General features: G+C 71.5%; 56 protein-coding genes (1 of these 56 cut by a window edge). 22 read left to right on the top strand and 34 right to left on the bottom strand.

Annotation, left to right across the window (positions count from 1 at the left end):
• The 6 genes from fabG to hemW all read right to left on the bottom strand — a co-directional run.
• A protein-coding gene (fabG, locus tag JAN01S_RS06135) for a 3-oxoacyl-ACP reductase FabG (protein ID WP_068315246.1) crosses the window boundary here: on the bottom strand, positions 1–655 show its 5' portion. Its footprint begins 101 nt before the window's first position; 655 of the gene's 756 nt are visible here — the first part of the coding sequence; the start codon lies at positions 653–655; its stop codon lies beyond the left edge, outside the window.
• A 55-nt stretch (positions 656–710) separates the two neighbouring features.
• Positions 711–1,115, bottom strand: coding sequence for a hypothetical protein (locus JAN01S_RS06130; protein ID WP_157075630.1), 405 nt, complete (start codon positions 1,113–1,115; stop codon positions 711–713).
• Between the two features lie 176 nt (positions 1,116–1,291).
• On the bottom strand, positions 1,292–2,425 hold the full coding sequence (locus tag JAN01S_RS06125; RefSeq protein WP_157075629.1) for a hypothetical protein: 1,134 nt from the start codon (positions 2,423–2,425) through the stop codon (positions 1,292–1,294).
• A gap of 47 nt (positions 2,426–2,472) precedes the next feature.
• Positions 2,473–3,117 carry an ABC transporter ATP-binding protein gene (locus JAN01S_RS06120; protein ID WP_068315237.1) on the bottom strand — a complete coding sequence of 215 codons (645 nt, stop codon included), beginning with the start codon at positions 3,115–3,117 and terminating at the stop codon, positions 2,473–2,475.
• 238 nt (positions 3,118–3,355) lie between these two features.
• Positions 3,356–4,006, bottom strand: coding sequence for a trimeric intracellular cation channel family protein (locus JAN01S_RS06115; RefSeq protein ID WP_068315234.1), 651 nt, complete (start codon positions 4,004–4,006; stop codon positions 3,356–3,358).
• Complete coding sequence (gene hemW / locus JAN01S_RS06110; RefSeq protein WP_068315231.1) at positions 3,999–5,201, bottom strand: radical SAM family heme chaperone HemW; 1,203 nt, start codon at positions 5,199–5,201, stop codon at positions 3,999–4,001. Before hemW ends, JAN01S_RS06115 begins: the two co-directional genes overlap by 8 nt.
• On the opposite strand from hemW, the gene JAN01S_RS06105 reads away from it, so the two are divergent.
• Complete coding sequence (locus JAN01S_RS06105) at positions 5,200–5,973, top strand: tyrosine-protein phosphatase (protein WP_068315274.1); 774 nt, start codon at positions 5,200–5,202, stop codon at positions 5,971–5,973. The genes hemW and JAN01S_RS06105 overlap by 2 nt on opposite strands.
• A 3-nt stretch (positions 5,974–5,976) precedes the next feature.
• On the opposite strand, the gene JAN01S_RS06100 is transcribed toward JAN01S_RS06105, so the two are convergent.
• On the bottom strand, positions 5,977–6,465 hold the full coding sequence (locus JAN01S_RS06100; RefSeq protein ID WP_068315226.1) for a hotdog fold domain-containing protein: 489 nt from the start codon (positions 6,463–6,465) through the stop codon (positions 5,977–5,979).
• 138 nt (positions 6,466–6,603) lie between these two features.
• Here JAN01S_RS06100 and JAN01S_RS06095 point away from each other — a divergent pair, with 138 nt between their 5' ends.
• From JAN01S_RS06095 to JAN01S_RS06085, 3 genes are read left to right on the top strand one after another with little or no spacing between them, the layout of a single operon-like run.
• Positions 6,604–7,641 carry a WXG100 family type VII secretion target gene (locus tag JAN01S_RS06095; RefSeq protein WP_157075627.1) on the top strand — a complete coding sequence of 346 codons (1,038 nt, stop codon included), beginning with the start codon at positions 6,604–6,606 and terminating at the stop codon, positions 7,639–7,641.
• The gene (locus JAN01S_RS06090; protein ID WP_068315219.1) at positions 7,638–8,420 is read left to right on the top strand and encodes a hypothetical protein; all 783 of its coding nucleotides are present in this window, start codon (positions 7,638–7,640) and stop codon (positions 8,418–8,420) included. The genes JAN01S_RS06095 and JAN01S_RS06090 overlap by 4 nt, the downstream gene beginning before the upstream one ends.
• On the top strand, positions 8,417–9,139 hold the full coding sequence (locus tag JAN01S_RS06085; protein WP_157075626.1) for a hypothetical protein: 723 nt from the start codon (positions 8,417–8,419) through the stop codon (positions 9,137–9,139). The genes JAN01S_RS06090 and JAN01S_RS06085 overlap by 4 nt, the downstream gene beginning before the upstream one ends.
• Here the strand turns inward: JAN01S_RS06085 and JAN01S_RS06080 are convergent.
• From JAN01S_RS06080 to JAN01S_RS06060, 5 genes are all read right to left on the bottom strand, one after another.
• The gene (locus JAN01S_RS06080; RefSeq protein ID WP_068315211.1) at positions 9,127–9,525 is read right to left on the bottom strand and encodes a VOC family protein; all 399 of its coding nucleotides are present in this window, start codon (positions 9,523–9,525) and stop codon (positions 9,127–9,129) included. The genes JAN01S_RS06085 and JAN01S_RS06080 overlap by 13 nt on opposite strands.
• A 5-nt stretch (positions 9,526–9,530) precedes the next feature.
• A complete protein-coding gene (locus JAN01S_RS06075; protein ID WP_068315207.1) occupies positions 9,531–10,352 on the bottom strand; it encodes an AraC family transcriptional regulator in 822 nt (273 codons plus the stop codon).
• 62 nt (positions 10,353–10,414) lie between these two features.
• Entirely contained in the window at positions 10,415–12,271 is a 1,857-nt protein-coding gene (lepA, locus tag JAN01S_RS06070) for a translation elongation factor 4 (RefSeq protein ID WP_068315204.1), read from the bottom strand.
• A 44-nt stretch (positions 12,272–12,315) separates the two neighbouring features.
• The gene (locus JAN01S_RS06065) at positions 12,316–13,599 is read right to left on the bottom strand and encodes an alkaline phosphatase family protein (protein ID WP_068315201.1); all 1,284 of its coding nucleotides are present in this window, start codon (positions 13,597–13,599) and stop codon (positions 12,316–12,318) included.
• A gap of 20 nt (positions 13,600–13,619) precedes the next feature.
• Positions 13,620–15,290, bottom strand: coding sequence for an alkaline phosphatase D family protein (locus tag JAN01S_RS06060; protein ID WP_068315197.1), 1,671 nt, complete (start codon positions 15,288–15,290; stop codon positions 13,620–13,622).
• Positions 15,291–15,397: 107 nt separating this feature from the next.
• Here JAN01S_RS06060 and JAN01S_RS06055 point away from each other — a divergent pair, with 107 nt between their 5' ends.
• Positions 15,398–15,838 (top strand): type II toxin-antitoxin system PemK/MazF family toxin, encoded by a 441-nt coding sequence (locus JAN01S_RS06055; RefSeq protein ID WP_068315192.1) that lies wholly within the window; start codon positions 15,398–15,400, stop codon positions 15,836–15,838.
• Between the two features lie 71 nt (positions 15,839–15,909).
• On the opposite strand, the gene rpsT is transcribed toward JAN01S_RS06055, so the two are convergent.
• The 4 genes from rpsT to JAN01S_RS06035 all read right to left on the bottom strand — a co-directional run bounded on the left by rpsT (position 15,910) and on the right by JAN01S_RS06035 (position 20,511).
• The gene (gene rpsT, locus JAN01S_RS06050; RefSeq protein WP_068315189.1) at positions 15,910–16,173 is read right to left on the bottom strand and encodes a 30S ribosomal protein S20; all 264 of its coding nucleotides are present in this window, start codon (positions 16,171–16,173) and stop codon (positions 15,910–15,912) included.
• A gap of 180 nt (positions 16,174–16,353) precedes the next feature.
• Positions 16,354–17,307, bottom strand: coding sequence for a DNA polymerase III subunit delta (holA, locus tag JAN01S_RS06045; protein WP_068315186.1), 954 nt, complete (start codon positions 17,305–17,307; stop codon positions 16,354–16,356).
• A complete protein-coding gene (locus JAN01S_RS06040; protein WP_068315183.1) occupies positions 17,304–18,278 on the bottom strand; it encodes an aldo/keto reductase in 975 nt (324 codons plus the stop codon). Before JAN01S_RS06040 ends, holA begins: the two co-directional genes overlap by 4 nt.
• A 10-nt stretch (positions 18,279–18,288) precedes the next feature.
• Positions 18,289–20,511: an ATP-dependent DNA helicase gene (locus JAN01S_RS06035; RefSeq protein ID WP_244884773.1), complete on the bottom strand. Its 2,223-nt coding sequence runs from the start codon at positions 20,509–20,511 to the stop codon at positions 18,289–18,291.
• A gap of 131 nt (positions 20,512–20,642) precedes the next feature.
• Here JAN01S_RS06035 and JAN01S_RS06030 point away from each other — a divergent pair, with 131 nt between their 5' ends.
• From JAN01S_RS06030 to JAN01S_RS06020, 4 genes are read left to right on the top strand one after another with little or no spacing between them, the layout of a single operon-like run.
• Positions 20,643–22,715 (top strand): MMPL family transporter, encoded by a 2,073-nt coding sequence (locus tag JAN01S_RS06030; RefSeq protein ID WP_244884772.1) that lies wholly within the window; start codon positions 20,643–20,645, stop codon positions 22,713–22,715.
• Entirely contained in the window at positions 22,712–23,806 is a 1,095-nt protein-coding gene (locus JAN01S_RS06025; RefSeq protein ID WP_157075625.1) for a sensor histidine kinase, read from the top strand. Before JAN01S_RS06030 ends, JAN01S_RS06025 begins: the two co-directional genes overlap by 4 nt.
• A complete protein-coding gene (locus JAN01S_RS16840; RefSeq protein WP_157075624.1) occupies positions 23,761–23,922 on the top strand; it encodes a hypothetical protein in 162 nt (53 codons plus the stop codon). Before JAN01S_RS06025 ends, JAN01S_RS16840 begins: the two co-directional genes overlap by 46 nt.
• The gene (locus tag JAN01S_RS06020) at positions 23,919–24,542 is read left to right on the top strand and encodes a response regulator (RefSeq protein WP_068315174.1); all 624 of its coding nucleotides are present in this window, start codon (positions 23,919–23,921) and stop codon (positions 24,540–24,542) included. Before JAN01S_RS16840 ends, JAN01S_RS06020 begins: the two co-directional genes overlap by 4 nt.
• Here JAN01S_RS06020 and JAN01S_RS06015 read toward each other — a convergent pair.
• Together JAN01S_RS06015 and JAN01S_RS06010 are read right to left on the bottom strand one after the other, a co-directional pair.
• Positions 24,532–25,197, bottom strand: coding sequence for a response regulator transcription factor (locus JAN01S_RS06015; protein ID WP_068315172.1), 666 nt, complete (start codon positions 25,195–25,197; stop codon positions 24,532–24,534). The two genes, JAN01S_RS06020 and JAN01S_RS06015, sit on opposite strands and share 11 nt — an antisense overlap.
• Entirely contained in the window at positions 25,194–26,675 is a 1,482-nt protein-coding gene (locus JAN01S_RS06010; protein WP_068315169.1) for a sensor histidine kinase, read from the bottom strand. Before JAN01S_RS06010 ends, JAN01S_RS06015 begins: the two co-directional genes overlap by 4 nt.
• A 192-nt stretch (positions 26,676–26,867) precedes the next feature.
• Between JAN01S_RS06010 and JAN01S_RS16835 the strand changes: the two genes are divergently transcribed.
• Positions 26,868–27,185 carry a hypothetical protein gene (locus JAN01S_RS16835; protein ID WP_157075623.1) on the top strand — a complete coding sequence of 106 codons (318 nt, stop codon included), beginning with the start codon at positions 26,868–26,870 and terminating at the stop codon, positions 27,183–27,185.
• Between the two features lie 11 nt (positions 27,186–27,196).
• On the opposite strand, the gene JAN01S_RS06000 is transcribed toward JAN01S_RS16835, so the two are convergent.
• Genes JAN01S_RS06000 through JAN01S_RS16830 form a run of 3 tightly spaced genes read right to left on the bottom strand, consistent with a single transcriptional unit; the run spans position 27,197 to position 29,982 of the window.
• Positions 27,197–28,525 carry a uracil-xanthine permease family protein gene (locus tag JAN01S_RS06000; protein ID WP_068315163.1) on the bottom strand — a complete coding sequence of 443 codons (1,329 nt, stop codon included), beginning with the start codon at positions 28,523–28,525 and terminating at the stop codon, positions 27,197–27,199.
• A gap of 15 nt (positions 28,526–28,540) precedes the next feature.
• A complete protein-coding gene (locus JAN01S_RS05995) occupies positions 28,541–29,008 on the bottom strand; it encodes a hypothetical protein (protein WP_068315160.1) in 468 nt (155 codons plus the stop codon).
• Positions 29,005–29,982: a GNAT family N-acetyltransferase gene (locus JAN01S_RS16830; RefSeq protein ID WP_169797174.1), complete on the bottom strand. Its 978-nt coding sequence runs from the start codon at positions 29,980–29,982 to the stop codon at positions 29,005–29,007. The genes JAN01S_RS05995 and JAN01S_RS16830 overlap by 4 nt, the downstream gene beginning before the upstream one ends.
• Before the next feature lie 46 nt (positions 29,983–30,028).
• Here JAN01S_RS16830 and JAN01S_RS05985 point away from each other — a divergent pair, with 46 nt between their 5' ends.
• The 3 genes from JAN01S_RS05985 to JAN01S_RS05975 are packed head-to-tail and all read left to right on the top strand — an operon-like array spanning position 30,029 to position 33,480.
• A complete protein-coding gene (locus JAN01S_RS05985; protein ID WP_068315154.1) occupies positions 30,029–32,614 on the top strand; it encodes a DEAD/DEAH box helicase in 2,586 nt (861 codons plus the stop codon).
• 24 nt (positions 32,615–32,638) lie between these two features.
• The gene (locus JAN01S_RS17760) at positions 32,639–33,199 is read left to right on the top strand and encodes a transporter substrate-binding domain-containing protein (protein ID WP_157075622.1); all 561 of its coding nucleotides are present in this window, start codon (positions 32,639–32,641) and stop codon (positions 33,197–33,199) included.
• Complete coding sequence (locus JAN01S_RS05975; protein ID WP_068315151.1) at positions 33,196–33,480, top strand: DUF4031 domain-containing protein; 285 nt, start codon at positions 33,196–33,198, stop codon at positions 33,478–33,480. The genes JAN01S_RS17760 and JAN01S_RS05975 overlap by 4 nt, the downstream gene beginning before the upstream one ends.
• Here the strand turns inward: JAN01S_RS05975 and JAN01S_RS05970 are convergent.
• Positions 33,437–34,096 carry an HD domain-containing protein gene (locus JAN01S_RS05970; RefSeq protein ID WP_068315148.1) on the bottom strand — a complete coding sequence of 220 codons (660 nt, stop codon included), beginning with the start codon at positions 34,094–34,096 and terminating at the stop codon, positions 33,437–33,439. The two genes, JAN01S_RS05975 and JAN01S_RS05970, sit on opposite strands and share 44 nt — an antisense overlap.
• A 97-nt stretch (positions 34,097–34,193) precedes the next feature.
• Between JAN01S_RS05970 and JAN01S_RS05965 the strand changes: the two genes are divergently transcribed.
• Genes JAN01S_RS05965 through JAN01S_RS05955 form a run of 3 tightly spaced genes read left to right on the top strand, consistent with a single transcriptional unit; the run spans position 34,194 to position 36,864 of the window.
• Positions 34,194–34,718 carry a hypothetical protein gene (locus JAN01S_RS05965; protein WP_068315144.1) on the top strand — a complete coding sequence of 175 codons (525 nt, stop codon included), beginning with the start codon at positions 34,194–34,196 and terminating at the stop codon, positions 34,716–34,718.
• A gap of 41 nt (positions 34,719–34,759) precedes the next feature.
• Positions 34,760–36,262, top strand: a complete 1,503-nt coding sequence (locus JAN01S_RS05960) for a purine-cytosine permease family protein (protein ID WP_068315141.1) — start codon at positions 34,760–34,762, stop codon at positions 36,260–36,262.
• Entirely contained in the window at positions 36,259–36,864 is a 606-nt protein-coding gene (locus JAN01S_RS05955; RefSeq protein WP_280513178.1) for a cysteine hydrolase family protein, read from the top strand. The genes JAN01S_RS05960 and JAN01S_RS05955 overlap by 4 nt, the downstream gene beginning before the upstream one ends.
• Here the strand turns inward: JAN01S_RS05955 and JAN01S_RS05950 are convergent.
• Positions 36,851–37,258, bottom strand: a complete 408-nt coding sequence (locus JAN01S_RS05950) for a VOC family protein (protein WP_068315138.1) — start codon at positions 37,256–37,258, stop codon at positions 36,851–36,853. The genes JAN01S_RS05955 and JAN01S_RS05950 overlap by 14 nt on opposite strands.
• A 10-nt stretch (positions 37,259–37,268) precedes the next feature.
• Positions 37,269–38,177 carry a LysR family transcriptional regulator ArgP gene (locus JAN01S_RS05945; protein WP_068315135.1) on the bottom strand — a complete coding sequence of 303 codons (909 nt, stop codon included), beginning with the start codon at positions 38,175–38,177 and terminating at the stop codon, positions 37,269–37,271.
• 69 nt (positions 38,178–38,246) lie between these two features.
• Between JAN01S_RS05945 and JAN01S_RS05940 the strand changes: the two genes are divergently transcribed.
• Positions 38,247–38,840 (top strand): LysE/ArgO family amino acid transporter, encoded by a 594-nt coding sequence (locus tag JAN01S_RS05940; RefSeq protein ID WP_244884771.1) that lies wholly within the window; start codon positions 38,247–38,249, stop codon positions 38,838–38,840.
• Positions 38,841–38,846: 6 nt separating this feature from the next.
• Here the strand turns inward: JAN01S_RS05940 and hflX are convergent, their stop codons facing one another.
• Positions 38,847–40,349: a GTPase HflX gene (hflX, locus tag JAN01S_RS05935; protein ID WP_244884770.1), complete on the bottom strand. Its 1,503-nt coding sequence runs from the start codon at positions 40,347–40,349 to the stop codon at positions 38,847–38,849.
• A gap of 43 nt (positions 40,350–40,392) precedes the next feature.
• The gene (locus tag JAN01S_RS05930; protein WP_157075621.1) at positions 40,393–41,331 is read right to left on the bottom strand and encodes a hypothetical protein; all 939 of its coding nucleotides are present in this window, start codon (positions 41,329–41,331) and stop codon (positions 40,393–40,395) included.
• 61 nt (positions 41,332–41,392) lie between these two features.
• Between JAN01S_RS05930 and JAN01S_RS05925 the strand changes: the two genes are divergently transcribed.
• Entirely contained in the window at positions 41,393–42,826 is a 1,434-nt protein-coding gene (locus tag JAN01S_RS05925) for an amino acid permease (RefSeq protein WP_068315129.1), read from the top strand.
• On the opposite strand, the gene JAN01S_RS05920 is transcribed toward JAN01S_RS05925, so the two are convergent.
• Both JAN01S_RS05920 and JAN01S_RS05915 read right to left on the bottom strand, forming a co-directional pair.
• Positions 42,796–44,334 carry an alkaline phosphatase D family protein gene (locus tag JAN01S_RS05920; RefSeq protein ID WP_068315126.1) on the bottom strand — a complete coding sequence of 513 codons (1,539 nt, stop codon included), beginning with the start codon at positions 44,332–44,334 and terminating at the stop codon, positions 42,796–42,798. The genes JAN01S_RS05925 and JAN01S_RS05920 overlap by 31 nt on opposite strands.
• A gap of 89 nt (positions 44,335–44,423) precedes the next feature.
• Entirely contained in the window at positions 44,424–46,130 is a 1,707-nt protein-coding gene (locus tag JAN01S_RS05915) for a glycerol-3-phosphate dehydrogenase/oxidase (protein ID WP_068315123.1), read from the bottom strand.
• Positions 46,131–46,180: 50 nt separating this feature from the next.
• Here JAN01S_RS05915 and glpK point away from each other — a divergent pair, with 50 nt between their 5' ends.
• Positions 46,181–47,722, top strand: coding sequence for a glycerol kinase GlpK (gene glpK, locus JAN01S_RS05910; protein WP_068315120.1), 1,542 nt, complete (start codon positions 46,181–46,183; stop codon positions 47,720–47,722).
• 29 nt (positions 47,723–47,751) lie between these two features.
• On the opposite strand, the gene JAN01S_RS05905 is transcribed toward glpK, so the two are convergent.
• A complete protein-coding gene (locus JAN01S_RS05905) occupies positions 47,752–49,335 on the bottom strand; it encodes an HNH endonuclease (protein WP_068315116.1) in 1,584 nt (527 codons plus the stop codon).
• A 150-nt stretch (positions 49,336–49,485) separates the two neighbouring features.
• Here JAN01S_RS05905 and JAN01S_RS05900 point away from each other — a divergent pair, with 150 nt between their 5' ends.
• Positions 49,486–50,097, top strand: coding sequence for a class I SAM-dependent methyltransferase (locus JAN01S_RS05900; protein WP_068315113.1), 612 nt, complete (start codon positions 49,486–49,488; stop codon positions 50,095–50,097).
• On the opposite strand, the gene JAN01S_RS05895 is transcribed toward JAN01S_RS05900, so the two are convergent.
• The 5 genes from JAN01S_RS05895 to JAN01S_RS05875 all read right to left on the bottom strand — a co-directional run bounded on the left by JAN01S_RS05895 (position 50,060) and on the right by JAN01S_RS05875 (position 54,044).
• Entirely contained in the window at positions 50,060–50,962 is a 903-nt protein-coding gene (locus JAN01S_RS05895; RefSeq protein ID WP_068315110.1) for a hypothetical protein, read from the bottom strand. The two genes, JAN01S_RS05900 and JAN01S_RS05895, sit on opposite strands and share 38 nt — an antisense overlap.
• Positions 50,963–51,013: 51 nt before the next feature.
• Positions 51,014–51,883 (bottom strand): diaminopimelate epimerase, encoded by an 870-nt coding sequence (dapF, locus tag JAN01S_RS05890; protein WP_068315107.1) that lies wholly within the window; start codon positions 51,881–51,883, stop codon positions 51,014–51,016.
• The gene (miaA, locus tag JAN01S_RS05885) at positions 51,880–52,803 is read right to left on the bottom strand and encodes a tRNA (adenosine(37)-N6)-dimethylallyltransferase MiaA (protein ID WP_068315104.1); all 924 of its coding nucleotides are present in this window, start codon (positions 52,801–52,803) and stop codon (positions 51,880–51,882) included. The genes dapF and miaA overlap by 4 nt, the downstream gene beginning before the upstream one ends.
• Entirely contained in the window at positions 52,800–53,393 is a 594-nt protein-coding gene (gene def, locus JAN01S_RS05880; RefSeq protein ID WP_068315101.1) for a peptide deformylase, read from the bottom strand. The genes miaA and def overlap by 4 nt, the downstream gene beginning before the upstream one ends.
• A gap of 84 nt (positions 53,394–53,477) precedes the next feature.
• On the bottom strand, positions 53,478–54,044 hold the full coding sequence (locus JAN01S_RS05875; protein WP_068315098.1) for a YceI family protein: 567 nt from the start codon (positions 54,042–54,044) through the stop codon (positions 53,478–53,480).
• Between the two features lie 211 nt (positions 54,045–54,255).
• On the opposite strand from JAN01S_RS05875, the gene JAN01S_RS05870 reads away from it, so the two are divergent.
• Positions 54,256–54,435, top strand: coding sequence for an Rv0909 family putative TA system antitoxin (locus JAN01S_RS05870; protein WP_068315095.1), 180 nt, complete (start codon positions 54,256–54,258; stop codon positions 54,433–54,435).
• A gap of 141 nt (positions 54,436–54,576) precedes the next feature.
• A partial coding sequence (locus JAN01S_RS05865) for a PRC-barrel domain-containing protein (protein ID WP_157075620.1) occupies positions 54,577–55,072 on the top strand: 496 nt, incomplete at its 3' end.

The following is a 55,072-nucleotide window of genomic DNA, read 5'->3' as shown; positions in this document are numbered from 1 at the left end:
GGCCGACGCGGCCGACCGGGGTCTCCTTGGCGGCGTGGGCGAGGAAGTCCTCGAAGGGCACCCCGATGCGCTCGGCCGTCGCGGCGGTCATGTCGGTCTGGATGAAGCCCGGGGCGATGGCGTTGGCGGTGACGCCGAACCTGCCGAGCTCGATGGCCAGGGTCTTGGTGAAGCCCTGCATGCCGGCCTTGGCCGCGGAGTAGTTCGTCTGGCCGCGGTTGCCCAGGGCGGAGGTCGAGGAGAGGTTGACGATGCGGCCGTACTTCTGCGCGGTCATGTGGGCCTGGGCGGCCTTGGTCATGAGGAAGGCGCCGCGCAGGTGGACGGCCATGACGGAGTCCCAGTCGTCGACGGACATCTTGAAGAGCATGTTGTCGCGGATGATGCCGGCGTTGTTGACGAGCAGCGTCGGGGCGCCGAGCTCCTCGGCGACGCGGGCGACGCCCGTCCCGACCTGCTCGGGGTCGGAGACGTCCACTCCGACGGCCAGGGCGGTGCCGCCCCCTTCGGTGATCTCGTCGACGACATCCTGGCAGGCGGACTCGTCGAGGTCGAGGACGGCGACGTGGTGGCCGTCGGTGGCGAGGCGCAGGGCGATGGCCCGGCCGATCCCGCGGGCGGCTCCGGTGACGATGGCGGTACGAGTCGTGGTCATGCGCACCATCGTGCGCCACGAGGTAAGCGCTCGCACACCTGGGTCCGTGGAGTGGTCACCGGTGACGCAGCTCGCCGGCGACGTGCACGAGGGCTCCCACGAGCAACAGGGCCAAGGCCACCGTCCACCCTCGCTCCGGCTCAGCCAGTGGCAGCGCCCACCACTCGACCTGTCCTTGGCGGTCACGTCCGGACAGAAGCGCTCCGAAGACCCACAGCCACGGCAGGGTGGACCAGACCCCCCTGGGCAGGCGCCTCGTGACCAGGACAAGGCCGACGAGTGCGGTGATGTTGCGCGCCAGCGCGACGTGCACCTCGCTCGCGTCCCCAGCTGGATGGAGCAGTCGGGTTGCGATCAGCACACACCCGGCGGCCCCGACGAGGACAACGACCCGTCCCGCGACCCACATCGGCTGTGGCCGTCGCGGGATGTCGTCGTGCCCCGGGAGGACGGCCCGCAAGCACACACCCGATGCACACGCGACGACGCACGCCCAGATGAGTGCCGCGTCCGGCTGCAGCGTCGCTTCGACAGGCAGGGGAAGCCGTATTGCACCCCAGAGGAGCCCGCCGACGAGGGACGCGAAGAACACCGCATGCTCAGCTGCCGTGGCTCGGACACTCAGCCACGTCAGCCTCACTGACCTCCGCACTCGACACCCGCGAGGGCGTTGCGGGCGAACGCCCGCTTGTCCGTCTCGGACAGGCCCGCGAACTCCGGCCAGCCCTCCGTGAACGACTCCTCCGTGGCCGTGACCGTGGCTGACAACCACGCCGCGACCGCGGCGAGTGCCTGGCCTTCACCACCCGCACAGGACGCGCCGACCAGGACCTGCGCCAGCTGGTCCATGGGCATGCTCACCGGCGCGTTGCGGGAGTCGAGGTACACCCTCGCCTCTCCCACGCCCGTCGGCTCCGCCGGTCGCGTGTCACCCGCGTTGATGACGATGCGGGTGACGGGCAGAGTCAGCCCGTGCTGCTTGGCTGCCTCCTGGAGTTCGGCAGCAGATCGCGCCGTGGCCTCCGCCCAACGCCTGTGGACAGCCTGTGCGCAGACGGCCACTGGCCCGTCCGTGCAGGCCTCACGTCCGCTCCGCGCCTGGCGGAACTCTTGTGACGGTACGAGGGGATTGGCCATCACGACGGCCAGCACCATGGCGGGGGCGACGAGTACACCCCCTCGCGACGCCCACATGGGCAGTCGCCCCACCCCGATGATCGCCGCCACCACGGTCACGGTCATGATGAGGAGCGGAGTGACCCACGAGGCAGTTGTGGGCGTCGTGCCCGCGAGCGAGGCGGAGTGCCCCAGAGGGTAGAGAGCCCACCGACCGGTGACGATCAGCAGGAGCACAAGCACACCGGCGAGCAGCGGGGCGGCGTACCTGTGCGCAAAGGCACCGACGAGGAAGCCAATGATGGCCATGAGGCACATCCACAGCACCTGCGGAAGGGTCACTGCGGCGTAGAGCGGTCGGTCGACGGCCCAGTCCTGTGTGTGGATCAGCGTGACGGCCGAGACAAGGAGAGGCGCCGCACCCGCCCAGATGACCAACGTCATCAGGCGGCGCAGACGAGCCACGCGTGGGCGTACGGCCAGCAGGGTCTCCAGGGTGCGCTCCTTCTGGACCCACGCCACCCCACAGGCAACCAGCATCGCCAGGAGGGGCAGGGCGAGGTACAGCAGGGAGCCAGAGATGTCGACAGTCGACGCGGCGTCTCGCCCCAGCGCGGGCGGTAGCCTGACCTGTCCGACGACGAGGACCAGCACCGCGCAACTGAAGACGACGGGGCCCACGGGATTCGCGCGCAGCCACCTCATCGCGAGGGCACCAGGGCAAGGAGGTCGTTGAGCGCCCCGAGTCTCTGACCCGGGTCGCCCAACTCGTCGCGCTGCACGTCATGGGTGATCTCGCCCTCGCTGAGGACGAGGAACCGCTCGGCCCACTCCGCCACGTCCTCGAGGATGTGCGTGGTGACGAGCACCAGCCGGTCCTTCGGGAGGTCCTGGAGGATCCCCCGCAACCTCTCGCGCTGGATCGGGTCCAGGCCGGCGGTTGGTTCGTCCATGAGGAGGATCTGGGGGTCATGGACGAAGGCCTGAGCGCAGGCGAGCCGTCGCTGCTGCCCGCCGCTGAGCCGGGAGGCCCGCACATGCCGTTCGTCGATGAGGTCCACGGCGGTCAGGACACGTGTGACCGCCTCGGAGCGATCGACATCCGGCAACCCTTTGAGGTCAGCCGCCATCCCGACACACTCCTGCACCGTGAGCAGCAGAGGAAAGTCCACGTCCTGGGGGACGAAGCCCGTCCGCTCTGGGGGAAGGTGGGCACAGGCGGCGTCGCCGACCATGAGGGTCCCTGAGTGGCGCAACAGCCCGAGCATCGAGCGCATGAGAGTCGTCTTGCCCGAGCCATTGACCCCGATGAGCGCCACTCGCTCGGTCGACAGTTCGATGTCCATGGGCGACAGGCGAAATGACCCGCGCCGCACCGAGAATCCCCTCAACTGAACTCGATCAACGCCTGTCACGGCCGCCCGCCACCGAGGGCGCGCAGAATCCCCAACTTCATGATCCTCCCCATTTCCGCACGACCACCATGGCGTGCTGCGGCAAACGGTATTCCCCCCCGTGCACGGACAATCCCCGTCAGACAATCATGACCAATCCCGGGAGAATCCCTGACCGTCAACTGACCATTCAGCGCCGGTGGACGCGACTGGGCTTCCACCGCGGCTCGGTCGGCAGCATCCACCCGCGCTTGCGGGCGAGCAGGCAGACCGCTCCGCCGACGAGCACGGCGCCGAGCGAGGCCAGCGGGCCGGTGGTCGCCAGGTGGAGCAGGACGAGCGCGCCTCCCCCGGCGAAGGCCGCCGTCGCGTAGAGCTCCGAGCGCTGCAGGATGACCGGGACGTTGCCGAGCATCATGTCGCGCACGACTCCGCCACCGCAGGCGGTGAGCACGCCGAGCAGGATCGCCGGGAGCCAGTGGATGTCGTGGAGCAGCGCCTTCTGCGTGCCGACGACCGCCCAGGTGCCCAAGGCGATCGCGTCGACCCACGGGAAGACCTGCCGCCACCGCCGCCCCTCGAGCGGGACGAGGTAGGCGATGACGGCTGCCGCGAGCGCGACGGTGAGGTAGCGCAGGTCGGTCAGGGCGACCGGCTGCACGTTGAGCAGCACGTCGCGGATGGCGCCGCCACCCAGGGCGGAGATGATCGCGAGCACGGTGAACCCGACCGGGTCGAGCTGGTAGCGCCGGGCGACCGCACCCCCGAGCAGACCGTTGGCCAGCACACCGAGCAGGTCGAAGAAGGCGATGAGGTCCGGGATCTGCGGGACGTCAGGCACGACCGCTCGCGATGAGTCGGTGCACGACGGTGTCGGCGAGCAGTCGCCCACGACGGGTCAGCACGACGCGGCCACCGATGGCCGCCCGTCCGTCGACGAGCCCGTCGGCGACGAGACCGGCGACCGCCTGGCGACCATCCGCCGTGAGCAGGTCCGTCGGCAGGCCCTCGCGCAGCCGGACCCCGAGCAGGATCGCCTCGTCGGAGCGCTGCTCTGGGGTCAGCTCCTCGCGCTCGGCCTCCGGGTGGCCGTCGGCCAGGCCCTTGGCCCAGGTCGCGGGGTGCTTGCGGTTCCACCACCGCGCGCCGTCGACGTGGCTGTGGGCGCCGGGGCCGATCCCCCACCAGTCGTGGCTGCGCCAGTAGGCCTCGTTGTGCCGGCAGCGGTCGGTGGGCGTGCGCGCCCAGTTGCTGATCTCGTACCACCCGTAGCCGGCGCCCGCGAGCAGCTCGTCGGCCAGCTCGTACTTGTCGGCCTCGTCGTCGCCCGTGGGCATCGGCAGCTCGCCGCGGCGCACGCGGGCGGCCATCTTGGTCCCGTCCTCGACGGTCAGGGCGTAGGCCGACAGGTGGTCGGGCTCGAGCGCGAGCGCGGTCTCGAGGGAGGTGCGCCACTGCTCGAGGCTCTCCCCCGGCGTGCCGTAGATGAGGTCGAGGCTCACGGCGAGCCCGGCGGCACGGGCGGCGGCCAGCGCGCGGGCGACGTTGGCCGGGTCATGGGTGCGGTCGAGCGTCGCGAGCACCTGTGGCACCGCCGACTGCATGCCGATGCTCACCCGGGTGAAGCCCCCGTCGGCCAGGACGCGCAGCGACTCCTCGGTGACGCTGTCGGGGTTGGCCTCCGTCGTCACCTCGACGTCGTCGGCCAGCCCCCACCGATCGCGCACGGCCGCGAGGAAGCGCACGAGGTCCTCCGGCGGCAGCAGGGTCGGCGTGCCGCCGCCGACGAAGACCGTCGAGACCGGCGGAGCGTCCGGGAGCGTGGCGTGTGCGAGGTCGAGCTCACCGATCGCCGCGTCGACGAAGGTCGCGACGCTCGCCCCCTTCGCCCCGCCGACCGGGCCCAGCTCGGTCGCGGTGTAGGTGTTGAAGTCGCAGTACCCGCACCGCACCGTGCAGAAGGGCACGTGCAGGTAGATGCCGAAGGGGGGACGCACCGCGCCATCCTCCCACCCGGTGGCTAGCGTGGGTCCCATGACCCGGTGGATCGAGCTCGATGGCGTCGTCAACATGCGTGACCTCGGCGGCCTGCCGACCCGTGACGGTCGCGGCACCCGCGAGGGCCGGCTGATCCGCAGCGACAACCTGCAGGACCTGAGCGAAGGGGATGTCCGTCACCTCATCGAGGAGCTCGGGGTCACCGACGTCGTCGACCTGCGCAGCAATGTCGAGTACGAGATCACCGGCCAGGGGCCGCTGCGCTCCACTCCCCTGACGCACCACCACTTCAGCCTGCTGAGCGAGGACGCCGACCCGTCCGCGACGGTCGCCGACGCACTCGCCGTGAGCTTCGGACGCGACGACCCCGTGACGCGCGACGCCGCCTTCTGGGGGCGCCACTACACGGGGTACCTGACGAAGCGGCCCGACTCCGTGGCCGCGGCCCTGGCCGCCGTGCGCGACAGCACGGGCGGCGCGGTCGTGCACTGCGCGGCCGGCAAGGACCGCACGGGCACGGTCGTCGGGATGGCCCTGGCGGTCGCCGGGGTCCCCGAGGAGGAGATCGTCGCCGACTACGTGCGCACCGCCGAGCGGATCCAGCAGATCATCGAGCGGCTCGTCGAGGTCGAGCCCTACAGCCGGAGCCTGCCCACGCACTCGCTCGACGAGCAGACGCCGCGCGCCGAGGCGATGGAGGCCGTGCTCGCCCACCTCGATGAGGGGTACGGCGGCACCACGGGGTGGCTGACCGCTGCTGGATGGACCGAGGCGGACGTCGAGGCGCTGCGGGTGAGGCTGACCTCGTGAGGCTCAGGCCTTCTTCGCGGACTTCTGCGGCTTCTCGGTGACGTAGACCGGGATGACGCCCTCGACGACGACCACGCCGTCGGTGCGCACGGCCTTGACCCGGATGTCGACGTCGTACGGCGCCGCGCCCGCCCACTGCTCGGGGTCGGTCTCGGCGACGCAGAGCAGGTCGGTCGTCGACTTCGCCAGGTAGCTCACCTGCAAGCCGCGCGGCAGCCAGCGCTGGTCGGCGGGGCAGGTCGCCTCGGCGAGCAGACCCATCGCGGCCTCGAGCCCGTTGCACACCGCGATGGCGTGCAGCGTGCCAATGTGGTTGTGCACCGCCTTGCGGTTGGCGATCGACAGCTCCGCGTGGTTGGCGCGCACCTCACGGACCTTGGGCCGCACGGTCGCGAAGTACGGCGCCTTCTTCGCGTAGAGCAGGGAGAAGATCTCCTTGCCCCGCGGCAGGCGGGAGATGCGCTGGTACAGGGTGAAGGTCTGCTGGGCCACGGAGCCACCCTAGGTACCGCGCCCGACGGGCGGTAGACGACGCAGCCGTCGCGTGCGTCACGTCGGGGAGTCCTCCCCCTCGCGCCGACCCGACGTGGGTGCCAGCCTGTCTCCAGCACGCAACGAAGGGGACAGCAGATGACCGTTGACCAAGGGATGGACTCGGCGCGGGTCCGAGACATCGCCGCACGCCTCATGGGGGCGGGACGCGACACCCATGACATCGCCCGCACCGGCACGGCACAGCTGTCGGTGCTCGTCGACGCGTGGACCGGATCGGATGCCGAGCAGTTCGGCCACGACTGGCAGACGGCCGAGGTCCAGCTACGGCACGCGGGCGACCGGCTCGACGAGTTCTCTCGCCTGCTGGTCCAGCAGGCCGACGAGCAGGACGGCGCCTCCGAAGGAACCGGCGCCGGCGGTCCGGGCCAGCCCGGTGCGCCCGGCTCACCCGGCAACCCGGGCGGACCGCCCGGACAGGCCAACCTGCCGAGCAGTCCCCTCGATGTCCTGAAGTCGCTCTTCAGCGTCGGCAAGTTCGGCTTCGACCTCTTCTCCAAAGGAGGCGTGCTCGCGGCCGCCCTGCGGTACCCCGGTCTGCTGAGGGCCATGAGCTCGGCCGACGACCTCGCCAGCTGGATGAAGAACAGCTGGGCCTTCAACCGCGCCGCGCACACCCTCTTCAAGGGCGCCCTGCCGGGCGCCGAGATCATGCGCCGGCTCGGCGTCCCCGCCAGCTACCTGGACGAGGTCGGGCGGTCGAGCTTCATGGGCAACCTCATGTCCAAGCTCCCGTTCGCCAAGGGGGCGTCGGCAGCCGGAGCGCTCGGCAAGTTCTTCGGGCCGCTCGGCGTCCTGAGCGGTGGGTGGGACATTTACTCGGGCCTCAAGGACGGCGACTACCTGCGAGCCGCCGGCGGCGCCTTCGGTCTGACGAGCGGGGCACTGACGACCGCGGTCGCCTTCGGTGCCATCGCCGGAGGCCCCATCACGCTCGGCATCGCTGCCGGCGCCGGCCTCATCGCCGGCGGCATCGCCATCTACCAGAACTGGGACTCGATCAGCGCGGGGATCAGCACCGGATTCAACGCCGTCAAGGACTTCGGCGGGGACGTCGTCGACTCGGTGGGTAGTGTCCTGTCCGACCCCATCGGTGCCATCGGAGGCCTGTTTTGAGCACGTTCACCACGCCCGGGATTGTCGGATCCGACGAAGCGGCCGCTGCCGCAGAGCGTGTCCTGACTGCCTTCGAGCAGCAGGAGGGCCACGCGCAGCTGGTCGGCATGACCGACGAGGAGTTGGTCGCCTACGTCGGCGACCCGCAGCAGTGCCAGCCCTTCGGTGAGTGGTACCCCACCCTCACCGACGAGCAGAAGCAATTCGCCCAAACCGTGGCCCTGCGCGTGCTCACCACCCGCGACCAGTTCGCCCTCGTGGGCACCGAGGCCGAGGCCGGGTACGTCCTGCCGGACACGACGTCGGCGGTCCTGCACCTGCGCCGGACCGAACCCGCCCTCACCGCCCACCGGCAGACGAGCGACGGACCGGCGTGGTGGCTGCTGCGCCACGTGCGCGACGGCAGCTGGCTGCGTGAGCTGACGACGCCCCAGGGCTACCGGACCTTCGCCCTGTGCCGTCTCGACGATTCCCTCCGTGACGAGTTCCACACCTGGATGCACGTCCCGCAGGATGCCGTGGCCGCCGACGTCGACACCACGGTGGACGCTGCGGCCCTGTCCAGCGGTCAGGGACTGGACTTCCTCGAGGGCAACACGAGTGTGACGACGGTGGCCGAGGCCGCCCCCGGCGACGCATCGGACGGCCGGGTGCGGGTCGTGCATGTCCTCGACGGGGCCACGTTCACGGGTGTCCCCGCTCAGGACTCCATCACCTACGCGGGGACGGGCCGGGCCGAGCTCCTGGCCGCATGGGACGCCTGGGCGGGCCGTTGGTGAGCCGCGCACTCTTCCGTCACGACGGGTCACCCGCCGCGCAGGCCCATCTCGAGGCGTTGACGCGGCTCACCCGCGCCGACATGGGCGCGGAACGCGCCGTCTTCCGTGCGCTGCCCGGTTGGGGGCTGCTGCTGTGGATCCTCGTGCCCACACTGCTCATCGCCGTGGCCGCGCTGGCCATCGCGCCCTCGCCCATCGGCGCCGTCGTGATCCTGGCCGTCGGGACCCTCGTGGCCCTGGCCTTCGTCGTGGGTGGATGGTTCGACCGGATCCGGGTCTGCGACCAGGGACTCGTCCTCGGGCTCCGGGCAACGGTCGTCGTGCCCTGGGAGAGCGTGGACCCGGGCCGGGTCTACCTCACCCGCGGCGCCTTCGTCGCGCGCCACGTCGCTGCGGCAGTCGGCGCCACCCGAGGCTCGAGCGGTCGCATGGTCGTCCTCAACGGCACCCAGCGCGGCCTCTTCATGCTCAACGCTGCGGGCGCCCACGACGGCGGCCCCTCCCCCTTCGGCTGGTACCTCCTCGGGGGCCACCACCCCAGCCGCCTGCTCGCCGCCATCGAGGCCGCCATGGTCGCGGCCGGGTTCACCGAGGCACACGGCCTGGCGCCGAGCACCGAGCAACTACGTCGGATCCGGACGACCTACCGCGTGGACGGCCCGCTCGTCACCGAGCGCGGGGCGCTCGACCCGCCCCTCGGCGTCGATCACCCCGCGTAGGTCCCGAAGCTCCAGGAGTTGCCCTCACCGTCGAGAATGCTGAAGCCGCGCGAGCCGTAGTCGGTGTCCTCGAGCGGTCGGGTGACGGTGGCCCCCAGGGCCTGGGCCCGCGCGTGCACCTCGTCGGGCCGGTCGGTGACGACGTAGACCATCGCTCCCCCGACGGCGGTCGTGAAGTGCGGGTCGTCGGTACGGCCGCTGCTGATCATCACCCGGCCACCCTCCGGCCAGAGCATCTCACTGTGGTGCACGAGGTCCCCGTCCTCGACGAGGACCCCCTCGGTGAAGCCGAGCTCGACGAGCCATGCGCGCAACGCGCGCGGGTCGGTGGCCGTCATGCCGGTCCAGATGTTGTGGTCGGTCGTGGTGGTCTGCGTCGTGTCCATGACCCTCACCCTGCCGACGAAGGGGGTGGCCCGTCTTGGACGAATGCGATCCCGTCCTCGCGCAGCCACCGGGTCGGAGAGGTCCCGGCGAACTCGATCCAGTCCCGGTTGAGATGGCTCTGGTCCGCGTAGCCGGCCCACCCCGCGGCGTCGACGAGCCGGCAACCACCCGCGATGAGCCGCTGGCTCTCCTGGAAGCGCAGGACGCGCGCGGTCGTCTTGGGCGCGTGGCCGTACTCGCGACGGAACTGCGCGGTGAGGTGGCGCGGCGACCAGCCGACCTCACGAGCGAGGTCCCGGACGGGCGCACGCCCCTTGCTGCCCACGAGGACCTGCCAGGCATGGGCGACCTCGGGTCGAGGGCTCCATCTCGGCTCGACCCGGCCGAAGAGGGTCCGGGTCACCAGGTCGAAGCGCTGGCCCCAGTCGAGCGTCTGCGACAGCTGCTCGTGCAGGCGCCGCGCGTCCGGCCCGATGAGGGCGCCGAGGTCCACGGAGGAGCCACTCAGCTCGCCAGCGGGTCCGCCGAAGAGCAGGGACGCACCCGCAGGCGTCAGGTCGAGCTGGACCCCGTGCTGGTGCCCGTCGTGGCGGATGTGGGCCGGCGCGGCGTGCAGCCCGGCCACGACCGCGTCGAAGTGGCCGTGCCGCCCATCGGCGCCGACAAGATCGAGCGGGTCGTCGAGGGCCAGCACGAGCGTCACGGTGCCCGAGGGCATCCCGACGTGCACCCCGGGCGGTGCGCCGGAGATGCGGTAGCCCGACATCGAGTGCACCCACGGCCGCAGAGCAGCCGGGATGCGCGCCTCGACGTGGGTGGACTCCACACGTCGAGGCTACGCCCGGCTTCGAGGCTCGGCCGCTGGCGGCCTCGCACCTCAGCCAGCGGCTACTTCTTGGCCTTGTCCACGGCGTTGTCGTCGGAGGAGAGGGCGGCGATGAAGGCCTCCTGCGGCACCTCGACGGTGCCGATGTTCTTCATCCGCTTCTTGCCCTCCTTCTGCTTCTCGAGCAGCTTGCGCTTGCGGGAGATGTCACCGCCGTAGCACTTCGCGAGCACGTCCTTGCGGATCGCCCGGATGTTTTCCCGGGCGATGATCCGCGCGCCGATGGCGGCCTGGATCGGCACCTCGAACTGCTGCCTCGGGATGAGCTCCTTGAGCTTGCCGGCCATCATCGTGCCGTAGGCGTAGGCCTTGTCCTTGTGGACGACGGCGCTGAAGGCGTCGACCGTCTCACCCTGCAGCAGGATGTCGACCTTGACCAGGTCGGCGGTCTGGTCGCCCGACTCCTTGTAGTCGAGCGAGGCGTACCCGCGGGTGCGCGACTTCAGCTGGTCGAAGAAGTCGAAGACGATCTCGGCGAGCGGCAGGGTGTAGCGCATCTCGACGCGCTCCTCGGACAGGTAGTCCATGCCGCCGAGCTGGCCGCGCTTGGACTGGCACAGCTCCATGATCGCGCCGATGAACTCGCTGGGCGCGAGGATCGTCGCCTCGACGACCGGCTCGCGCACCTCCGCGACCTTGCCGTAGGGGAACTCGCTCGGGTTGGTCACCGTGACGAGCGACCCGTCGTCCATCGTCACCTCGTAGACGACATTGGGCTGGGTCGAGATCAGGTCGAGGTCGAACTCGCGCTCCAGTCGCTCGCGCACGATCTCGAGGTGGAGCAGCCCGAGGAAGCCGCAGCGGAACCCGAAGCCCAGGGCCGCCGAGGTCTCCGGCTCGTACACCAGGGCCGCGTCGTTGAGCTTGAGCTTGTCGAGGGCGTCGCGCAGCGTCGGGTAGTCGCTGCCGTCGATCGGGTACAGGCCGGAGAAGACCATCGGGTTGGGGTCCTTGTACCCGCCGATCGGCTGCGCCGCCGGCATCGCGGCATTGGTGACGGTGTCACCGACCTTGGACTGGCGCACGTCCTTGACACCGGTGATGAGGTAGCCGACCTCGCCGACGCCCAGGCCCTTGCTCGGGAGCATCTCCGGCGAGATGACGCCGATCTCGAGCAGCTCGTGCGTCGCCTTGGTCGACATCATCGCGATCTTTTCGCGGGGGTTGAGGTTGCCGTCGACGACGCGCACGTAGGTGACGACGCCGCGGTAGTTGTCGTAGACGGAGTCGAAGATCATCGCGCGGGCGGGCGCCTGCGCGTCGCCCTCGGGGGCCGGCAGCTTGGCGACGATCTCGTCGAGGAGGGCCTCGACCCCTTCGCCCGTCTTGCCGCTGACCTTGAGCACGTCCTCGGGCTCGCACCCGATGAGCCCGGCGATCTCCTGGGCGTACTTCTCCGGCTGGGCCGCCGGCAGGTCGATCTTGTTGAGCACCGGGATGATCGTCAGGTCGTTCTCCATCGCCAGGTAGAGGTTGGCGAGGGTCTGCGCCTCGATGCCCTGCGCGGCGTCGACGAGCAGGACGGCCCCCTCGCACGCGGCGAGCGAGCGCGAGACCTCGTAGGTGAAGTCGACGTGCCCCGGGGTGTCGATCATGTTGAGGCAGAAGGTCTCCCCCTCCTGCTCCCACGGCATCCGCACGGCCTGCGACTTGATCGTGATGCCGCGCTCGCGCTCGATGTCCATGCGGTCGAGGTACTGCGCGCGCATCTGGCGCGCCTCGACGACGCCGGTGATCTGGAGCATCCGGTCGGCGAGCGTGGACTTGCCGTGGTCGATGTGCGCGATGATGCAGAAGTTGCGGATCTGCGCCGGCGGGGTCGCGTTCGGCGGGAGGGCCTCACGGGCCTGGGGTGACACGGTGGGCGGACCTCGGGTTCGTCGGGACAGGAGACCCCATCCTCTCAGACCAGACGCGATGCCCCGTCGTACCGCGTGCCCGAGGTCGGCAGACCGAAGATCTGCGCGATCGTCGGAGCGACGTCCATCGTGTGCGCGACCGCCGTGCGCGTCCCCTGCCGCACCACCGGGGAGCCCCCGGCGATGAAGAACGGGATGGGCTCGGTGGTGGGGTGCCCATGGTTGCCCGGGATGGGGTTGTCGAAGACCGTCGGGTCGGAGAATCGCCACCCCTGCTTGCAGTAGGCGATGAGGTCGCCGGCGTTGGGGCTCAGGCGCAGGTCCTGCGGCGTGTGCACCGACAGCACCCCGTGCTGGCGCAGGACGATCTCGCGCAGACGCTTCAGGCCCTCGGCCCGCTCCGACTCCGGTCCGGTCCAGTACAGGCAGTCGGCCCCGCCGTTCTGCGCGATCTCGACGTTGTCGCGCAGGCGCGCGTCGAACCAGATGGGCGCGCCGAGCGAGATCACCCGGTGGGAGAAGGACCAGTCCATCGAGTGGTCGGCCAGCACGATGACGACGGAGTCCTCCCACCGGTCGGTCGCGCGCAGGAAGGAGACGAAGTTCCCGATGAGTCGGTCGGTGTTGCTCAGCGCCGCGTACCGCAGCGCGGGCAGGGTGATCCTGCCACCGGGGTCGGCGTGCCCGACACGGTCGATGTCACCGAAGTTCGCGAACACGAGGTGGGGGTCGGCCGCCTCGACCATGCGCACGAGGGCGTCGTAGGTGTACCCGTCCGGGGCGTGGTCGGTGATCGGCAGGAGCGGCTTCGGCTCCCACCGGTAGGTCGCCTTCTCCCCGAAGATGCCGTAGAGGTACTCCTTGGACAGCACCGTGCCGCTCGTCAGGCCCCGTGCCTCGAGCTGCTCGAAGACCGTCGGCGCCTTGATGTCGCTCTCCCGGTCCATGTCCCGGACCTCGCCGAGCTCCCGGTCGTAGATCTTGTTGGCTGGCACGCCGCTGCGGTCCGGCCGCACGCCGGTCATCATCATCACGTGGTTGGGGATGGTCTCCATGATCGGCAGCGACCGGGCGTTGGGGTACCAGGTGCCCGACGAGCGCAGGGAGTGCAGGTTCGGGGTGCGCGACGGGGTGATCTCGTCGGGCCGCAAACCGTCGGTGACGAGGACGTAGACCCGGCGGCGGTCGCGCGCCGTCGCTGCCTGCGCCCACGGGGCTCCGGCCAGCGCGGAGATCGCGACAGCGGCCCCGCCGGCGCCGGCGAAGCGCATGACATCACGACGCGAGGGGGTCTTGATGGTGGTGGTGGCGTGGGTGTGGTCGGTCATCGAAGTGGTCTCTCTCGGGGTCAGTTCGCGGGGTACCAGGCGCGGCGGACGCGGTTGTGCCCGGGCAGGGTGTGGAACCCGATCTGCCAGCGGGCGCTGGAGTCGCGTTGGGTGCGGTCGGCGAGGACGTACCAGTCCATCTGGGCGCGACCGGGGGTCAGGGTGAGCACCGAGTAGCCATGGCGGTCGAAGTCGAGGTGCTTGACGTGCAGGTTGGCCGTGCGGATCGCGCCCTCGACGGCGAGCGAGAGCGTGCGCGGCTCGACCTTGAGGATGTCGTCGAGGTTGTTGGAGGTCACCGAGGTCCCGACGAACTCGACCGCGACCGACCGGCTGAGCGGGTAGGTGCCGACGTTCTTGGGGATGTCGCACGCCCACGCGGAGTGGATGTCACCGGTGACGAAGACGGCGTTGTCGATCGCCTGGTCGGCGAGGTGGTCGATGAGCTCGCGCCGGTCGGCGGTGTACCCGTCCCACTGGTCGACGTTGTACGGGATGCCCTCGGGCGGCAGCAGCCCACCCATCTCGCGCAGGGCCTCGCCCACCTCCACGTCGACGGCGCCGAAAGTCACCGGCGAGATCATCACGGGGTTGCCGACGAGCTTCCACGTCGCGGTCGACTCGCTGAGCGAGGACTTCAGCCACTCCATCTGGGCGTCGCCGGTGATCGACCGGTCGGCGTCGCCGACCGCACCGAGGCGCGCTGCGGAGGCCTGCTCGTCGCGGTAGCTGCGCAGGTCGAGCATCCGCAGGTCGGCAAGCGTGCCGAAGGTCAGCTCCCGGTAGATCTGGGTCCCGTCGCCCAGCGCGGACGTGCCGGACAGCCGGATCGGCATCCACTCGTCGTAGGCGCGGCGGGCCACGGCGGCCCGGTCGCGCCAGCGCCCCTCGGTGAGCGGGTCGTGGTTCTCGGCGCCGCCGACCCAGGCGTCGTTGGCGCTCTCGTGGTCGTCCCACGTCGTGATCCACGGCGCGGCCGCGTGCAGGCCCTGCAGGTCCGGGTCGGTCTTGTAGTGGCCGTGCCGGATCCGGTAGTCGGCGAGCGTGACGATCTCGTGGGCCGGCTCGCTGACCCGCACCGCGCCGTCCTGCGCCCCGTACTCACCCGTCGGGTACTCGTAGAGGTAGTCACCCATGTGGAGCACCGCGTCGAGCCCGTCGTGCTCGGCGAGGTGGCGGTAGGCCGCGAAGTACCCGGCCTCCCAGTTGGAGCACGAGACGATGCCGAACCGCAGCCGCTCCGGCGTCGCCGTCGCGGCGGGTGCCGTCGTGGTCCACCCGGTCGGCGAGACGTCCGCTCCGCTGCTGAAGCGGTAGGCGTACCGCGTGCCCGGCTCCAGACCGGTCGCGTCGATCTTGACCGTGTGGTCGCGCTCGGTGCCGGTGCGCACGTGCCCGCGCCGCACGACGCGCGTGAAGGTCTCGTCGGTCGCGACCTCCCAGGTGACCCGGACCCGCTCCCCCCGCCCGGAGCCGGGCGTCGCGTCGGCGCTCGGCGTGATGCGGGTCCAGAGCACGACGGCGGTCGGCAGCGGGTCGCCCGAGGCGACCCCGTGGAGGAACCCGGTCGTCGATGCGGCCCGTGCCTCGGTCGTGGCGAAGGGGGTGAGCGTCACCGTCGCGACGGCGGCGGTCGCTGCGGCGCCGCGGACGACGTCACGGCGGGCAGGGTGGAGGGGCGTGGCGGTCATGGCGGCCACCCTCGCCCGGCTGCGTGTCGCTCAGATGACCGATGGGCAACATCAGGCGCCGTGATCGCGTGACCCTTTTCACCGGCCCCCGGGTAGCGTGATCGGCCATGAGCGAGTACCCCGGCGACTTCACCGGAACGCCCGACCTGCAGTACGCCCCGACCCCCGACGACCCGACGCCCTCACCGGGTGAGGTCGTGTGGGCCTGGGTCCCCTACGAGGAGGACCACACGCAGGGCAAGGACCGCCCGGTCCTGCTCGTCGGGCGCGACGGTGACTGGCTGCTCGGCCTGCAGCTGACCAGCCACGACCACGACCTCGATTCCGAGCAGGAGGCCGCCGCCGGCCGCCGGTGGATCGACATCGGCTCGGGCGCCTGGGACGGTCGCGATCGCCGGAGCGAGGCTCGGGTCAACCGCATCCTGCGCGTGGACCCGGAAGCCGTGCGACGTGACGGGGCCGTCCTCGACGAGCAGGTCTTCGCCGCGGTGATGGAGGCGGTGCGCGCCGCGGCCGAGGGACGCGCCTACGACGACGATCCCCTGTGAGGGGACGAGTCCGGACATGACGAAGGGCGCCGGTCCAGTGGACCGGCGCCCTTCGTCAGTGTTGGGCTGCGTCAGCCGAGCGTGTTGACCCGCTTGGCCAGGGCCGACTTCTTGTTGGCGGCCTGGTTGGCGTGGATGACGCCCTTGCTGACGGCCTTGTCCAGCTTCTTGCTGGCGGTGACGAGGGCGCCCTTGGCAGCCTCGGCGTCGCCGGCGTCGACGGCCGTGCGGACCTTGCGGATCCACGTGCGCAGCTCGGACTTGTAGGCGCGGTTGCGCTCGGTCCGGGCGGCGTTGGTCTTGACGCGCTTGATCTGGGACTTGATGTTTGCCACAGGTAGTTCTTTCTGGTTCGGTCGAAATTCTGCCGTTAGAGGGCGGCAAGGCGGCTCGGGACCGGCGTGGGGATGCCGTGGGAGAGTCGCCCTGGGTACTGCTCGCGTTGCGCGCACGACCATGCGCGCACGCAAGGAGCAAATCTAGCAGCGGGCGCGGGGCGCTGACAAAACGCGGGCTCAGCCGCCGTTGCGCTCCCGGGTGATCGTCAGCAGCGCCTTCTCCACCGCGTAGACCGGGTCGCGCCCGCCACCCTTGACCTCGAAGTCCGCCGCGGCCACGGCCTGGATGCTGCGTCCGAGCGCGTCACCGCTCCACCCCTGCAGCGAGCGTCGCGCCTTGTCGACCTGCCACGGCGCCATCCCGAGCTCGCGCGCGAGGTCGGCGCTGCGCCCGCGACCCGCTCCCCCGACCCGGGCGAGCTGTCGCAGCTGCTGCGCGAGGACGGCGACGATCGGCACCGGGTCGACGCCGACGTTGACGGCATGGCGCAGCAGGCGCAGCGCCTCACCGGTGCGGCCGGCGACCGCCGCGTCGGCGACCTTGAACCCCGTCGCCTCGACCCGCCCGCCGTGGTATCGCTCGACGACGTCGGCGTCGATGACGCCGGTCGTGTCGTCGACGAGCTGCTGGCACGCGGACGCCAACTCGCGCACGTCCTTGCCCACCGCCTCGACGAGCGCCTGCACCGCCTCGGGCTCGGCCTTGCGTCGCGCCCGGCGGAACTCGTGGCCGACGAACTCGGCCTTGTCCCGGTCGGACTTGATGGCCGGAACCTCGATGACCCGGGCCTTGGCCTGCTTGAGGGTGTCGAGCACCTTTTTGCCCTTGTTGCCCGAGGCGTGGGTGACGACGAGGGTCACCGACTCCTCGGGGTCGCCGAGGTAGGACAGCAGGTCCAGCTGCAGGGCATCCGGCGCCTGGTGCAGGTCGCGCACGACGATGAGCTTGTCCTCACCGAAGAGCGAGGGGCTCGCGTGCACGGTCAGCTCACCCTCCTCGTAGCCCTCCGCGCGCAGGGTGACGACCTCGAGCTCGGGTGAGGTGACCCGCACGTCGGCGACGACCTGCTCGACCGCCCGGTCGGCGAGGATCGCCTCCGGGCCCTGGACGAGGAAGAGCGACGTGCTCAAAAGAGGGCCACCTTGGGCACCGGCGGGAAGATCTCGTCGAGGGCGGCCTCGTCCTCCGGCGTGGGGACCCAGTCGGCGGCCGCGGCATTGGCCTCGACCTGGTCCGGACGGGTCGCGCCGGCGATGACGCTGCCGACGCTCGGGCGCGAGGCCAGCCAGCTGAAGGCGACCTGCAGCTCGGTGAGCCCCCGCTCACGCGCGAAGTCACCGAAGGCCCGCAGCTGCTCGAGGTCGGCTCCCTCGAGCACCTGCTGGTTGGAGTGACTCAGCCGGCTGCCCTCGGGGGCGACGCCGTCGGAGTACTTGCCGGTGAGCAGCCCCCGCGCCAGTGGGAAGTACGGCAGCACCCCGAGCCCGTAGCCCTCGGCGGCCGGGGTCACCTCGAGCTCGGCCCGTCGGTCGAGCAGGTTGTAGTGGTTCTGGCTCGAGACGAAGCGCGCCCCACCGCGCGCCCGGGCCACGTGCTCGGCGTCGGCGATCTGCCACCCGGACCGGTTGGAATGGCCGATGTAGCGCACCTTGCCCGCGCGGACGAGGTCGTCGAGGGCGTCGAGCGTCTCCTCGATCGGCGTGGAGGGGTCGGGGGTGTGGAACTGGTAGAGGTCGATGTGGTCGGTGCCGAGCCGACGCAGTGAGGCCTCCACCGCCGTCATGATGTAGCGCCGCGAGCCGCGGGCACCGAAGTCGGGGCCGTCGGCACCGCCCATGTCCATCCCGAACTTCGTCGCGAGGACGACCTCGTCGCGCCGCGAGCCCAGCGCCTTGCCGAGCATGGTCTCCGACTGCCCGGCCTCGGCGCCGTAGACGTCCGCGACGTCGAAGAGGGTGATGCCCGCGTCGAGCGCGGCGTGCACGACGGCATCAGTCCCCGCCTGGTCCTCGCTGGGGGCGCCCCGGCGACCGAGGTTGTTGCACCCCAGCCCGACGACGGAGACGGAGAGTCCGGAACGACCGAGGCGACGCAGCTGCATGGTCGACAGGCTAGCCGCGGGTGGGGACGGTCAAGCCGAGCGCCTGCGCGCGGGCGGTGACGGCGGACTCGTCGCGGTCGAGCGAGGCGGCCAGCTCCTCGAGCGGCAGCCCCAGGTCGACCCCGTCGCGCAGCTCGTCGTCGTCCTGGACGGACCAGCCCTCGCCCTGCACGACGGCGGTGCGCACGGTGCCGGCGGTCCCCGGGTCGACGACCGTGCCGGTGAGGCCCCGCTTGACCGGCTCGGCGACCGCCTGCACCGCCGGGGCGATCTCGTCGAGCCGGCGCAGCGCCCCGAGGACGAGCTCCCGGTCGGTCGTGGGCCAGAACGGAGGAAGGGAGCGCTGCAGGAACCCGGCATAGCGCGCCTTGATCATCCGGTGGTCGAGGAAGGCGACGACCCCACGGTCGTCGGAGCGGCGGATGAGTCGTCCGGCGCCCTGGGCCAGCCGCAGCGCCGCGTGGGTCGCCGAGACCGCCATGAAGCCGTTGCCACCGCGTCGGGCGATCTCCTGCGTGCGTGCCGACGCGAGCGGGTCGTCGGGCCGGGGGAAGGGGATGCGGTCGATGAGCACGAGCTGGCAGCTGCTGCCGGGCACGTCGACGCCCTGCCAGAGGGTCAGCGTGCCGAAGAGGATCGTGCGCGGGTCGCGCGCGAAGTCGCGCACGAGCGTGCCGATCATGTCCTCGCCCTGGCACAGCACGGTGAAGGAGTCGTCGAGGCGCTCGCGCATGGCCTCGCTCGCCTCCTTGGCCGCGCGCATCGACGAGAAGAGCCCCAGCGTGCGACCACCGGCCGCGCGCACCAGCGCCTCGATCTCGTCGAGCGTCTGCGGGGCCAGGCCGTCACGCCCGGGGGCCGGCAGGTGCTCGGCGACGTAGGCGATGCCCTGCTGGGCGTAGTCGAAGGGGGACCCGACGTCCAGGCCCGTCCACTCCGGTGACCCCGGTCCACGCAGCCCGAGCGTGCCGGCGACGGCGTCGAAGGTGCCGCCCAGCTCGAGCGTCGCGGAGGTGAGGACGACGGTGCGGTCGCGCACCCCTTCGTCGTCGTCGGTGGCGCCCGCGCCGAAGATCCGCTCACGCATCCGCATTGCGACGCTCATGGGCGCCACCCGCAGAAGCGGGCCGCGACGCAGGTCGCGGCTGACCCAGATGACGTCGAGCTCGTGCTCCTCGAGCATCCGCCCAGCGGTGTCGTGGACCTCCTCGACGGCGACGAGCGCGACCTGGCGGGTGCCGTCGACCTGCTCGCCCTTGGGGGGCTTCATCTCCGTCAGAAGGTTGCGGGCGACGTCGCGGCAGCGCCCGAGCACGGCGGCGAGTGCGTCGGGGATGCCGGTCGCCAGGCGCCCCTCGGGCGCCTCCTCGAGGACGGCCTCCAGGTCGGTGGCCAGGTCGTCGAGCTGGTCGGAGCCCTCGGCGAACTTGCGCGCCCGCTTGGCCGCGGCCCGCACCCCACCGGGGGCCAGCTCGTCGGTGACCGTCGAGGTCACCCGGTCGACGAGCTCGTGCGCCTCGTCGATGACGAGGACGTCGTGGTCGGGCAGCATCGGGCGTCCCTCGAAGGCGTCGATCGCCATGAAGGAGTGGTTGGTGACGATGACGTCGACATCCTTGGCCGCCTCGCGTGAGCGCTCGACGAAGCACTCGGCGACCATCGGGCACTTCGAGCCCAGGCACTCCTGCGCCGAGACCGACACCTGGCGCCAGGCCTTCTCCGAGACGCCCGGCACGAGCTCGTCGCGGTCACCGGACTCGGTCTCCTCGGCCCACTCGCGGACGCGGACGACCTCCTTGCCCAGCCACCCGGCCTGCGCATCGGCCTCACCGACGTCGAAGAGCCCGTCCTCGTCGTCGGGGAAGCCGCCCTCGACCTTGTGCTTGCAGACGTAGTTGCGCCGGCCCTTGACGATCGCGTAGGTCGGGCGCCGCTTCAGGTGCGCCGTCAGGGCGTCGGCCAGGCGCGGCATGTCGCGGTCGACGATCTGACCCTGCAGCGCGAGGGTCGCGGTCGCGACGACGGCGGGCTTGCCGACCCGCTGGGCGTGCTCGACCGCCGGCACGAGGTAGGCCAGCGACTTGCCGGTGCCGGTGCCGGCCTGCACGAGCAGGTGCTCCTCGGTGTCGATGGCCCGAGCGACCGCGAGCGCCATCTCGACCTGCCCGGGGCGGGTGGATCCACCCACTCCCCCGACGGCGGCGGCGAGCAGGGACTCCACGGGCGAGGACACCGCTCCACCCTAGATGCCCTGACCGGCAGGGCGAACGCGCGATCCACAGGCGGGGTCCATCAAAAGGTTGAGTGCAGGACCAACCACGAGCGCGATGTGGCGCGACCCCCTTCGCCGGTGGACTGGATGTCATGACGACGACCCTGCGACCGCAGCGCCCCGATGCCCCTCCGCACGCCCCGAGCACCCCCTTCGCCGAGCGCCTGACCGGCCGCCGCGGGGCCGCCCTCGTGCTTGTCCTGGCCCTCCTGCTCGTCGGGCTGGCCAGCTCCCTGCTCGGCTCGGCGCAAGCGCCGCCGCGCGGTGATGCCTACGCGGCAACCGCCGAGTCGGCCGTCGTGGCCGAGCAGCTCGAGGGCTTCCCCGGCAGCGACACGGCACCGGTCGTCCTCGTCGCGACGAAGGGGGCGGACGCGCCCCTGACCGAGTCCGACACCACCGCGCTCGCCGACCTGGCCACCCGGCTCGGCGCGCAGGGTGCGCGCCCACAGGTCAGCGACGACGGCCTGGCGGCGACCGTCACCGTGCCCGTCGCCACGAGCGAGGACAGCGCCACGCAGGTCGAGACCATCGAGCACCTGCGGGCAGAGATCGCCGAAGGCGCGCCGGCCGACCTGACGATCGACGTCACCGGAGGTCCCGCCTTCGGCGCGGACATCGCCTCCTCCTTCGACGGCGCGAACTTCACCCTCCTCGCCGTGACGATCGGCGTCGTGGCGCTCCTGCTGCTCCTCACCTACCGCTCCCCCGTCCTGTGGCTCGTGCCGCTCGCGGTCGTCGGCACCGCCGACCAGCTGGCCGGCACGGTCACCGCGGCCGTCGGCGACTGGAGCGGACTCCCCTTCGACGCCGGGATCGTCTCGGTGCTCGTCTTCGGCGCCGGGGCCAACTACGCGCTGCTGCTCATCTCCCGCTACCGCGAGGAGCTGCACGAGCACGAGGACCACCGGATCGCGCTCGCCACCGCGTGGCGCGCCACCGTCCCCGCGATCCTCGCGAGCAACGCGACCGTCGTCCTCGCGCTCGGCACCCTGCTCCTCGCGAGCGTCCCCGGCACCCGCGGCCTGGGGCTGGCCTCCGCCGTCGGCCTGGTCATCGCCCTGTTCGCCGTGCTCCTCGTGCTGCCGGCGGCGCTGGCCCTCGTCGGGCGCAAGGTGTTCTGGCCCTTCGTCCCCCGTCCCGGTGACCGGCTGGGCCACGAGGGCATGTGGGCCAGGGTCGCCCGACGGGTCGTCGCCCGCCCCGGAGCCCACCTCGTCGGCGGCCTGGAGGTCCTCGCCGTCCTCGCCTCCGGCCTGCTCGGTGCGAGCGTCGGCCTGAGCCAGGCCGACTCCTTCCGCACCGCGTCCGAGTCCGCCGACGGGCTCGTGACGGTCGGTGAGCACTTCCCGGCCGGGGCGGCCGCCCCCTTCGCCGTGACGACGCGCGAAGGGAGCACCGCCGCCACGGTCTCCGCCCTCGAGTCCGTCGACGGCGTCACCGCGGTCGTCCCCTCCGGGACCGACGGCTCCGACCTCGCCCGGATCACCGTCATCGGCGAGCCCGCGCCGGGCACGCCGGCGAGCCTCGACCTGGCCCGCGACCTGCGCGCGGCGGCCCATGACGTCCCCGGCGCCGACGCCCTCGTGGGCGGCGGCTCCGCCGAGCTGCTCGACGCCCGCACGGCCGCCGAGTCCGACCTGCGGACCGTCGTGCCGCTCATCCTGCTCGTCAGCCTGGCGGTCCTCGTGGTCCTCCTGCGCGCCGTCGTCGGACCCCTGGTCCTCCTCGCGCTCAACGCGGTGAGCGCGCTCGCGGCCATCGGCCTGGGCGCCTGGCTCGATGAGCACCTCCTGGGCCACCCGGCACTGGACGTGCAGGTGCCGCTCGTGGCCTTCCTCTTCCTCGTCGCCCTGGGGATCGACTACACGATCTTCCTCATGCACCGGGCCCGCAGCGAGGCGGCCGCGCACGGGACACACGAGGGCGTGGCCCGGGCCGTCGCACGCACCGGCGCGGTCATCACGAGTGCCGGTGTCGTCCTCGCGGCGGTCTTCGCCGCCCTGGGCGTGCTGCCCCTCGTCGTCCTCGGGCAGCTCGGGCTCATCGTCGGCCTCGGGGTCCTGCTCGACACCCTGCTCGTCCGCACGGTCGTCGTGCCGGCCGCGACCGCCCTGCTCGGCGACCGGTTCTGGTGGCCGGGCCGGGTAGCGTCACGTCGGTGAGCGCGAGCACCGACCCGACCGGGACCAGCCGATGGCTTCGGCTGGGCCAGCACGCGCTGCTCGGCGTCCTGGCCCTCGTGTGCGGCGTCCGCGCGGTCGCGGACGGCGCGCACCCCGTCGCCGAGGTCGGAGCGCTCGCGCTCTTCGTCGGCTGGTACTCCGTGGGGCCGAGGGTGGCCCGCTCCGGTCGCGGCGGCACCGGCTGGTTCGTCGGGCTGGTCGCGCTGTGGGCGCTCCTCGTGCTCGTCTCGCCGGAGAACGTGTGGCTCGCCTTCCCCCTCTGGCTGCTCGCCGGTCACGTCCTGCCCCTCCTGCCCGCGGTCATCGTCTCGCTCGTCGTCTTCGTCGTCGTCGCCCTCGAGCCGGTGCGCCACACCGGTGAGGCGTCCTTCGCCGCGATCATCGGTCCGCTCATCGGCATGGTCGTCGCGCTGGGGATCTCCAAGGCGCAGCAGGCCCTCGTCCGGGACGGCATCGAGCGCCAGCGGCTCATCACCTCGCTCTACGCGGCGCAGGAGGAGTCCGCCGCCCTGACCGACGAGCTGGCCCGCGTCCAGCGGGCGGAGGGCGCCTCGAGCGAACGCACCCGACTCTCCCGCGACATCCACGACGGCATCGCCCAGGGATTCAGCTCGATCGTGCTGCTCGCCCGCGCGGCACGCACCGAGCAGGACCCCGACCGCGTGCGTGAGCTGCTCGCGCACCTCGAGGACGGCGCCACCCGGGGTCTCGAGGAGTCACGGCGGGTCGTCGCCGCCCTCGCCCCCGCCGACCTCGACGAAGGGAGCCTCACCGGCGCCGTACGTCGGGTCACCGAGCGCTTCGCGCAGGAGTCGGACACGACCGCCGAGGTGCGGGTCGCCGACGCGCTCCCGCCGTTGCCGACGAGCGCGGAGGTCACCCTGCTGCGCTGCGTGCAGGGCGCGCTGGCCAATGTCCGGACGCATGCGGACGCCGACCGGGTGGTCGTCACGCTCGGCCGCACCCACGAGACCGTGCGGGTCGACGTCGTCGACGACGGGCGGGGATTCGACGCCGACGCCTGGTGGCTGCGGACGGCTCGCCGACGGGCGATGGCGGCTACGGGCTGAGGGCAACCCGGGCCCGGCTGCGCGAGGTCGGCGGCGGGCTCGCGGTCGAGTCCTCGCCGGGCGAGGGCACCGCCGTGTCCGCGTGGATCCCCGTGCCGCAGCAGGAGCAGCCATGACCGTGCGCGTCGTCGTCGTCGAGGATCACCCCGTGACGAGGGTCGGCATCGTCGCCCTCCTCGGCCAGGACGAGCGGCTGACCGTCGTCGGCGAGGCCGGCACGGGCGAGGAGGCCCTCGACGTGGTCCACCGCGAGCAGCCCGATGTCGTGGTCACCGACCTGCGCCTCGGCGACGGGACGGACGGCGTCGGGGTGACCGCCGCCCTTCGCTCCGGTCGTGGCGCCCCGGCCGTCCTCGTGCTGACGACCTACGACACCGACCGCGACATCGTCCGCGCCGTCGAGGCGGGAGCCGCCGGGTACCTGCTCAAGGACGCCGCACCGTCCGACATCGTCGACGCCGTCGTCCGGGCCGCCGCCGGCGAGACGGTGCTCTCCCCCGCACTGGCCCAGCGGGTCGTCGCCCGGATGTCCCGTCCCCGCGCGCAGCTGTCGGCGCGTGAGGTCGAGATCCTCGAGGCGGTCGCCCGGGGCCTGGGCAACCGGGAGATCGCCCGCGAGCTCTTCATCTCCGAGGCGACGGTCAAGACCCACCTCGTGCACGTCTACACCAAGCTCGACGTCGAGTCCCGGACGGCAGCCGTGGCGAGGGCACGCGACGAGGGACTCATCGCTTGAGGCGGTAGCCGACCCCTCGCACGGTGACGATGCGGTCCGAGCCGATCTTCGAGCGCAGGGACCGGACGAAGACGTCGACGACATTGGACCCCGGGTCGAAGTCCATGTCCCACACCATGCCGAGCAGCTGCTCGCGGGAGAGGACAAGGTCGGCGTGCTCGACGAAGGCCTCGAGCAGCGCGAACTCGCGCGCGGTCAGCTCCACCTCGCGGTCGGCGACCCGCACCGAGCGCCGACGGACGTCGAGGCTGAGGTCGCCGACGGTCAGGGCGCCGTCGTCGGCCGGGGCCGCGCCCGTCTCGCGCAGGCGCAGCCGCACCCGGGCGTGCAGCTCGGCGAACTGGAAGGGCTTGGTCATGTAGTCATTGGCCCCGCCCTCGAGACCCGCGACGGTGTCGTCGACCCCGTCGCGCGCGGTGAGGATGATGACCGGGATGTCGACACCGTCGCCACGCAGCCGACGCAGCACCTCGAAGCCGTCGAGACCGGGCAGGCCGACGTCGAGGATCAGCAGGTCGAAGGCGCCCGTGCCGGCGAGCGCCCACGCCTGCCGCCCGTCCTCGGTGATCGTCGTCCGGTGCCCGTTGGCCCGCAGACCCTTGTCGATGAAGCTCGAGATCTCCCCGTGGTCCTCGGCGATGAGGATGCTGCTCATGACTCTCCCTGATCGTCCACGTCGCTGCCCTGGGGGCCAGTCTGGTCCGCGACCGGGACGACGAGCGTGAAGACGGCACCCTCGCCCGGCGTCCCGCCGACGTCGACGCGCCCCCCGTGTCCCTCGGCTATCGCCCGGACGATGGCCAGACCGAGGCCGGCGCCGCTGTGCCGACGTCCGTCCGGCGGCTCCCCGTGCGCGAAGCGCTGGAAGATCCGCTCCCGGTCGGCCTCGGGCACCCCGGGGCCGGTGTCGGTGATCGAGATCGCCAGGGCCCGACCCACCCGCGGGTCGTCGACGACCTCGGACGCGAGGGTGATCGCGTCGCCCTCGGCGGTGTGCTGCACGGCATTCTGCGCGAGCTGCAGCACCGCTTGGGTGATGCGCTGGCTGTCCAGGCGTGCAGTGCCCTCGGCGACCCGACTGACCTGCCAGCGGCGGTCGGCGAGTGCCGAGATCTTCGCGTCGAGCGAGATCGTCAGCATCGACACGTCGACGTCGTCGGTGGCGCGGATGAAGTCGGGCCGGTCGGCCTTGGCCAGGGCGAGCAGGTCGGTGACGATCCGCCCCATCCGGTCCAGCTCCTGGGTGACGATCCGCAGGGTCGCCTCCCGCGACTCGGGGTCGTCGTCCATGAGCTCGAGGTGACCGCGGATGACCGTGATCGGGGTGCGCAGCTCGTGCCCGGCATCGTCGACGAAGCGTTGCTCCGCGCGGAAGGCCTCCTCGAGCCGGTCGAGCATCCGGTTGAAGGTCTCGGCCAGGCCCGAGACGTCGTCGTCGCCGACGTCGATGCGCCGGGTGAGGTCCTGCTCGGTGATCTCCTCGGCCGCCTCGTGGACGAGACGCACCGGGCGCAGCAGTCGGCCGGCGACGAGCCACGAGACGACACCGGCGAAGAGCAGCGCGACGAGAGAGACCAGGGCCAACGTACGCACCGTCCGGTCCGCCTCGGCCCGAGCACTGTCGGTGAAGGCGCCCACGAGGAGCATCGCGTCGTCGCCCCCCCGGACGTCGACGACCGTGCGGGCCCACCGCAGCTCACCCGCAGGGGTGTCCTCCGTGCCGGAGGTCTTCTGCTCGGCCGCCCTGATGACGTCGGGGTCGCGGGTGAGGTCGTAGGTCTCGACCGAGGGAGCGCCGGGTCCGAGGGAGGTCGTCACGACACCGGAGTCACCGACGTACCCGACGATGGCCTCACCGGTGCCCGGTCGCTGCCGGGACAGGTGCACCGTCAGCAGTCGCTCGGCCGAGGTGAACGGCTTCGACGTCTCGGGGTCGATGCCCTCGTCTGTGAAGGTCCGGAACTCCTCGATCTCCTGGACGACGTCGTCGTTCGCACGGTTGGTCACCGACAGGTGGAGGGTCTCCCGGACGACGACGACGACGCTCAGCAGACTGACGAAGAGGACGAGGACCATCCAGCCCACGATCGTGTCGCGGGCGAGCCTGGGCCGCCGCCGACGGTCACTCGCCATCAGTCATCGTTATCGTCGTCATCGTCCCCGTCGTCGTCATCGTCGTCCCAGTCGTCATCGTCATCATCGTCGTACATCGGCGCCTGGCTGCGCGAGGTCCACGTCGGGGTGGGCGTCCACGTGGGTCGAGGACTGGACGTCGTGCGGGGCGGAGCGGTGGTCTTCGGAGCCGTCTGCTTCGGCGGAGCGGTGGTGCGAGGCTTCGACGTGTTCGAGGACTTCGAGGTCTTCGACGACGTCGAGGTCTTCGACGAGGACGACGAGGTCTTCGACGAGCTCGGGCTCGTCGACGCCGGCGACGAGCTGTCGCTCGACAGCTCGAGGCGACGCTCCTCCACGGGCGGCGGGTCGGAGGGACCGGCGGCGACGCGGAACCCCAGGAGCACCAGCAGCGGGACGCAGAGCAGTGCGGCGAGGAGGATCCCGTCCCGTCCGATGCGGCGGCGTGGGGTCGGCTTCATGGCGATGAGCCTAGGCAGGCGCCATGAGTCCGGCGTGAGGGATGGATGAAGAGATCTTCATCAACGGGCCGGGTCGGCCGGCACCAGCGGGTCGGGCACGGCCCGGGTCACGAGGTTGACCCCGCGCATGACGTGGAAGCCGACGAGGGCGGCCACGGTCCCCAGGGCGATGCCGGCGAACTGCAGGTCGCCGAGCGTCCAGGTGAAGTCGGCGATGCCGATGATCAGGGCCACCGCGGCGGTCATGAGGTTGATCGGGTTGCCGAAGTCGACCCGCGCCTCCACCCAGATCTTGGCGCCGAGCAGGCCGATCATGCCGTAGAGCACGACGCCGGCGCCGCCCAGGACCCCCTGCGGCACGGTCGCGATCGCCTCGCCGAACTTCGGTGAGAAGGACAGCAGGAGGGCGACGACCGCGGCGACCCAGTAGGCCGCCGTCGAGTACACGCGGGTGGCGGCCATGACCCCGATGTTCTCCGCATAGGTCGTCGTGCCCGACCCGCCACCGGCTCCGGCGAGGGTCGTCGCGAGGCCGTCGGCGATGAGCGCCCGGCCGGTGACCGGGTCGAGGTCCTCGCCCGTCATGGACGCGACCGAGCGCACGTGCCCGACGTTCTCCGCCACGAGGACGAGGACGACCGGGACGAAGAGGCCGGCCACGGCGATGTCGAAGTGGGGCGCGCTGAAGGTGGGCAGCCCGACCCAGTCGGCCGCCTGCACCTTGGTGAAGTCCACCTCGTCGCGCAGCACGGCCGTGACATAGCCGGCAGCCACGCCGACGAGGATCGCGATGCGGGAGAAGAGGGTCCGCGTCGCGACGGTGACCAGCAGGATGACGGCGACCGTGACGAGACCGGTCACGGGCGAGACGACGAAGTTGGTCTTGGCGCTCGGCGCGAGGTTGAGGCCGATGAGCGCGACGATGGCGCCGGTGACGGTCGGCGGCATGATCGCCCGCAGCCACCGGTCCCCGGCCAGCTGCACGACGACGCCGAGCAGGGCCAGTGCCACACCGGCCATGACGACACCACCGAGCGCGGTCGGCATGTCGTGGCTCTGCGAGGCAGCGGCGAGCGGGGCGATGAAGGCGAACGAGCTGCCGAGGTAGCTCGGCACCCGTCCCGCCGTGATGACGAGGAAGAGCATCGTGCCGACGCCGCTGAAGAAGAGCGTCGTCGCGGGCGGCAGCCCGGTGATGAGCGGCACGAGGAAGGTGGCGCCGAACATCGCGACGACGTGCTGCGCCCCGAGTCCGATCGTCCGCGGCCAGGAGAGGCGCTCGCCCGGGCGGACGACCTCGCCGGGCCGGACCTCGCGGCCGTCACCGTGCACGGTCCATCCGAGGCCGAAGGGGGATCTGCTCGCCTGGTCCTGATCGGTCTCGGTCATGGGCGGAATGCTAGGTCAGCGGCGGAAGAACCTGGACCACAGCCACGGCGTGCGCGACGGGGTCTCCATCGGGTCGGCCGGTGGCGGCCCCTCGTCGACGTCGTCGTAGAAGTGCGCGTGGCCCGGCGCCTCACCCGCAAGGGTCCGGGGATCGAGGCTCTCCGCTGCGGCCCGGGCCAGCACCTCGTCGGCGGCACCGGTCGTCGTGTCGTAGACGTGGACGTCGGTGGCGAGCAGGGCCGCGAGCGCACCGAGGCGCGTCGCGGAGAGATCGGCCAGGCGTGCGCTGACCGCGAGGGTCCAACGTCCGCCCACTCCGGGCAGGGGCGGGAGGATGCCCGTGCCGGTGACCGCGCCCACGGCCTCGTGGCCGGGCACGGTGCGCCCGCCGGTCAGGCCGAGCGCCTCCGCGACGTCCGCCTGCGTGCGGTCGCGGACCGCGAGCCACGCGGTCCCGGCGCCGAAGGGCTCGAGGTGGGTCACAGCGCCTTGGCCATGATCACGCCGTCCCGGTCGTCCCCGGGGGCCACGCGCACGCCACCCGGCACCCGGCCGACCTCGCGGTACCCGTAGCGGGTGTAGAACTCGCCCAGGCCGGTGCCGCCGCGGTAGTCGAGGGTGACGATCTCGACGCCCCGCTCGCGCGCTGCGCGGTGGAGGCCGGCGAGGAGCAGCGCGCCGTGGTTGGTGCCGCGGCGCGCCGGGTCGGTCATGATCCGCTCCAGGGTGCCGGTGTGCGCCACCGTCGCCCCGGCGGGCTGGACGACGAAGCCGAAGCCGAGCAGGTCGCCCAGGGGCGAGTTGAGCGCGACGCAGGCTGCTCCCCCTTCGGCCAGCTTGGCGGCGTAGCCGTCGAGGACCCGGGCGACCTCCTCCTCGCTCGCACCGGGGACAAAGCCCACCGCACCGCCGGCGTCGTTGACCTCGACCCACATCCGCAGCATCGCCTCGCGTGCGCGGGCCGGGATGCGGTCGGCGACCCGCACGTAGGGCAGCTCGCGCACCTGCCACGCGTCCGCGTCGACGGTGTGGTCGAGCTCGGGCACGTGCACCATCCCCGCGGACTCCGCGACGAAGCGCGTCACGAGGTCGTCGGGCGCCACCCGGATGCGCAGGGGCAGGTCGGGCAGCCACTCGAGCGCGTGCGCGACGACGAGGCGCAGCGCACGGGAGGCGAGCTGGTCGCCCCCTTCGTCCTCGACGACGCGGATCGTGACGCGGATGAACTCGTCGTGCGCGCGCAGCCCGACGAAACCGACCCGACGCCCGGAGGCCTCCTGCACGATCCACGCCCCGTAACCGTGCTCGTCCCAGTGCTCGCGCCACCCGCGCACGATCTCGGCCGGGCGGTCGGCGGAGACCGGCACGTCCATCAGCTCGGCCACGAGTTGCGCGTCCTCTTCGACGGGAGGGTGCAGGGAGAGGTCGTCGGCGGTGATCGATCGTGGTGCACTCACGGACCCCATGGTGACACCCGGGTAACCGCGCTGGGACGATGGGCGGATGGCAGATCCGCTCACCGTCCCCGTCGGCACCGGACCCGACGAGCTCTTCGAGCGGTTCTCCCGGTGGACCGCCGACCGCGGGCTCGCGCTCTACCCCCACCAGGAGGAGGCGCTGCTCGCGATCCTCGGCGACGACCACGTCGTGCTCGCCACCCCCACCGGGTCCGGCAAGTCGCTCGTCGCGACCGGTGCGATCGCGCACGCGATGGCCAAGGACGAGGTCGCGTTCTACACCGCCCCGATCAAGGCGCTCGTGTCGGAGAAGTTCTTCGACCTGTGCGCGACCTTCGGCGCCGACAACGTCGGCATGCTCACCGGCGACGCGTCCGTCAACGCCGACGCCCCGGTCATCGTCTGCACGGCCGAGGTCCTGGCCAATCTCGCTCTGCGCGAAGGGAGCGAGGCCGACGTCGGGCTCGTCGTCATGGACGAGTTCCACTACTACTCCGAGCCGGAGCGCGGGTGGGCCTGGCAGGTCCCGCTCCTGGAGCTTCCGCAGGCGCAGATGCTGCTCATGTCGGCGACGCTCGGCGACACCCGGGCCATCGAGGCCGATCTCGCCGAACGCTCCGGCCGCGAGGTCGTCGTCGTCAAGGACGCCGAACGCCCTGTGCCGCTGACCTTTTCGTGGGCGCTGACCCCGATCCAGGAGACGATCGAGGAGATCCTCGAGTGGCGGCGCGCGCCGGTCTACGTCGTGCACCAGACCCAGGCCAATGCCGCCGAGCACGCCCGCCTGCTGCAGACGCTCAAGCTGCTCACGCCCGACGAGAAGCTGGCGATCGCCGACCGGCTCGCCGGCTTCCGCTTCTCCGCCGGCTTCGGCCGCACGCTGGGCGCGATGCTGCGCCGGGGCGTCGGCGTCCACCACGCCGGCATGCTCCCCCGTTACCGCCGGCTCGTCGAGCAGCTCGCCCAGGCGGGCATGCTGAAGGTCATCTGCGGCACCGACACCCTCGGCGTCGGCATCAACGTCCCGATCCGCACGGTGCTGTTCACCTCGCTGACGAAGTTCGACGGCTCGCGGCACCGGGTGCTGCGGGTGCGCGAGTTCCTCCAGATCGCCGGCCGGGCGGGCCGGGCCGGGTACGACACGGAGGGGTACGTCGTCGTCCAGGCCCCCGAGCACGTCATCGACAACCACCGCGCGCTGCTCAAGGCGGGCGACGACGACAAGAAGCGCAAGAAGGTCCAGCGCAAGAAGCCCCCGGAGGGCTTCGTCGTGTGGACCGAGGACACCTTCACCAAGCTGACGACCGCCGCGCCGGAGACGCTGCGCTCGCGGATGAAGGTCGACAACTCGATGATCCTCAACGTCGTCGCGCGCCCCGGTGACCCGGTCACCGCGCTGTCGCGCCTCACGAGGGACAACCACGAGGACACGAAGGGCGGCGCCCGCCTCGCGCGACGCGCCGTCCGCCTGGGGCGCAGCCTGCTCGACTCCGGTGTGCTCGAACGCCTCCCGGAGCCGGACGAGACCGGGCGCACGGTCGCGCTGACCCTCGACCTGCCCCCGGACTTCGCGCTCAACCAGCCGCTGGCCCCCTTCGCGCTGGCGGCGCTGGACCTGCTCGACCCGGACTCCCCCACCCACGCCCTTGACGTCGTCTCGACCATCGAGGCGGTGCTCGAAGCCCCCTTCGCCATCCTCATGGCCCAGCAGCACGCCGCCCGCGGCGAGGCGATCGGGGAGATGAAGGCCGACGGCATCGAGTACGAGGAGCGGATGCGGCTGCTCGAGGAGATCACCTGGCCGCGGCCGCTCGCCGAGGAGCTCGGTGCGGCCTTCGAGACCTACCGGCAGACCCACCCCTGGCTGCCGGAGGAGGCGCTCGTGCCCAAGTCGGTCGTGCGCCTCATGTGGGAGGAGGGGATGTCCTTCGCCGACTTCGTGCGGCGCTTCACCCTCGGCCCGCGCGAGGGACTCGTCCTGCGCTACCTCACCGACGCCTACCGCACCCTGACCCGCACCGTGCCCGAGGCGCACTCCTCCCCCGAGCTCGAGGAGATCGTCGAGTGGCTCGGCGAGACGGTGCGCCAGACCGACTCCTCGCTGCTCGACGAGTGGGAGGCGCTGGCCGACCCCGAGTCCGCCGCGCGTCTGGCGCAGGACCGCGACGCCGCTCCACCGCCGCGCCCGCTGTCCGCGCGCACCGGGCCCTTCCGCGCCATGGTGCGCGGCGCCCTGTGGCAACGGGTCGACCGGGCCTCCCGCGACGACCTGTCCGCCCTCGCCGCGATCGAGACCGCCGCCGCCGAGCTCGCCGACGACGACCGCTCGCCGGTCATGCGGTACGACGACTGGGACGTCGCGCTCGGCGATTACTGGGAGGAGCACGACCGCATCGGCACCGACCAGGACGCACGCGGCCCGCACCACCTGCACGTCGAGGAGGCCACGGGGCCCGCACCCGGGGCCGACGAGGCCACCGCTGCGGACGACGCACGCCTGTGGCGGGTGCGCCAGACCCTCGCCGATCCTGCGGGCGACCACGACTGGGTCATCGAGGCCGAGGTCGACCTCGACGCCTCCGACCGGATCGGTGAGGCCGTCGTCCTGGCGACCGCGCTGCGTCGGCTGTGACCGCGGACATATCCTGAGCACCTGATGATCACCCTCCCCCGGCGACTCGGCCACCTCCTGCTCGCCCTCGCGATCGCGATGGGCCCCGCGCTGCTGTCGGCGCCCGCCGCCACGGCGGCGCCCGCGGCCGGCCCGGCCACCTCCGCCGAGCCCGCCGCAGAGATCCCCAACCCCCTGCGCGTCGGGACCGAAGGGGTGTACTCCCCCTTCTCGATGAAGAACGGTGACGACTTCACCGGCTTCGACATCGAGGTGATGGACGCCGTCGCGCAACGTCTCGGCGGGGTCGGCATCGCCCGGGCGCTCGCGCTGCGGCCAGAGGTCGTGCTGTTCGACGAGCCGACCTCGGCCCTCGACCCCGAGACCGTCGGCGAGGTACTCACCGTCATGCGCGACCTGGCGCAGGAGGGCTGGACGATGGTGGTCGTCACCCACGAGATCCGCTTCGCCCGCGAGGTCGCCGACGAGGTGCTCTTCATCGACGGTGGGGTCGTCGTCGAGCGGGGTGCTCCCGAGCAGGTCATCCTCGAGCCGCGCGAGGCGCGCACGCAGGCCTTCCTCAAGCGCATCCTCGACCCGTTGTGATCCTCGTCGACCCGCCCACGTGGCCCGGGTGGGGCCGCACGTGGAGCCACCTCGTCTCGGACTCCTCGCTCGAGGAGCTGCACGAGTTCGCGGCGCGGGTCGAGTTGCAGCGGCGGCTCTTCGACGAGGACCACTACGACGTGCCGATCGAGCGCTACGACGACGTCGTCGCCGCCGGCGCGCACGAGGTGAGCGGCCACGAGCTGATCCGGCGGCTCATCCGCAGCGGACTGCGGGTCACGCAGGCGGAGCGATCCGGCCGAGCTCCCGGTCGAGGTTGACCCGGGCGCGCTCGGTCCAGTGGGCGTGCGCGTGGTCGGTGAGGTAGAGCCGATCGCGCTCGGCGAAGGGGGTCAGCGCCGCGGTCCGTCCGCGGGCGTAGTCCTCGTCGCCGTAGAGCCCGTACTCGAGGCGCACCTGGTGGCAGTAGGCGTCGAACCGCTCGGTGGGTGCCGACAGGATCCACAGGTCGGCGTCGTGGAAGGCACGCGTCGCCGCGTCGTCGGCACTCATCTCGTGGCTCGCGGACTCGCGCACCAGTCGGGCGACGAGGTCGCTGTCTGCCGGCGCGAGTCCCAGGGCGGTGAGGCGCTCCTGCGCGAGCCGGGCCGACGTCTCCTCGTTGCCGCCGGGTGAGGCCTCAGGCTCGTACACCGCGTCGTGGTACCAGGCGACCAGTCCGGCCAGGTGCCGATCACGGGCGGGGAGGTCACCCCCTTCGTGCAGCTCGTCGAGAGCCGCGAGGACCTCCGCCAGGTGCACCGCGTCGTGGTACGAGCGGTGGTCCTCGAGCCAGCGGTCGAGCAGATCCGTGACCTCGTCGGCCACCCGACCACGGTCGGCGTCCGGACACAGGGCGATGACATCGGCGTGCCATCGGCTCCTCAGGGTGTCCACCACCCGATTGTGCCTCCACGTCGCACGTTCACCCAGCACGTCGAGCTGAGTCGCTATACCTTTGGGGGGCAACGACATCGCACATCCAGGGGGAACCATGTTGAAGCACAGCACTGCAGCGCGCGCTGCCGCCGTCATCGCGACCGCCAGCCTGAGCCTCACGGCCTGCGGCGCACTGGGGGGCGAAGGGGGTGAGACCGTCACCGTGACCTCGTCGGGGAGCGAGACCAGCCAGCCCAGCGAGTCGTCGTCGACGCCTGAGTCGACGAGTTCGTCACCGTCGGCGACCTCGACGACCGACGTCACGTCACCCACACCGTCCGACCCGCCCACGCAGACACCGCCCGCAGGGTCAACGCCCAACACCGACCGCACCAAGATGGTCGACGTCAACACCCTGACGCAGAAGGTCGAGGATCACGCGAAGGGCAAGATCCCCGCCGATGTGTCACTCTCCTGCATGGGCGGCATCGTGCTCGTCGCCAACGAGACGCAGAAATGCTCGTGGATGGATTCCGACGGCAATGTCACCCGCCTGACGATCACCGTCGACTGGGCAGCCAATGTCGGTGACCGGATCGAGTACTACCTGTCGCTGGAGAACTCGGCGTACACGCCGTGACCTGACGTCCCTGAGCGGTCAGCCTGTGGGAGTCTGCCGTCATGAGCGCTGACTCCCCCCGAGGGGACACCCTCGATTCCGTCCGCCGGGCCGGCGTCGAGACGACCGGCATCGAGATCATCGACGAGGCCGAGCGCACGGCGCGGCCCTCGGACCTCTTCTGGCCTTGGTTCGCCGCCAATGTCTCGGTCTTCGGCATCTCCTACGGCAGCTTCGTCCTCGGCTTCGGCATCTCCTTCGTCCAGGCGCTGGTCGTCTCGGTCGTGGGCATCGTCGTCTCGTTCCTCCTGTGCGGCCTCGTCGCCGTCGCCGGCAAGCGCGGGTCGGCGCCGACGATGATCATCTCGAGGGCGGCCTTCGGCGTGCAGGGGCAGAAGCTGCCCGGCGTCGTCTCGTGGATCGTCTCGATCGGCTGGGAGACCTTCCTCGCGATCATGGCGACGCTGGCCACCGCGACCGTCATGAACGAGCTCGGCTGGGGCGGGGGCACCCCGACCAAGATCATCGCGATGCTCGTCGTCGCGGGGCTCATCGTCACCGCGTCGGTCGCCGGATACCACCTGATCATGCAGCTGCAGTCGGTGCTCACCTGGCTCACCGGCATCGCGACCCTGATCTACATCGTCCTGACCGTCGGTGACATCGACTGGTCGGCCGTCACCGCGCTCGAGAGCGGCTCCGCCCAGCAGGTGCTCGGCGCGCTCATCATGGTGATGACCGGATTTGGTCTGGGCTGGATCAACATCGCCGCCGACTGGTCCCGCTACCAGAGCCGGGAGGCCTCCTCGGGGGCCATCGTCGCGTGGAACACCCTCGGTGGGGCCTTGGCCCCGGCGCTGCTCGTCGCCTACGGCATCGGGCTGGCCGGCTCCGACCCGGCCCTGAGCGCCGGCATCGCCGCCGACCCGGTCGGCACCCTGGCGACGATCCTGCCGACCTGGTACCTGGTGGTCTTCGGCGTCGCCGCCGTGCTGGCACTCGTCTCGGGGGCGGTGCTCGGCATCTACTCCTCCGGCCTGACGCTGCTCAGTCTCGGCGTGCGCATCCCCCGCCCTGCGGCCGCCGGACTCGACGGGTTGCTGCTCACCCTCGGCACGATCTACGTCGTCTTCTTCGCGGAGAACTTCCTCGGCCCGTTCCAGTCCTTCCTCATCACCCTCGGCGTGCCCCTGGCCGCGTGGGCCGGCATCTTCCTGTCGGACCTCGCGCTGCGGCGGCGGGACTACGACGAGGAGGCGCTCTTCGACGCCCGGGGTCGCTATGGCGCGGTCGACTGGATCTCGGTCGGCACGATGGTGCTCACCTCGGTCATCGGCTGGGGCCTGGTCACCAATGCCATGCCCGACTCGACGTGGAACAACTGGCAGGGCTACCTGCTCAAGGCCTTCATGGGCACCGAGCTCGTCGAGGACCCCGCCGGCAACTACTGGGCCGGTGACTGGTCCTACGCCAACCTCGGCGTCATCGTCGCGCTCGTGCTCGCCTTCGTCATCACGTGGGTCACGCGACGGTCGGTCGTGCGCCGTCAGGAGGCGGGCACGTGACCGAGGCGACGCAGGCAGAGGCTGGAGCCGTGGAGGTGACGCTGCCCGACCTCAGCGACGCCTGGCTGGTCGTCATCGACCCCCAGCGGGTCTTCGCCGACCCGTCGAGCGAGTGGGGCTCGCCGATGTGGGACGCCGCGCTCGAGCCGATCAAGAGCCTGCGCTCGGGCTTCGGCGCCGACCGCACCATCGTCACCCGGTGGCTGCCGGGCACCAACCGCCGCGGTTCGTGGGGGCCCTACTTCGAGCGGTGGCCCTTCGCCGACCGGCCGGACACCGACCCGCTCTTCGACCCCGTCTCCCCCGCGCAGGGGTGGAGCAGCCGAGGCACACTCGACGTCTCGACCTTCGGCAAGTGGGGTGAAGAGCTGACTCGGATCACCGGCGAGACGCCCACGCTCGTGCTCGCGGGCGTCTCCACCGACTGCTGCGTCATCTCCACCGCCCTACCGGCCGCGGACGCCGGCGCCACCGTGGTCGTGGCCGCCGACGCCTGCGCCGGGTCGAGCGAGGAGTCGCACGCCGCCGCGCTGCACGTCATGGGGCTCTACGCCCCGCAGATCGAGGTCGTCGACAGCGCGCAGGTCCTCAGGAACCGCTGATGTTGACCATCCACGGGATGCCATAGCGGTCGGTGAAGGCGCCGTACTCGTCGCCCCACATCTGCATCTCGAGCGGCATGGTGATCTCCGCCCCCGCGGTCAGCCCGGCCCAGTAGCTGCGCAGCTGCTCCGTGTCGTCACCGCTGATGCTCACGGTGATGTTGGTCCCCGACGTCACGGGCATGCCGGGCGGCGGGTCACTGGCGAAGATCGTGTAGCCGGCCTCGGTGATGAGGCTGGCGTGCATCACCTGGTCGGCGAGGTCGCCGGCGTCGGGCATGGACTCGCCGAAGGTGTGGACAACCAGCTCACCCCCGAGCACCGACTGGTAGAACTCCATCGCCTCGCGGGCGTTGCCGTCGAAGTTGAGGTAGGGATTGAGTTTGGAGGCCATGACTCCGACGCTAGCCGCGGCCACCGGCAGCGGGTAGTGCCGTGCGGCGAACGGGCCGCAGCGCCCGAGCCGCCTCGTGCACCGCCTCGCCGAGCCGGTCGATCCGCGCGGTGCGCAGCGTCCACGCCTGCCAGTACAGCGGGACGTCCCGGTGCTCGCGACGACGCAGCAGCACCAGTCGCCCGGACTCGAGGTCGTCACCGAGCTGGGCCTCGGGCACCATCGCCCAGCCCAGTCCCGCCCGCACCGCCGCGACGAAGCCCTCCGACGAGGGCACCTGCGAGGTCGGCGGGGTGCCGACGACCCCGAGGTCGCGCAGCACCCCCTGCTGCAGGTCGTCCTTGGCGTTGAAGCGCAGCACCGGCATCGTCGCCCAGTCGTACCCGCGCCCGCGGGCGTGGCGCGAGGCCAGTGCGGGGGCCGCCACGGGCAGGTAGCGCATCGCGCCCAACGGCTCGGTGCGGCAGCCCGCGACCGGCTCGGGGTCGGCCGTCACCGCGCCCACGACTCCCCCGCGCCGCAGGTGGTCGGCGCTGTACTCCTCATCCTCGACCTCGAGGTGCAGTCGGGTGTCCTCCCAGCCCGCCGCGACCTCGAGCACGGGGGCGAACCACGTCGCGAGGGAGTCGGCGTTGACGGCGACCGGCAGGTCGACGGGGGCTGATCCCCCTTCGCCCAGGTCCGCACGCAGCTGGTCCTGCAGCAGGACCATCTGGCGGGCGGTGCGCACGACCGGCTCGCCGGCGGCGGTGACGCGCACCGGCGAGCTGCGCTCGACGAGGACGCGGCCGGCATCGCGCTCCAGCGCCTTGATCCGCTGGCTGACGGCGGAGGGCGTGACGTGCAGGGACCGCGCAGCGGCCTCGAAGGTGCCGTGGTCGACGACCGCCAGCAGGGCCCGCAGCTGCTCGAGGTGCATGAAGCAATGCTAATGATCGTTCAGGAACATTCGCTGGCCTGCATATCCACCACGACCTAACGTCGTCTCGTGACCCTCTCCGCGATCGCCGGCCTGCTGACCGGCCTGACCCTCATCGTCGCCATCGGCGCGCAGAATGCCTTCGTCCTGCGGCAGGGCATCCGCCGGGAGCACCTCGGTCCGGTCGTGCTCATCTGCATCGCGGCGGACGCGATGCTCATCGGCCTGGGCACCGCCGGCGTCGGTGCCCTCGTGAGCGGCCACCCCGGCCTGGTGCGCGTGGTCACCTGGCTCGGTGCGGCCTACCTCGTCGGCTACGGGCTGGTCGCGCTGCGTCGTGCGGCCCGGCCCGAGGGCATGGTCGCGACGGCGCCGGCGTCGCGCGGGTCGGTCGTCGCGACGACGTTGGCCATCACCTTCCTCAACCCGCACGTCTACCTCGACACCGTGCTCATGCTCGGGTCGATCGCCAACGGGCACGGCGACCAGCGCTGGGCGTTCGCCGGTGGCGCCGCGGTCGGCAGCGCGGTGTGGTTCACCGCGCTCGGCCTCGGGGCCCGCGCCCTCGCGGGGCCCCTCGGTCGCCCGCGCACCTGGCGGGCGCTCGACGGCGTCATCGGCGTGACGATGATCGGCTTGGCGGTGCTGCTCGTCACCCGCTGAGCGGGATCAGCCGGCCGCGGCGAAGGGGGTCAGCTCGGCCGCGAGATCACCGTGCACCCGGGCGCTGACCCGGGTCCCCTCGGCGACGTGCTCCTCGGTGAGGATCTCCGCCTCGTCGTGCAGGCGGCTCACGAGGTCACCGCGGGCATAGGGCACGAGGACCTCGACGTCGATGTCGGGCTTGGGCAGCTCGTCGGCGATGAGCTGCAGCAGCTCCGGCACGCCGTCGCCGGTGCGGGCCGAGACGGCGATCGAGTGCCGCTCGTTGCGCAGGATGCGGTCGACGACCTCGGGGTCGGCCGCGTCCGCCTTGTTGATGACGACGACCTCCTTGACGTCGGCGGCGTCGACGTCGGCGAGGATGCCGCGCACGGCCGAGATCTGGCCCTCGGGGTCGGGGTGCGACCCGTCGACGACGTGCAGGAGCAGGTCGGCGTCGGCGACCTCCTCGAGCGTGGACCGGAAGGCCTCGACGAGCTGCTCCGGCAGGTGCCGGACGAACCCGACGGTGTCGGTGATCGTGTACTCGCGCCCGTCGGCGGTCTCGGAGCGGCGCACCGTCGTGTCGAGCGTGGCGAAGAGCTGGTTGTCGACGAGCACCCCGGCGTGGGTGAGCCGGTTGAGCAGGGTCGACTTGCCGGCATTGGTGTACCCGGCGATCGTCACGGACGGCGTGCCATTGCTGCGTCGGGAGGAGCGGCTGGTGTCGCGGTGGGTCTTCATCGCCGTGATGTCGCGCTTGAGCTTGGCGATGCGGGAGTTGATGCGGCGGCGGTCGAGCTCGATCTTGGTCTCACCGGGACCACGCGAGCCCATGCCCTGGCCGCCCGCGGCCTGGCCACCGGCCTGCCGGGACATCGACTCACCCCAGCCGCGCAGGCGCGGGAGCAGGTAGGTCAGCTGGGCCAGCTCGACCTGGGCGCGGCCCTCACGCGACTTCGCGTGCTGGGCGAAGATGTCGAGGATCAGGGCCGTGCGGTCGATGACCTTGACCTTGACGACGTCCTCGAGTGCGCGCCGCTGGCTCGGGCTGAGCTCGGCGTCGCACACGACGGTGTCCGCCCCCTCGGCCACGACGATGTCGCGCAGCTCCAGCGCCTTGCCGGAGCCGAGGTAGGTGCCGGGGTCGGGGTTGTCGCGTCGCTGCAGCACCCCGGCGAGGACGTCGGATCCGGCGGTCTCCGCGAGGGCCGCGAGCTCGCGCAGCGAGTTCTCGGCGTCCTCGACGGTGCCCTGGGTCCAGACCGCGGCCAGCACGACACGCTCGAGGCGCAGCTGGCGGTACTCGACCTCGGTGATGTCCTCGAGCTCGGTCGACAGGCCCTGGACACGGCGAAGGGCGGAGCGCTCCTCACGGTCGAGCTGGTCGCCGTCGTGGTCGCTGCGCTCGAGGAACCCGTCGTCGTCGGCGAGGGCCTGCGCACGTCGGGAGAGCACCCGGTCGATGGTCGGGTTGATGGTGATGTCGTCGTCGGACGCGTCCGGGGCGTCGTGCAGTGGTTCGGTCATGTTCTCCTCAGGATCTCACCCTGCAACGCCTCGTAGCCAACGATTAGTCCTCGTCGTCACCGATGACGCGCAGGAAGGCCTCCTGGAAGGCTCCCTCGACCATGACCGCGTGTCCGCCGGACTCGCCCGGCCGGGTGACGCGACTCGTCCGGCCGTCGTGGGCGAGGTGGTACACGTGTGGACTGATGGGGCCGGGCGCGGTGGCCGAGTCCTCCTCGGCGAACCGCACGAGCCAGTGCATCGCGCTGACCACCCCGGGGCCCGACATCGGGTGCACCGCGAGCACGTGCCGGCTCGGCAGGGCCACCAGCAGACCCCCGGGTCCCGGCGTGACGCCCACGCTGGTGAGCAGCCGGTCGAGGACCAAGAGGCGGGAGGCACCGAAGAAGTCCTCGGTGATGAACAGGTGCACCCGGGAGCTGGGATCGTCCTCGTCGAGCAGCCGGGTCACGTGCTCCGGCGCCGGAAGCTCGACGAGGTTCGCGCGCGCCAGCCGGAGGGCGGTCGGGACGTCCGGGATGCCCTCTGGCAGGGAGAGCGACTCGACGACGATGGTCGGCTCGTCGATGGCCACCAGCGCGATCACGCCGGGCACGGGCTCCAGCGCCTCGTACTCGGGCTGGTTGGGCATGTCCTCCCGCAGCCGCAGCTTGACGAGGACCTTGCCGGGGTCGGGCGGCGCGTCCCGCTCACGCTCGACGAGCATCCGGTCGAAGTGACGGGCGACGAGGGCGGGCCAGTGTCGTTCCCGCTCCTGCGAGACGAGCACCGACAGGTTGTGCAGGCCGTAGACCTGCCCCCCGGCCAGCTCGAGGAAGCCCGCGTTGATCGTGGCCTCGTGGCCCCGCCCGGCGAGATCCGCCCGGGCCATCGCCATGAGCCGGTCCGCGGCCTGCTGATCGAGCGCCGGCAGCACGGACCCCTGGTGGCCGCCTCGTGGTGGTGGTTGCGGTCCCCTGCGCCAGCGGTCGAAGATCCCCATGGCGGCCAGTGTGTCACCGCTGCGAGGGGATCGACGTCGTCCGGGACTATCGTCGACCACCGTGCCCACCACCCCCTTCGCCGACGTCGAATCCTCCGAGGACCACCTGCAGCGCGGCCTCAACCCACGCCACGTGCAGTTCATCGCGCTCGGCACGGCCATCGGCACCGGGCTGTTCTTCGGCTCGGCCGAGACGATCCAGGCCGCCGGCCCGGCCGTGCTCCTGGCCTACCTCGTCGCCGGCTGCGTGGTCTTCATCGTCATGCGGGCCCTGGGTGAGATGGCGGTGCGCCACCCCGTCGCCGGGTCCTTCGCCCAGTACTCCGGCGCCTTCCTGGGGCCCTTCGCCGGGTTCATCACCGGCTGGGTGTTCTGGCTGGAGCTGGCGGTGGTCGCCGTCGCAGACATGGTCGCGGTCTCGACGTACATGGGGCTGTGGTTCCCCGACGTCGCCGGCTGGATCTGGATGGTCGCTGCCATCGCGCTCATCGGCGCGCTCAACCTCATGGCCGTGCGCGTCTTCGGCGAGATGGAGTTCTGGTTCTCCCTCATCAAGGTCGTCGCGATCCTCGCCCTCGTCGCCGGTGGCCTCTTCCTCATCCTGCGCGGTGAGGAGGTCGGCGGGACCACGCCCGACTTCGCCCACCTGTGGAGCCACGACGGGTTCGCCCCCTTCGGCCTGTGGGGGATCATCATGAGCCTGAGCATCGTCGTCTTCAGCTTCGGCGGGATCGAGACGCTCGGCATGACCGCCGGTGAGGCCGACGACCCGAGCCGCTCGATCGCCCGGGCGGTCAACACGGTGCCCTTCCGCATCCTGCTCTTCTACGTAGCGGCGCTGGCCGTGATCATGTCGATCATCCCGTGGACCGAGGTGACCGGCGAAACCTCCCCCTTCGTCGAGGTCTTCGACGCGCTCGACATCCCGGCCGCCGAGCACATCATGAACTTCGTCGTCATCACCGCGGCGCTGTCGGCGATGAACGCGATCTTCTACGCATGCTCCCGCACGATGTACGGCCTCGCGGAGCAGGGGCACGCCCCCCGCGTCTTCCACCACGTGTCCCACCGTGCGCACATCCCGGTCGTCCCGGTGCTGTGCATGTTCGTCACCGGCGCCGTGGGCATCGCGCTGTACCTGACGATCGAGGACCGGCTCTTCTTCTTCGTCGCGGCCATCGCGACCTTCGCCACGGTCTTCACCTGGACGATGATCCTGCTCGCGCACTGGCGGATGCGCCGGGCGATGGCGGCCGCGCAGGTGCCGGCGAGCGACTACCCGGTGCCGTTCTTCCCGGTGCCCAATGTGCTGGCCCTGGTCTTCATGGCCGGCGTCATCCTGCTGCTCGCCTCCACCGAGGACGGGCGCAGCGCCTTCCTCGTCGGCGCCGGTGCGCTCGTGGCGCTGGCGATCGCCTACGCGGCCCTCGTCCGGGGACGGGGCCGCGAGGCGATCGTCCTCGATCAGAGCTCGGGCGACAGCTCCCGGGTGTAGAGGACCGAGCCCCGCAGGTCACGCAGGGTCACCGTGAGGGTGCCGTCGTCGGCGATGTCGGCGTGGCCGAAGAACTGGTTGCCACCCCGCGGCGACTGGTTGGGGTAGTCGGCCGTCTTGACGAAGTCGACCCGCGGGCCGAAGGTCGCATCCATCTCGTTGGGTCCGAAGGTGCCGGCGTTGATCGGGCCCGCGACGAACTCCCAGAAGGGGGCGAAGTCGGTGAACGCGGCCCGCTCGGGGCTGTAGTGGTGCGCCGCGCAGTAGTGGACGTCGGCGGTGATCCACACGACGCCGGGCACGTCCTTGATCTCGCGCAGCAGCCAGGCCAGCTCGATCTCCTTGCCCAGCGGAGCGCCCGGGTCGCGGTTGGACAGTGACTCCTGCGCGTCACCGTCGGGCACGACGATGCCCAGGGGCAGGTCGGCCGAGATGACCTTCCACGTCGCCGTCGAGCGCTTGAGCTCACGGGCGAGCCAGCGGACCTGCTCGTCGCCGATCAGGCTCGTGCGCTGCTGCTCCAGCCCCGGGGTGTTGGGATCCTTGTAGGTGCGCATGTCGAGGCAGAAGACGTCGAGGTGCTTGCCGCGCTCGACCTTGCGGTGGATGCGCTGACCGTCGCTGCGGTCCTGCCCGTTGCTGATCGGCTGCCACTCCCACCACGCCTGCTTGGCGTGACGGGCCAGCACGTCGACCCGGCGCTCGACGTCGTAGCGCTCGTCGGTGAGCACCTCGCCCGGGTACCAGTTGTTCGTCGTCTCGTGGTCGTCCCACTGGGCGAGGACGGGGACCTCCGCGTACATCGCGCGCAGGTTGTCGTCCATGTGGTTGTAGCGGTGCCGCCCCCGGTACTGGGCGAGGGTCTGGGCCACCTCGGTGACCTCGGGGATGACGAGGTTGCGCCAGACCTGGCCGTCGGGCTCGGTCACCGTGGCCTCGATCGGACCGTCCGCGTAGATCGTGTCGCCGCAGTGGACGAAGAAGTCGGGCCGGGTCTCGTGCATCGCCTGGTAGGCGACGTAACCACCGATGTCGGGGTTGATGCCCCAGCCCTGCCCGGCGGTGTCGCCGGTCCAGACGAAGGACTGCCCACCCCGTCCCGGGTGGGACGTGGTGAAGCTGACGTCGGCGCTCTCGCCGCGGCGGCCGTGCTCGTCCTCGAAGGCGATCTCGATCTCGTGGCGACGCCCCGGGGGGAGGTGGCCGACGTCGATCTTGCCGGTGTGGTCGGTGTCGGGCGTGACCCACGGGCCGCGGAGGGTGCGTCCGCGACCGCGTCCCGGACCGCGGAGGGTGGCGACCATGCGCGAAGGGCGGTCCGCCCGGGCCCACAGCACGCCGCCGTGGGACGTGACGTCACCGACGGAAACGCCGGAGGTCAGCAGCGGCCGGCCGCGATGGACCTGCGCCGGCGAGGCCGCGGCCACGGTGGACCCGGCAGTGGGGAGGGCGACGCCGGCGCCGGCGATCGCGGAGGTCAGGGCGGTACGACGAGTGATCTCAGCCATGTCCCCAGCCTGCTCAGGGCACGTGAACTGCACAGGCGGGCGGCGATGACGTCCGGGGTGGGCCGGGTGACGGAGAGGTGGCCGGGAGGTCAGCCCTTTGCAAGGACGCGGATGTCGGTCGCCTCGGTGCGCTCGGCGTCGGCGCGCTCGTCCTCGGTCATCTGCTGGCTCTCGATCTCGGCCTGCACCCGGTTGAGGTAGTGCTGGATCTCCGAGGTCGTGCGCTCCTCGTCCCAGCCGAGCTCCGCCGCGAGGATCCGGGCGGCCGGCTCGGCTGCCTCGACACCCCGGTCGGGTGTCTCGATGGAGATGCGGGTGCGACGGGTCAGCAGGTCGTTGAGGTGGAGGGTCGCCTCGTGGCGAGCGGCATGGACGACCTCGACGCGCAGGTACTCCTCCGCACCGGGCAATGGCTCGGCGAGCGTGCGATCCTCGGCGATGAGGTCGAAGAGGCCGAGCACGAGCGACCCGTAGCGGTCGAGCAGGTGGGTCAGGCGCCAGACCGGCAGGTCGTGCCGTCGGCTGAGGGTGTCGACCTGGTTGACGAGCGCCTGGTAGCCCTCGGCACCGATGAGCGGGATGTGCTCGGTGACGCTGTCGGGCACGCCGGCGGACAGGTCCTCGCGGGCGGCGTCGACGGCGTCCTTGGCCATGACACGGTAGGTCGTGTACTTGCCACCGGCGATGGAGATCAGCCCGGGTTGGGGGCGGGCGACCGCGTGCTCACGGCTCAGCTGCGAGGACTCCTCGGACTCGCCGGCCAGCAGCGGGCGCAGGCCCGCGTAGACGCCCTGGATGTCCTCGCGCGTCAGCGGCGTGACGAGCACGCCGTTGATCTGCTCGAGGATGTAGTCGATGTCCGCCGAGGTCGCGGCGGGGTGGGCCCGGGAGAGGTTCCAGTCGGTGTCGGTCGTCCCGATGATCCAGTGGGTCCCCCACGGGATGCAGAAGAGGACCGACTTCTCCGTCCGCAGGATCAGGCCGGTCTCGGAGTTGACCCGGTCGCGGGCGACGACGATGTGCACGCCCTTGCTCGCCCGCACGTGGAAGCGGCCACGCCCACCGGCCATCCGCTGGATGTCGTCGGTCCACACACCCGTGCAGTTGATGACGACCGAGGCGTTGACCTCGACCTCGTCACCGGTCTCGACGTCGAGGACGGTGGCACCGATGACCCGCTCCCCCGCGTGGAGCAGACCCGTGACCTTCGCGGAGTTGAGCACGGTCGCGCCGTAGGCGGCGGCCGTGCGGACGACGGTCAACGTGTGGCGGGCGTCGTCGCACTGGGCGTCGTGGTAGAGCAGACCGCCGTGGTGGGCGGAGGGCTTGAGCGCCGGGACGAGGCGACGGACTCCCCCCTTCGTCAGCTGCTTGGTGCGCGGGACCGAACGGGCGCCGCCCATCGTGTCGTAGAGGGTCAGGCCGGCGGTCACGTACGGCCGCTCCCAGAACGGGTGCTCCAGCGGGTAGAGGAAGGAGACCGGCTTGACGAGGTGTGGAGCGATGCGGGTGAGCATCAGCTCGCGCTCCTGGAGGGCCTCGCGCACGAGACCGAAGTTCAGCTGCTCGAGGTAGCGGACTCCGCCGTGGAAGAGCTTGCTCGAGCGGGAGGAGGTGCCCGACGCGAAGTCGCGCTGCTCGACGAGGGCCACCTTGAGGCCACGGGTCGCGGCGTCGAGTGCCACCCCGGCGCCGGTGACGCCTCCGCCGATGACGAGGATGTCGAGGTCCTCCTCGGCGATGCGGCGCCAGGCCGCGGCGCGCTGCTGGGGGTCGAGCGGCGTGGGATGGGGCATGGCCCAACGGTAGTCGCAATCCACGCCACGCACGCAGGCGACCTGACAGGATGCCGGACATGAGTGCAGCGACGACGTACGTGCTGGCGATCGACCAGGGGACGACGAGCACCCGGGCGATGGTCTTCGACCGCGACGGCTCGGTCGTCGCGACCGACCAGATCGAGCACCAGCAGATCTTCCCGCGGGCCGGATGGGTCGAGCACGACGCCCTGGAGATCTGGGACAACACCCGCCGCGTCATCGGAGGCGCCCTGGGCAAGGCCAACCTCAACAGCGGCCACATCGCGGCGGTCGGCATCACCAACCAGCGTGAGACGGCGGTCGTGTGGGACAAGGCGAACGGCCAGCCGATCCACAACGCCGTCGTCTGGCAGGACACCCGGACCCAGGCACTCGTCGACGAGCTGGCGCACGACGGGGGCCTGGACCGCTTCAAGGACGTGTGCGGGCTCCCGCTGGCGACCTACTTCGCCGGGCCCAAGATCGCCTGGATCCTCGACCACGTCGACGGGGCGCGCGAGCGCGCTGAGGCCGGCGAGCTGCTCGCGGGGACGATGGACACCTGGGTGCTGTGGAACCTCACCGGCGGCGGGGAGAACGAAGGTGTCCACGTCACCGACGTCACCAATGCCTCGCGCACGATGCTCATGGACCTGGAGACCCTTCAGTGGGACGAGGCGACCTGCGAGGCGATCGGGGTCCCAGTGCAGGTGCTGCCGCAGATCCGCTCCTCGTCGGAGATCTACGGCGAGTGCAAGCCGGGCGTGCTCAACGGCACCCCGATCTCGGGGATCCTCGGGGACCAGCAGTCGGCGACGTTCGGCCAGGCCTGCCTCACCCCGGGGTCGGCGAAGAACACGTACGGCACCGGCAACTTCATGCTGCTCAACACGGGCACCGAGATCGTCTCGAGTGACAACGGGTTGCTGACGACCGTGTGCTACCAGCTGGGTGAGGAGCCGGCGGTGTACGCGCTCGAGGGCTCGATCGCGGTCACCGGGTCGCTCATCCAGTGGCTGCGCGACAACCTGGGTCTCATCCGGGAGTCGCCGGAGGTTGAGCAGCTCGCGCTGAGCGTCGAGGACAACGGTGGCGTGTACTTCGTGCCGGCCTTCTCCGGGCTCTTCGCCCCGCACTGGAGGCCGGATGCCCGCGGGGCGATCCTCGGGTTGACCCGCTTCGCCAACAAGGGCCACATCGCCCGAGCCGCCCTGGAGTCCACCGCGTACCAGACCCGCGACGTGCTCGACGCGATGCAGGACGACGCCGAGCGGGCCGGTGGACGCCTGACCGAGCTCAAGGTCGACGGCGGCATGGTGGCCAACGAGACCCTCATGCAGTTCCAGGCGGACGTGCTCGGGGTCGACGTCGTGCGGCCCCGGATCGCCGAGACCACCGCTCTCGGCGCCGCCTACGCCGCCGGCCTCGCCGTCGGCTACTGGGGTTCGACCGACGAGATCGTCGACAACTGGGCCGAGGACACGCGGTGGACGCGGACCATGGACGAGGCCGAGGTCGAGCGGCTGCACCGCAACTGGACCAAGGCGATCAGCAAGACCCTCGACTGGGTCGACGACGACGTGGTCTGAGCGACGCATCCTGCTCGAGCCCCGCTCGGTCACGCCGCGTCGAAGGCCGCGACGAGCTGGATCTCGAAGGGTGAGTCCCTCAGGTCGGGGCGTATGGCCCGTCGGCGGGAGGGTGCTCCGCGACCGCGGCCGAGCAATGGCGGCGCGGGACATCGGTACTCGCTGCCTGTCGGGGTGGTGAGGGTGGCCTCGTGGGACCCACCGCCGGGGTCGAGCCCGGTCTCGATCACCGCGCCGGTCCAGCCGGCTTCCTTGACGAGGTTGTGCAGCTGGCACACGCCCATCCCGTTGGCCGCGGAGGTCACGCCACCACCGGCGACCGGGTCGACGTGGTCGATGTCGCGGATAGGTGCACCGCACCACGGCACCCGGCACCGGCCTCCGTCGCGCAGCTCGATCAACCGGCGCAATGCTCCGCCGAAGACCCGGCGGGCCGAGTCCATGGCGACGAGGTCACGGCCCTCGGGTGTGGTCCACAGGCGGCGCAGCCAGGTGGACGTCCCGGCGTCGCACAGGCGGAGGAGGTGCTCGCGGGCCAGGTCACCGGGCCACGCACCGTGGCCGACGACCTCGACCTCGTCGCCTACGCCGGCCGCGCCGGTGGGCACAGATCGGGTGGTCTCGGGGCACGCCGGATCGGAGCACGCAGGGTCCGCGCAGGTGGGCCCTCCGCCGGCCACCCGAGCGAAGGGATGCCCCTCCGGCAGGAGCGACCCCGGCCCCATGACGAGCCCGACCTCCACCGGCTGCACCTGACCGGCGGCCCGCCCGGACAGCAGCTCCAGCGCGGTGTCGGCCATCCAGGCCCCACGGCCGCGCTCATCGGCCGCTCGCTCGGCGTCGACCTGCGGGTCGCCGGTCGCCACGTGCCGGGCCGACTCCGCCGCCCGCAGGGCCGCGAACGCCCCCACCGCGTCGACCATCGGCCCGAGGATGCTCAGCCAGGCCATGCCGTCCGGTGCCGGCCTCACCGACACGCTGCGTGAGGCCACCGCCTTGCGCCGGCGTCGCACCATGGCCTCCGCGTCCAGGTCTGCGGCCGCACGGTGGGCCGCTGCGGCCAGCTCCTTGTCACCGAGCCGGGTCAGGTCGCCGGCGAGCCGCCGGTCGACCTCCATCCGGTCCTCGACCGACAGGCACGCGGTCTCCCGGACCATGATCGTCGCGCGCCACTCCCCGATCGCACCGACCGTCAGCGCGGCCATCGTCTGCGGCATCTCGTGGACGAGCGCCCGAGCGATCCCGACGTGACGATCCGCCTGCCCCGGCGAGCACCTGCGCGCCAGGGCCACCTCGGCCCTGGAGCTGCGGCGGCGACACCGCGCGTCCCGGGCCGAGATCTGCTCGTCGGCGCGCTGCTCGGCCACCCGGGCATCTCGCTGCTCCACGAACTGCGCGGTCACTCGCGCCTGGAGGGCAGCAGCCGCGCCCTTCGTCGCCTCGAGCGCCGTGAGGACCTCGAGCAACTCGCTCTCGTCGAGCCCCTCGGGGCGGGCGGCGGACAGGGCCTCGGCGGCGGCGCGCAGACGATCGGGCAGCCCGGGCACGACCGCCAGCCCGGCCGGGTCCCCTCCCGGCTCGTGGCCCTCCTCGGTCTGCGACTGCTCCGACATCACGCCCCCTTTGCGCTACGTCCATCTTCGAACACCTGTTCGAATCTGTCAAGAGGTGGATCCACTTCCCCGACCCGCCATCACCACGACGCTCCCACTGGCCACCGACAGCCCTCCGCGATCGGCACAGGGCCGACCTAAGGTGGGGCGGTGACCGACCACTACTTCACCGACTCGCCTGCTGCGACCGCGGGCGAGCGCCGCACCGTCACCGTCACGCTCGCCGGGCGCGAGGTGACCGTCGAGACCGCGGGCGGCACCTTCTCCCCCGCAGGGCTGGACAAGGCCACGGCGATCCTCCTCGACGAGGTGCCCCAACCCCCTTCTGCCGGAGACCTGCTCGACATCGGGTGCGGCTGGGGACCGATCGCCCTCACCCTGGCCCTGCGCTCCCCCGGCGCCACCGTCTGGGCCGTCGACGTCACCGAACGCGCCCTCGACCTCACCCGTCGCAATGCCGCAGCCCTCGGGCTGGGCAACGTGCGCGCGGTCCGGCCGGACGAGGTGCCGGCGGACACCCCCTTCGCCACGATCTGGTCCAACCCGCCGATCCGCATCGGCAAACCAGCCGTGCACGAGCTGCTGCGCACCTGGCTCCCACGGCTGGCGCCGGGTGCCGACGCCCACCTCGTCATCGGCAAGAACCTCGGCGCCGACTCGTACGCACGCTGGATCGCCGACGAGCTCGGCCTGCCGACCGAGCGGACGGCGTCGAGCCGGGGCTTCAGGGTGCTGCGCGCCACCCGGCCCGCGGCGGATTGACCACGTCGCCTTCCCACGTGAGGTCCGCGTCCTCGTCGACCTCGTAGGCCTCGAGACGCTCGTCCGCGAGCACCGCGTCGACGAGCGCGCGCGAGCCCGCGACGATCGTGCTGTCCCAGTCGATCTCGCTCGCCACGACCCAGGACCGGTCGGCCGACCAGATGAGCTGCGGACCGATGCCCGGCCAGCCGGGCTGTGAGCCGATCCCGGCGCGTTCGGCCCACGTGGGGTCACTCAGCTCCTCCACCGAGGTGGCGAAGAGGACCATCTCCCTCCCCGGCCACTCCAGGTGCGGTCCGTGAGCCGCCGCGTCCCGGATGTCGTGGCGCAGCGCCTCCTCCAGCCGCCGCTCGGCCTCCTGGTGTCCACGACGCCGCGCCAGCCAAGCCGCGGGTCCCCTCCCCTCGGCCACGTACCACACCGCGACGCCGCCCGTGAGTTCGCCCCAGCCGTTCCAGATCCCGACCACGAGCTCCTCGGGTGTGACCGTCTCTCGCGCCAGGTGCTCCATGAGCCCGGCGAGGAGGTCGTTGCCGAGTCGCCCCTCGTCCGTCTGCCCCACCTGCCAGCCGTCGTCGAAGGAGATCCCCTGGTGCAGGTCGGCGAGACGGTTCCACTGGACGAGTGGGTGCATCGTCAGCCCCTGTCGCGCCGCGACCTGCGCCCACGACCAGCGTGTCTCCTCGAGCACCGGGTGCATCCCCCACTCGTCAGCGGTCGAGAGATCCATGCGGGTCGTCGGCACCGGGTGCAGGATCCGCGCGTACGCCTCGAACCCCGTCCCGGCAACGCCCCCGACCCGCCCCCAGTCGCCCGCTCGCTCGAGCAGCCAGTCCCCGACCGCCGCGTCCGTCAGCAGCTCCATCCGGGGAGGCTATCGCCGCGGACTCACCACCATCGGACGAAGGGAGTGACCTCAGGCGAGCGTCGTCGTCCCGTCGACCACGAGCACGGCGGGCCCGGCCAGCTCGACCTCGCGGCCGGGCAGCAGCCGCACGCGCAGCGTGCCGCCGGGCACCTCGACGGTCATCTCACCGGTCGAGTCCGCGCCGCCGGACCAGAAGGCGGTCCCGATGGCGGCCGCGCACACGCCCGTGCCGCAGGACCGGGTCTCGCCGACGCCCCGCTCGTGCACGCGCATCGAGATGTGCCCCGGCCCGAGGACGCGGACGAACTCGACATTGCTCCCCTCCGGGGGCACCGGCTTGACCATCGGGGGGCGGCGCAACCGCAACCCGTTGAGGTTGACGTTCTCCGGCAGCGCGACGACGGTGTGCGGGTTGCCGAGGTCGAGCGAGAGTGCCGAGTACGGCTCGGTGACGTCCTCGGCCTCCTCGACGTGGACGAGCGCGTCGAAGCCCTGTGCCTGCGCCTTCGCCTCGTCGACGAAGCGCCACGTGCCCATGTGCGTGACGACCTCCTCGCCCTCGAAGCGGATCCGCCGCAGCCCGGCGCGGGTCGCGATGGCGAACTCCTCGCCGACGAGGCCCTCGCGGCGCAGCCACGTGGCGAAGACGCGGGTGCCGTTGCCGCACATCTGCGCCAGCGAGCCGTCGGCGTTGCGGTAGTCCATGAACCACTCCGCCTCGTCGGCGAGCGCCCGCACCTCCTCCTCGCGCGCGTGCGCCGTGCGCACGATGCGGATCACGCCGTCGCCGCCGATGCCGGCGTGGCGGTCGGCGAGCCGCGCGACCTGGTCCGGGGTGAGGTCGAGCTCACCCTCGAGGTCGGGCACGAGGACGAAGTCGTTCTCGGTGCCGTGGCCCTTGGTGAAACGCAGGTTCATGGCGTCCATTGTGTCGGACGCCGCGCGAGCCGCGACGCGGCCTCCGGCAGCGCCGGGTCGGCGGCGTCCAGCCACTCCACGCGCGGGTCGGGGCGCCACCACGACTCCTGCCGCCGGGCATAGCGGCGGGTCGCGCGCGCGGTGTCGGCGATGGCCTCCTCGCGCCCCCAGCGCCCGTCGAGCTCGCCGAGCGCCTGGGCGTATCCGATGGCCCGCGAGGCGGTCCGCCCCCGACGCAGGCCGGCGGCGTCGAGCCGGGTCACCTCGTCGAGCAGCCCGGCCTCCCACATGGTGCGCGCGCGGCGTTCGATCCGGTCCGTGAGCGCGTCCCAGTCGTCGCGCAGCCCGATGACGAGCGAAGGGCGCCGGTAGCGCTTCGTGGGCGCCGTCGCCGAGAACGGGCGTCCGGTGATCTCGACGACCTCGAGCGCCCGGATGATGCGCCGGGTGTTGTTGGGCTCGATGGCCTCCGCGGCGGCGGGGTCGACCTCACGCAACCGACGACGAAGGGCGGCGCGCCCCCCTTCGTCCTGGGCGTGGGCCTCGAGCCGGGCACGGACCGCAGGGTCGGTCGGTGGGATGTCGAGGTGGTCCAGCGCGGCCCGGACGTAGAGCCCGGACCCGCCGGCGAGGACCGGCACGCGGCCGCGACCCAGGATGTCGACGACCGCGACCTCGGCACGCGCCTGGTAGTCGGCGAGGGTCGCCTCGTCGGTCACCTCGAGCACGTCGAGGAGGTGGTGCGGGACACCGCGCCACTGCTCGACCGGCAGCTTGTTGGTCCCGATGTCCATGCCGCGGTAGAGCTGCATGGCATCGGCATTGACCACCTCCCCGCCGAGTGACTCGGCGAGGTCGAGCGCCAGGTCCGACTTGCCGGTCGCCGTGGCGCCGACGACAGCGATGACCTGCGGGATCACTCCTCGTCGACGTCGTCGTCGTGACCGAAGGGGTCCGGCCCCTCCCCCGGCATCCACGTGTGGCCGGGGACGCCCCAACCCTCGGCCTTGACCGCCTTGCGGGCCTTCTTCTTCCACTTCTCGTTGAGCCGGTCGACGTAGAGGAACCCGTTGAGGTGGTCGTACTCGTGCTGCATGCAGCGGGCGAACCAGCCGGTGGCCGAGAACGAGATCTCGTTGCCGTCCCAGTCGTAGCCGCTCACCTCGGCGCTCTCTCCGCGACGCAGGGGGAAGGAGTAGCCCGGCACGGACAGGCAGCCCTCGGACTCGTTGTCACGGTCCGGCTCGCCGACGGCGGGCTTGGCCGCCCGGACGAAGGGGTTGATGACGTGCCCCAGCGTGGGGACCCCGTCGTCGTTGGCCATGCTCCACGTGTAGATCCGCAGGCCGATCCCGATCTGCGGGGCGGCCAGGCCGACGCCGTGGGCGGCCTCCTGCGTGGCGTACATGTCCTCGACGAGGGTGCGCAGCTGCCCGTCGAACTCGGTGACCGGCTCGGCGCGGGTGTGCAGCACCGGCTCGCCGGTGATGGTGATGGGGTGGATCGTCATGGGCGGCATCCTATTTGCCTCCGGGCATGACGAAGCCGGGACCGGTCAGGGGGTACCGGCCCCGGCTCCGCGGGGGTGTCGAGGTCAGGCCTGCTTGATGGCGGAGATCTCGAGGTTCAGGGTGATCTTCTTCGAGACGAGGACGCCACCGGTCTCGAGGGCGGCGTTCCAGGTCAGGCCCCAGTCCTCACGCTCGACGACCGTGCTGGCGGTGAAGCCGGCGCGCACGTTGCCGAAGGGGTCCTGGGCGGTGCCGTCGAACTCGGCCTTGAGGGTGACCGGCTTGGTGACACCGAGGATGGTGAGGTCACCGGTCAGGTCGAACTCGTTGCCCGAGACGTTGGAGACGCCGGTCGAGACGAAGGTGATCTCGGGGTGGTTCTCGGCGTCGAAGAAGTCGGCGGACTTGAGGTGGCCGTCGCGGTCGGCGGCACCGGTGTCGACGGAGTCGACCTTCATCGCGGCCTTGGCGGAGGAGGCGGCGATGTCGTCGGCGATCGTGATGGCGCCGTCGATCTCGCGGAAGTAGCCGCGGACCTTGGTGACCATCGCGTGGCGGGCGACGAAGCCGACCTCGGAGTGGCTCGGGTCGATGACGTAGGTGCCGGCGGCGAGCTCGGTCAGGGCGGTGGTGGTGGTGACGTCGGTCATGGGGTTCTCCTTGGGGCGGGGTGATCGGGGGGAAGATCAGGTGGTTGGTGGAACAGGAAGAACACTAGAGGGTTTTAGTTGTTTTGTCAACTATTGGTTTTTCAACCACCTGAACCCATCGTGGCACCGTTCCGGTTGATGCGCGACCCGAGGCATGTTTGGGTAGGAGCACGCCCACCTACCGGGTACCCGACAACAGAAGGAGAACACCATGGGGTTCGACGATCTGAAGGGCAAGGCCACCGACGCGCTCGGCGAGCACAGCGACAAGGTCGAGGAGCACAGCGACCAGGGCCTGGACAAGGCCGGCGAGTTCGCCGAGGGCAAGGGCCTCGATGCGGAGAAGACCGACCAGGGCCGCGAGTTCCTCGACGGCAAGATCGGCGAGTGACGCTCCGCCACTGATGACGAAGGGGGTCGGGCACCACCACGGTGCCCGACCCCCTTCGTCATGTTTTTGCTCTGGGCTCCCGGGTAGACCCGAGGTGTCCCCGGCCGGAACCGGCCGTCGACACGACGAGAGGAACGGGACATGAGCATCGACCGCAACGACATCGAGCAGGTCATCGGGCAGGACGTCCACGGCGCCGACGGCGAGAAGATCGGGAGCGTGGGTCAGGTCTACCTCGACGACCAGACCGGCCGCCCCGACTGGGTCACCGTGAAGACCGGGCTCTTCGGGACCCGATCCACCTTCGTCCCCCTGGAGCAGGCGCAGCGGACCGAGGACGGGTTGCGCGTCCCGTACACCAAGGACCAGGTCAAGGACGCCCCCAACATCGAGGACGAGGGACACCTCGAGCCCGCCGAGGAGGAGCGTCTCTTCGCCCACTACGGCCTCGCCGGTGGCGCCGCGGGCACACCCGCAGCGGGACGAGCCGGCGAGGGCACCCTCGACGAGGACGTCGTCGGTCACGACACCTCCGGGCCCACGACCGGTGACGCGATGACCCGGTCCGAGGAGCAGCTGCACGTCGGGACGGAGCGGCGGGAGACCGGCCGCGCCCGCCTGCGCAAGTACGTCGTGA

The sequence above is a fragment of the Janibacter anophelis NBRC 107843 genome (assembly GCF_001570945.1).
GTDB lineage: Bacteria > Actinomycetota > Actinomycetes > Actinomycetales > Dermatophilaceae > Janibacter > Janibacter anophelis.
This window is presented reverse-complemented; position numbering and strand designations above follow the sequence as displayed.

Excerpts from the sequence above, each read along its gene's own strand:
- JAN01S_RS06120 (WP_068315237.1), bottom strand. The coding sequence starts at position 3,117 with ATGGACATCGAACTGTCGACCGAGCGAGTGGCGCTCATCGGGGTCAAT.
- JAN01S_RS06105 (WP_068315274.1), top strand. The coding sequence starts at position 5,200 with ATGACCCGGTGGATCGAGCTCGATGGCGTCGTCAACATGCGTGACCTC.
- hemW (WP_068315231.1), bottom strand. The coding sequence starts at position 5,201 with ATGGGACCCACGCTAGCCACCGGGTGGGAGGATGGCGCGGTGCGTCCC.
- JAN01S_RS06095 (WP_157075627.1), top strand. The coding sequence starts at position 6,604 with ATGACCGTTGACCAAGGGATGGACTCGGCGCGGGTCCGAGACATCGCC.
- JAN01S_RS06080 (WP_068315211.1), bottom strand. The coding sequence starts at position 9,525 with ATGGACACGACGCAGACCACCACGACCGACCACAACATCTGGACCGGC.
- JAN01S_RS06065 (WP_068315201.1), bottom strand. The coding sequence starts at position 13,599 with ATGACCGACCACACCCACGCCACCACCACCATCAAGACCCCCTCGCGT.
- JAN01S_RS06060 (WP_068315197.1), bottom strand. The coding sequence starts at position 15,290 with ATGACCGCCACGCCCCTCCACCCTGCCCGCCGTGACGTCGTCCGCGGC.
- JAN01S_RS06055 (WP_068315192.1), top strand. The coding sequence starts at position 15,398 with ATGAGCGAGTACCCCGGCGACTTCACCGGAACGCCCGACCTGCAGTAC.
- JAN01S_RS06040 (WP_068315183.1), bottom strand. The coding sequence starts at position 18,278 with ATGCAGCTGCGTCGCCTCGGTCGTTCCGGACTCTCCGTCTCCGTCGTC.
- JAN01S_RS06030 (WP_244884772.1), top strand. The coding sequence starts at position 20,643 with ATGACGACGACCCTGCGACCGCAGCGCCCCGATGCCCCTCCGCACGCC.
- JAN01S_RS06020 (WP_068315174.1), top strand. The coding sequence starts at position 23,919 with ATGACCGTGCGCGTCGTCGTCGTCGAGGATCACCCCGTGACGAGGGTC.
- JAN01S_RS06015 (WP_068315172.1), bottom strand. The coding sequence starts at position 25,197 with ATGAGCAGCATCCTCATCGCCGAGGACCACGGGGAGATCTCGAGCTTC.
- JAN01S_RS06010 (WP_068315169.1), bottom strand. The coding sequence starts at position 26,675 with ATGGCGAGTGACCGTCGGCGGCGGCCCAGGCTCGCCCGCGACACGATC.
- JAN01S_RS06000 (WP_068315163.1), bottom strand. The coding sequence starts at position 28,525 with ATGACCGAGACCGATCAGGACCAGGCGAGCAGATCCCCCTTCGGCCTC.
- JAN01S_RS05985 (WP_068315154.1), top strand. The coding sequence starts at position 30,029 with ATGGCAGATCCGCTCACCGTCCCCGTCGGCACCGGACCCGACGAGCTC.
- JAN01S_RS17760 (WP_157075622.1), top strand. The coding sequence starts at position 32,639 with ATGATCACCCTCCCCCGGCGACTCGGCCACCTCCTGCTCGCCCTCGCG.
- JAN01S_RS05965 (WP_068315144.1), top strand. The coding sequence starts at position 34,194 with ATGTTGAAGCACAGCACTGCAGCGCGCGCTGCCGCCGTCATCGCGACC.
- JAN01S_RS05960 (WP_068315141.1), top strand. The coding sequence starts at position 34,760 with ATGAGCGCTGACTCCCCCCGAGGGGACACCCTCGATTCCGTCCGCCGG.
- JAN01S_RS05950 (WP_068315138.1), bottom strand. The coding sequence starts at position 37,258 with ATGGCCTCCAAACTCAATCCCTACCTCAACTTCGACGGCAACGCCCGC.
- JAN01S_RS05945 (WP_068315135.1), bottom strand. The coding sequence starts at position 38,177 with ATGCACCTCGAGCAGCTGCGGGCCCTGCTGGCGGTCGTCGACCACGGC.
- hflX (WP_244884770.1), bottom strand. The coding sequence starts at position 40,349 with ATGACCGAACCACTGCACGACGCCCCGGACGCGTCCGACGACGACATC.
- JAN01S_RS05930 (WP_157075621.1), bottom strand. The coding sequence starts at position 41,331 with ATGGGGATCTTCGACCGCTGGCGCAGGGGACCGCAACCACCACCACGA.
- JAN01S_RS05920 (WP_068315126.1), bottom strand. The coding sequence starts at position 44,334 with ATGGCTGAGATCACTCGTCGTACCGCCCTGACCTCCGCGATCGCCGGC.
- JAN01S_RS05915 (WP_068315123.1), bottom strand. The coding sequence starts at position 46,130 with ATGCCCCATCCCACGCCGCTCGACCCCCAGCAGCGCGCCGCGGCCTGG.
- glpK (WP_068315120.1), top strand. The coding sequence starts at position 46,181 with ATGCCGGACATGAGTGCAGCGACGACGTACGTGCTGGCGATCGACCAG.
- JAN01S_RS05905 (WP_068315116.1), bottom strand. The coding sequence starts at position 49,335 with ATGTCGGAGCAGTCGCAGACCGAGGAGGGCCACGAGCCGGGAGGGGAC.
- JAN01S_RS05895 (WP_068315110.1), bottom strand. The coding sequence starts at position 50,962 with ATGGAGCTGCTGACGGACGCGGCGGTCGGGGACTGGCTGCTCGAGCGA.
- dapF (WP_068315107.1), bottom strand. The coding sequence starts at position 51,883 with ATGAACCTGCGTTTCACCAAGGGCCACGGCACCGAGAACGACTTCGTC.
- def (WP_068315101.1), bottom strand. The coding sequence starts at position 53,393 with ATGACGATCCACCCCATCACCATCACCGGCGAGCCGGTGCTGCACACC.
- JAN01S_RS05875 (WP_068315098.1), bottom strand. The coding sequence starts at position 54,044 with ATGACCGACGTCACCACCACCACCGCCCTGACCGAGCTCGCCGCCGGC.
- JAN01S_RS05870 (WP_068315095.1), top strand. The coding sequence starts at position 54,256 with ATGGGGTTCGACGATCTGAAGGGCAAGGCCACCGACGCGCTCGGCGAG.